The organism is Streptomyces sp. CB02923 (assembly GCF_001905005.1).
Lineage (GTDB): Bacteria > Actinomycetota > Actinomycetes > Streptomycetales > Streptomycetaceae > Streptomyces.
Genome location: NZ_LWKZ01000023.1, coordinates 170,356 through 228,026, shown reverse-complemented (window position 1 = coordinate 228,026; position 57,671 = coordinate 170,356). Strand labels below are relative to the sequence as shown.

Genomic DNA, 57,671 nt, shown 5'->3' with positions numbered 1-57,671 from the left:
GGTGGGGCGCCGATGCCCGTGCGATCCCCCTCGGCACCCGAACCGGTGGTTTCCGCTTCCCGTACGAGTGAGACGACCTGACGTCCCGGATGAACGAGGTGACGCTCTCCACATGCCGAGGCGACTCCCGCCCGGCACCGGAAGGTCGACACCTCCACCACTCGACAAGGAGTCACGCATATGAGCCTTCGGCGTTCTCTGCTGGCAACCCTCGGCGCAGCGGCCCTCACCCTCGGCATGACCATCGCGGCCGCCCCCGACGCGTCCGCCGACCCCTGCGGCTTCTACGAGACATCGAGGGACGCGTATTACCACCACTGCACGAGCGACGGCTCGCGCGTGATCATCGAGGTGGAGGTGTTCGGCCCCAACTACGAGCGCTGTGTGGGCCCCGGAGTCACCTGGCTCGGCTCCTCCGGCAAGATCGACGGTGCTCACTACGTCGGCCGCACCTGCTGACCTCGCCGCACCCGGCGGGCCCGCTGCACACCAGCGGGCCCGCGCGGCCACGCCGGGCCCGCACCCGTGTCATGGGCCGGCGGGCGCCGCCGTGGGACACCGCCCTGGGACACCGCCATGGGGCCAGGGACGGCCCCTCCGGGCAGCGCCATCGCGACGACGCAGCGACGCGACGACGGTGGGCGCTGCCCGGAGGAACGATTCATTGCTGGAGGAAGGTGAAGAGGTTCTCCCAGCGTTCGACGATGGTGCCGGCGGCGTAGCGCTGGATGTTGGTGCGGGCCTGATCGCCCATGCGGTTGCGCAGGCCGGGGTCGGTGATGAGGGTTTCGAGGTGGCGGGCGAGTTCGCTGGTGTTGCCGGGTGGGGCGAGGAGGCCGTCGTGGCCGTGCCGGATGATTTCGCGGACGCCGGGGGCGACGTCGAAGGCGACGCAGGGCACGGCGGTGGCCATGGCTTCCATGGGGGCCAGCGGGAAGCCCTCGCCGCGGGAGCTGAGCACGAACACCGAGGCTTGGCGCAGCGCGCCGGGCACGTCGGTGGTGCGGCCCATCCACTGCACGCTGTCGGCGATGCCCAGCTGGGCGCTCTGCTTCTTCAGCGCCGTCTCCTCCTCACCGGCGCCGTAGATGCGCAGGCTCCACTCGGGGTGGCGCCCGGCGAGCTGCGCCCAGGCCTCCAGCAGCAGATCGACGCCCTTCTCCTCGTGCAGCCGCCCGATACTGACGACGGCCTTCTCATCGCGGGGCGAGGGGATGCCGGGGGCGAAGGGCAGCGGGTTGGGCATGAAGCCGACGTTGTCCAGGCGCTGGCCGATCCAGGCGTCGGCGTCCTCGCGGGTCAGCACCAGCATCCGGTCCACCTCCCGGTAGAAGCGCTTGACCCGGGCGAAGCGCGAGGACTTGCGGCACGTCTCGAACGACTCGTGGCTCATCCCGATCACGGTGAGCCCGGCGGTCTCGGCCAGCGCCACCCACTCCATCGCCCACACCTGGGTGACGATGACCACCCCACCCGGGCGGGCCGCGGCGAACAGCGCGCTCAGCTTGGCGGCCTGGGCGTGCATGCCCGCCCGGCGGGCCGCCCGCCGCCGGTGCTCGGCCACATTGGCCCGGTCCTTGAGCGTGCGCACCGGCCGCACCTGCGGCGGATGCTCGTCGTACAGCGTCGTGGTGGCATACTCCAGGCCCGCCTCCAGCGGCCGGGCCCGGCCCGCCGGCGGCGGCGTGATCCCGACCAGGTGCACCCGGTGGCCCCGCGCCGCGAACAGCCGCGCCATCTGATGCGACCAGGAAGTGATCCCGCCCAGCTCGTTGACACTGTTGGAGACGAAGAAAACATCCCGCGCCACCGCCGCCCGCCCCCCAGCAGCGGCGTCGGCGGAAGCGGGGGCGTCGTCGGGAAGGGGGTGGTTGCTCATCAACGGCTCCAGTGGGAGAAGAACTGCTCGACGAGGGTGCGGGCGGCGTCCCCGCGCTCGTACTCGCCGAATCGGGCCACAAACCGCGCTCGGGCCGGCGCATACACACCCTCCAGATCCTCCAGCCCCTCCAGCGCCTCGAAAAACGCCTCCGGGCTGTGCACCAGCGGCCCCGGCGCATGCTCACGCAGATCGAAATACGTGCCGCGCTGCTCGTGCACATACGCCTCGAAGTCATACGTGAACAGCACCATCGGCCGGTTCAGCAGCGAATAGTCGAACATCACCGACGAATAATCACTGACCAGCACATCCGCCAGCTCCAGCAGCGGCGTCACATCATGCAGCGCCGAGACATCCACCACCGCCCCCTTCACCGTCGGTGGCAGCGTCACATGATTGAGATAGTGCGAGCGCACCAGCAGCACAAACCGCTCCCCGAACCGCGCCGCGAACTCCTCCACGTCGAAGGGCAGCTCGAAACGGTGCGAACGCGCCCCGCTGCTGCGAAACGTCGGCGCATACAACACCACCTGCTTGTCCTCGGGAATACCCAGCTCGGCCGCCAGCGGCCCGCGCACCCGCCCCTGTCCGGCCTCTTCCCGCCGCCGAGCCCGCACCAACGCGTCATTACGCGGATACCCCACCCGCAGCAACGCGCGCTCCGGCAGCCGAAACGCCCGCGCCAGAGTGCGCACATCATGCTCCGAACGGATCAAGAACCGGTCGAAACGATCCAGCGCCGTCTGCTGCTCGGCCTGCTGCGCCCGCGTCAGCGTCTTCTGCGCCGGGGTGTCAAACCCCATCTTCTTCAAAGCCGAACCGTGCCAGGTCTGCACATACGTCGTCTGCGCCCGCTTGGCCAGCTTCAGCGGAAACGACTGGTTGTCCACCCAGAACTCCGCCTGCGCCAGCGCCTTCAGATACGGCAGCGACCACCGCCGCACCAGTGTCGCCTCCGCCGGAAACTCCCCCGGATCCTCCGCATAGGACCAGAACGCCTCGAACTCCAGCCCCTGACGCCGCATCTCTTCATAGACCGCCCGCGGACTGTCACTGAACTGCCGCCCCAGATGGCTTTCGAAAACCACCGTCCGCTTTCTGACCGGCAATCGCAAGAACACCTCGTGATACGCCCGCAGCTTCGCCTCCCCCGACACCAGCGACCGCCGCACCGCCCGCACCTGCCGGTACCCCGACTTCGCCACCGCCCCCGGCCGCCCCCGCACCCCCCGCCCGATCCACTCCCGCGCCCGCGCCCGCTGCGGGTCCCGCCCCACCAGCTCGAACGCCAGATGCCCTCGCGCCGACACATGCGGCCGCACATGATCAGCCACCATCCGCGTCAACCGCGGCCGCACCGCCACCTCCCGCCCCGCCACCTCCACATCCGCCACACTCAGCCGCGTCGTCGTACACCGCCCGTCCACCTCCAGCACCAACCGCACATCCCACACCAGATCCACCAGCCCCAGCGGCCGCAACCGACCCCCCACATCCGCCACCGCCTCCCACACGACGGCCTCCCCCTCATGGCGCACCACCGCCACCTCGAAACTCACCGGCCCCAGCCCCTGCACCGCCCGCCGCCGCGCACTGAACACCAGCCGCGCCCCCAGCCGCGCCTCCGTCCCGATCATCCCCAGCGGATTGACCACCCGCCCCGCCAGCCGCACCCCACCACCCGCCAGCACCGCGAACTCCGTCAGCTCATTACGCAAGAACATCTGCTCCAGCGGCCGCGCGTGATACCCCAGCCCCGTCACATCCAGCACCTGCCGCCCCAGCGCGTCATCCAGATGCTCCCCGCACCAATAAACCCGCCCGTCCTCCTCCACCAACGGCACCGCCACCTTCCCCGCGTTCATCAGCGCATCCACCGCCGGCACCAGCTGCGCCCAGTCCCCCCGCCCCAGCAGATACCCGCAAATCGCCTGCAACGGCTGCGCCCGCTCGAACGCCACCGGATCCAGCGTCGCCAGATACCCCGCCGACAACCGCCCGAACTCCCGCCTGAACTCCTCGTCGCGGAACGGCAGATCCCGCAGATGCAGCACCAGATCATGCTTGAGGAACTTCACATCCTTCGCCCGCCGCAGCTCCCCCAGCCCCCGCTCCTCCAGCATCGCGTCGATCCGCCGGTGCACCTCCAGCCGGTGCGCATAATTACCCAGCTCATGACGCCGGTTGGTCACCGACTTCACCGCCGCCCCCCGGAACACCTGCCAGAAATACACCTGATTCGGAATCAGCGCGATCCGCTCCGCCGCCAGATACGCCTCCGCAATGAACTGCAGGTCCTCATAGAACACCCCCTTGGGAAACCAGAGCCCCCGCTCCAGCAGAAAATCCCGCCGATAACACTTGTTCGTCGACAACGTGTCCCACACGAACAGATCCGGCAGCTCCTCCACCGACTCAAGCACCCGCGTCTGCCTGTACAGCCACCCATACCACTCATCACGCTTTTGCCCCGGCGCATCCACATGCACCCGCACACACAGCCCCGACACCAGATCCGCCCCCGTACGGTGCGCCGCCTCCACCAGATTCCGGCACGCGTCCCGCTCCAGCACATCATCACTGTCCAGGAACATCACATAACGCCCCACCGCCTCCCGAATACCCCGATTACGCGGCTCACCCCCCGCCCCGCTGTTCTCCTCCAGCTGAAACGCCCGCACCCGCCCCGGAAAACGCTCTGCCAACCCCCGCGCCACACCGAACGAACCATCCGTACTGCAATCATCAACAATCACCACCTCCACATCACCGAACGACTGCCCTAACACCGACTCCACCGCAACAGGCAACCGCTCAGCATCGTTATAGACGATGACGACTACGGATATCTCAGTCACAGAACACCATCTCCGAAGTAAAGGCCCGTCCATATACGCGCCGAACGCACCGCGCTGCTCACGGGCAAGGCAACAGGGCACATCTCAAGGCGAGTAGGAGCCCGGCACGGCACATCGGCGCGGCCCACACTCCCGGGTGACGCGAACGCCCTCGCCGGGCGCGCCAAGCGTTCGCACCACGAACTCCCCCCGTACGGAAGCCACTCCGCCCCTCATGTCCGGAAGACGGACGGCATCAACCGTTTTCTGGGACGATACCGCCAGTTGACCAACGACCCGCCACAGCATGAACGTTCGGGACGGAACGATCGGATAACGGGACCGTCCGTCACCGGATGACCACGGAGCGCTCGGGTGCGGCCGACGACCCCTCGGCCGATCGCGTGGCCATCGGACCCGCCCGCCGGAAAGATCGGCTTCCGGTCGGCATCCGGCTCCCGCGGGTGGTTACGGAATACCCGCGCCTGCACCTACACTATTTTCCCTTGCACCTCACCTGACCTGCGAAAACAACACCGTTGAGCTGGTTTTCGGAGAGTGAGGGGGAAACCCTGTGTTCTACCAGGTCCTCAAGTACGTGATTCTGGGGCCGTTGCTGAGACTGTTTTTCCGGCCGCACGTGGAAGGGCTGGAGAACGTGCCGCCGGAGGGGGCGGCCATCATCGCGGGGAATCATCTGTCGTTCTCGGATCATTTCGTGATGCCGGTGATCGTGCCGAGACGGGTCACGTTTCTGGCGAAGGCCGAGTACTTCACCGGGCACGGCGTGCGCGGACGGCTGACCGCCGCTTTCTTCCGGGGCATCGGGCAGATTCCGGTGGACCGTTCGGGCGGCAAGGCGGCACAGGCCGCGCTGCGTTCCGGGCTCGCGGTGTTGCGCAAGGGCCGGGTGCTGGGGATCTACCCGGAGGGGACGCGGTCGCACGACGGCCGGCTGTACAAGGGCCGTACGGGCGTGGCGGCGATGGCGATCAAGGCGCAGGTGCCGGTCGTGCCGTGCGCGATGATCGGCACGTTCGAGGCGCAGCCCACCGGCCGGCGGCTGCCGCGTGCCATACGGATCACGATCCGCTTCGGCAAGCCGCTGGAGTTCGGGCGGTTCGCGGGCCTGGACGGCGAACACGCCGCACTGCGCGCCGTCACCGACGAAATCATGTACGAGATCCTGCGCCTCTCCGGGCAGGAGTACGTGGACCTGTACGCAAACGAGGCAAAGGCACGGCAACAAGCGCCACGCGGCCTGTCCCGGCGCTTTCGCTGACACCGCGGTGCTCGTAAATCAACGGCGAAGCCGGGCAGTTCCCGGCACACTGAAGCATTCCTTCGGCTGACTCGCCGCATGATCGGGAGGTCCAGAATGGCCGGCAAATTCACCGAGCTCGCGATCGACTGTGCCGATCCCGCCGGTCTCGCCCGGTTCTGGTGCTCGGTCCTCGACTACGAAGTGCAGGACGAGGAAGACGGGTACATCACCATCGGCTCCCCGCTGGTACCCGAAGGCAGGAAGCGCCCCGGCCCGGTGCCACCGACGCTGACCTTCGCGCCGGTCCCCGAGGGCAAGACCGTCAAGAACAGGCTCCACCTCGACATCACCCCCACCGACAGGGAGCGGGACGAAGAGGTCCGCCGCCTGCTCGACCTGGGCGCTCGCCACGCCGATGTCGGTCAAACGGGCCAGGAAGGCTGGGTCACGCTGGCCGACCCCAACACCTCTAACTACCGGTTCTACGGTACCGCCCCATCAGGCCCCGGAACAGCAGAAAGCCCCGTCCGGCACGTGGCCGAACGGGGCTGTTGCTTGTTTGCGGGCTCTACGCGGGCCGTATGCGCTCTCCCGGAGTCGGGCCGGGAGCGAGTTCCCTCGCATGGTCGGGGCACGCGTAGATGGTTACTGGCGGGCCACTCGCACGCTCAACACTCGACACGGGGACGGGCGCGCTCGTCTTCTCGCGGCAGACGCAGCATGTTTCTTGGCTCATGCCGACACCGCCCCGGCGAGCGTGGGGGCACCCGGATAGCTGTACGGATAGTCATAGCCTGCACTGGCGAACGCTGCCGCACGGCGACGCTCCATCTGCCACTCGGCCTCAGTTTGCGGGGGCTGGAATCCGGCGACGTACGGGCGGACGAGTCGCACGTCCTCGCCGCGTAGCGGGGTGTGACGTTCGATGACGTGTGGGGGTGTCGGCGCGGGGCACGGGGTTTCCCATGCTCCGGGGGCGGCCTGGTTGGCGAGGTACGCCGCGGAGTGGCGTCCTGGCTTCAGCCGGCGGGCGGACGGGACGAGTAAGGCGAGCACCCATGCGAGGGCGCGGGCGATAGAGTCGCGCATGTCGTTTCAGCTCCCTAAAGCTGATCGGCTAGCCCCGGCGGACCGGTCCTACGCGGTTCGTCGGGGTGTTTCATTGTTGACCTTAGTCTTTGACGTCAAGACACGTAAAGGCACGTAAAGATACGTCATCTCACATGGCCGAAAGTGCGGCCTTGTAAGGGTGCCGCTAGCTTCGGGGCATGGACTACGGCCCCGATGACGAGATCGAGCGCGACGCGCCCGAGCCCCCGTTTCAGCAGCTCGCAGGAATCCTCCGAGCGCGCATTGAACGTGGGGACTGGAAGCCGCGCCGCCCGATCGCGTCGGAGGCACGACTGTGTGAAGAGTTCGGTCTGTCCCGGCCGACCGTTCGCCGGGCGATCGCCGCCCTGGTGGAGGAGAACGTTCTGTTCGTTGTGCCTCAGCGGGGCACCTATGTACAGGTGGACGACACCCCTCGCGCTGATAGCAGCGAGGACTAGAAAGCCCCGCCCGAGCGCCATCGGGGGCAGCGCGCGAGCGGGGCGGTCGGTGGTGTCGCTCTCCCCGTTGATGCAGGCAGGTCCGGGACCTGGCGAGCCGACCCTCGTCTATCCGGCGCGAGTCACACGAGCGTGATCGGAAAATGTGCGACGGAACAGATCGTGCCCAGTGCGCCCGGTGTGCCGCAGCGCCCAGTCCTGAGCCTCGTCGGGGTCGTCCCGCAGGCCGGATTCCTGGCTGCACCCACTCGCCAGACAGAACGCGCGAGCCTCCACCCGGAGATCCGGCACGGGACGGATGGTGTGCGCTACGTAGCGCATGACGGTACGGCTCATCCGAACGCCCCACCCGACAGTGGCAGCATCCCAGCCCCGTTGACCTCGTGCATCCAGATCACGTCAGCCTCGCCCTGTCGAGTGCGGGTGCTGCCGGATCTCGACATTCACGTCTGAGACCTTCGACAGATTGCCCTTACGTCGTGCTTCCTCGCGCTCACCGGCCAGAGCGCCACACACACCGCACCCGGGCTCCGGGTCCGGGTCGTGCCCCAGCCTGAGAGGGAGTTCAACAGGCGGGCCGGGATACGTCGTTGGATTGGTCATGGGTGGACCCCTTGCGTCGTCCTGAGAGAACAACGCTAGGAACGTCGGCCACCCACCACACAGCCGATTGCGCGTGATTGCACGCGGATCACACGAGCGAGTCGCGAGCCTTGGTGATCAATGCGCGGGCCCTGGCTCCGTAGACCGCGATGTCCGCCAGTGTGGTGAAGGTGTCCGCGTACATGGTCACTTCGCTGGGCTGCGTGATCGTGAGGTAGCCGGAGACGAGTTCTACGTTGACTTGGGCCGTGTCGAAGATCCAGAAGCCCTCCACCGGCGCTCGCTCCCGCCCCAGACGGGTGGGGACCACGCCGACACTGACATTGGGCAGCGCGGCGACAGCCAGCAGGTGGTCAAGCTGTTCCGCCTGCGTGTCAGCGTCACCGAGACCATTGCTCAGCACCGACTCCTCGACCAGGAACGCAAAACGTCGTCGCCCCTCGTACACGACACGCTGCCGCTCCATCCGCGCGGCAACCGCATCCGCCACATCGTCGAACTGCACGCGCCTTCGCTGGACGGCACGCAACACGTCTTCCGTGTACCCGTACGTCTGGATCAGCCCCGGCACCAGGCTCGGCGAGTAGGCACGGAACCAGCGGGTGCGCTCGTACAGCGGCAAGCGGGCTTCCTGGGCACGCCGCAGCCCCGTTCGTTCCATCCGACGCCACGAGACCCACATGCCCTCGACAGCCCGCAGCGAGGCAACCAGGTCTTCCGCCTCACCCTGCGCGCTACAGGCCCGGCACCACTCCCGGATGTCGTCCGCCGAGGGCGTGGTCTTCGCGGTGGAGATACGGGACACCTTGGACGGATGCCAACCGCACGCCGCAGCGAGGCTCTTGCCATCCAACCCGGCGTCCGTGCACAGCTCCCGCAGGCGATTGGCAAGGGCTTGCCGGGCTTGCTGAACACTTGACGATCCTGAGACGGACATGGTGGGTCAGGCCGGCTTGTACTCCTCGTGGGGGGTCGCTCGTTCCCACACCGCCTCAAAGGCCGTACTGACCAGGTCCACGACAGCGGGCTCCGTGCGCCATTCCCGATCAACTACCTCGCCGACCCCGGAAAAGTACGTGAACAGCACCGACGACCCATCGAACATCCACAAGTCAGTCCCAGGAAGCGGGATGCCAGCCGCACTGCGCCGGGGAAGCCAGCGGACCAGTTCGCCCGCTGCCACGTTGGGGAACGTCACGTCGTACTCGTACTTGATGTAGTCCGTCACGGGCTCCGACACGATGCGCGCCCGACGCATCGCGACCCCGCGCCCGGTCGTCTCGACCACCACGTCGAGGAATGGGCGCCACCAGGACGACCGGTCCGCGGGATCAAGGCGCTTGCCGTTCTGCCAAGCGATGAACTCGGGGTCGCCGGGCTGGTAGGCGTCGCGCATCTCCAGGTGCACGGCGGAGTGCCGGGCCGTCGCCAGTCCCTCAAGTACGGGGTTCGTCATCGTCCTACTCGCTGTCGTGAGGGGGCAGGTACTGCCGCATGACCTTCGGGAAGCGGATGATCACCTCATGCTCCGGCACGTCGGTGGAGTGACCGGGAATCGAACCGATCTCCTGGCACGCCTTCACCTCTGCCTCCGTGGCCCTGTACGACTGGATCAGCAGATCGCCCGACTCTTCATCGAGCCAGATGGTCGGCGAGTCGGTGTCCGGGGTGTTCGGGATGATCCCCAGGAAACGCAAGCGCATGGTCTCTCCCTGAGTCGATCCAATTGCACTTGATTGCACGACGATCGCCCTCTCTGCGGAACCCGTCAAGAGGGCCAGCCAGGGAACGGCACAAGCCCCCGCACCCGCCGCCCCGGTGAGGGGAGGCGAGCACGGGGGCTCTGTTTTGTGATCAGCCGTTCAGTACGCCTGTGAGGCGCGCGGCAGCCTTGCCGCCGAACACGGCAAGCCCGCAGTAGAAATCGATGCGAGTGCGGTAGACGGGCTTGTCGTGCGACTCACCGAGATCGGTTACCTGCACGCCGCCGTTGGTCAGGCCGGAGACTCCGGCATCCGCTTCGGTGGTCCCGAAGCGGACAGCGTAGATGTCGCCGGTCTGCTTCCCGCCCGTGCCGGTGGTCAGCGGCAGTACGTCCGTGCCGTCCAGCCTGTGCCCGGCGTCCAGGAGCGGGATGCCCTTCCACATGGGGGTGCGTTTGCCGGCGATCACCTCGGTAAAGAGTTCGCCACCACCAAGCCGGCGGAACCCCGACTCAATCTTGGCCCGGATCGCTGCGTTCATGTACAGCGCACCATTGGCGCTGGTGATACCGCGCACCTGTCCGATCGCTGCATCCAAAGTGTCGAAGAAGTCATGTCCGTTGACGATTGGCCCGGCACTCTTGGAATCAAGGACCTGACTGCCGGTAAGCCGCTTCCGCAGGCCGTCGAAGCCCTTCGGGTTCACCTCGACATCTCCGTTGAAGAACTGGTCCGCGAAATGGATGGAGGCGGATTTCACCTTCATCGTGGTCTGAATTGCTCGCTGGTCGTTGAGGTTTCCCCGGGTCTGAACGATGAACTTGTCCACGTCAGCGTCCCCGCCGAGGATGGCCAGTGTCTCGATCCGCTGGTTGAGCGCTCCCGTGCTCTCAGGGTACGCCTCGTTGACCGCACGGAAAGACACGCCGGGCAGAGTGGATTCCTCATTGTATCGGTAGGCGTTTCCCACGACCTGTATGAGCGGAAGCCGATCCAAGATCGGCGATTCCTGCACGAATGTTTCGACAACGCCGCGCTGCAAATCGTCCTGAGAGAGCTTGGCGGACTCGGTGAGTGTGAGAGACATGAACTTACCTCCATGAGAATTGGTCGGGATTGATTGTCAGATGCGTACGGAATGAATTTGACAGTGCACATGACCCGCAAGAATGCCTCAATCAGCCATGCGAGTTTTTTGCCTCCCTGCCGATCTTCCGAGGGAGGGGGCGGGGGTACCCGCCTGGTAGAATCACTGCGAATTTGAGCGCTTTTCGGCTGCCCAACCGCCCGGTTGCCTCTGTGCCGTCTCGCGGTTGTGACACTGCGTGCACAGCGGACGCAGATGCGACCACGCGTCCGGATCGGCAACCCCTTCAGCAACCAATTCCCGCCTGTTCAAAGGGAAATGGTCAGCGACTGTCGCCGTACGGCTGCACAGCACGCACCACGGATGGCGGTACAGGTAGCGGGCTCGGATGCGCTGCCACCGTGTCCCGTAGCCCCGCTCCGCAGACGAGCCACGCAACCGGTTCGCCTCACGCTCATGGGCATCACAGCGCCCACCACTGGTCAGCTCGGGGCACCCCGGTGTCGGGCAGGGGGTACGGGGCTTACGGGGCAGGGGGCGTCTCCAGGTGGCGGGGTAGCTGAAAGGGCGGGTAAGGGGCGGGCATGAACGAAAGGGCGTGCCGAGGGCGGGTGAAGGGCGCCTAGAAGTCGGGGCAAAAGACCTGTTCACTCCGGTGCGGGCCGTGATGGGCTGCACACATGGCAGACACACCCGCTTCCCGCCCAGCTATCGAACTCCGCTGCGGGGGACTCCACTTGACCATCCAGCGCGTGCCCGGGTGGCTGGTGGCAGTCCTCGCTACAACCACAGGTAGCGGGCTCGCCGCATGGCTCACGACGTGCTAACACCGAACTCTGTAGAAGTCTTGAGTCGGTGGCAGCCCCGGCATAGCGCTTGCACATTCCCATCCGTGTCGGTCCCTCCCATCGAGAGGGGCCGCACGTGATCGATCTCCACCACATCCGCGGGGAAGTCCCCCAGACACCAGTCACACCAGCCCGAACTGCGCTCATCCACTCGCCGGCGGAGCCGCGCAGCAGCGTCGTAACGGGCCGTTCGGCGCCTACCGCGTGATCGGCGACCACGGACACCCGCCCGCCCCTCGTACGCCGTGTAGTGGCTCTTGCAGCACCCCCGATGCGTCGCCATCTCCGGGCAGTCGATACAGCGCATGTGCGCCCCCTGTCAGTGTCATGGCATACGTTGATCGGATGACTTCAACCGACAACCCGTCCGAGCCCGCACCGGGCTACCGCCGTTTCGCTGGTCGTTGCTCCGCGTGTGGGCTCGGCCTCCAGTGGGAGGCGTACAGCCGCACTGCCCTGGTGGACAGCGAGGGATCAAGGCTGTGCGTCCCGGAACAGGGTCCGCACGTTCTGGTGTAGTGCCCGCCCCCGGACTCGAACCGGGAACACCGCGGGTCTTTAAGCCGCGTGCCTCTTGCCAGTTGGGCTAGGCGGGCTGATGTCGCCGGCTCGGACCGGTCCGGGCGTGGTGGGGGCCGTACGGGCTCACAACCCTGTTCAGCTCACTCCCGAAAGGGAGTGGGTTACTGATGGGCGGTACGGCCCCCGCAGCGTCGCCACACGACCCCAGCGGCCACCCCCGAGTAACGCGAGGGTGCGTGGTGCACGGGCAACGCTCGTGAGGGCCGGGCACTCAGACCGCCGTTACCGGATCGGTGGGGTGCGCGGTAACCCGCCCTCAGTGTGTAGTAAGGAGCAACGAATTCCCGCAGCCGTGGTCGTCGCCTCACCAGGCGGTCCCGACCCCATGACGGGATGGCGGTTTGGATGGCGTTCGGGGTTTCTCTACTATTTTTTATATGTAATGCGAAACACTCTCTAAAACGTCATACCGTCATGCTCCGGCCGCTGGCAGTCCCGCTGCGGACATGAGACAGCCTCGGCAGACGACAGGCGCCGGCCGGGGCGGTTCGTGGGGCTACGCGGCAACCAGCTCTGGGGCGGACTCGGCAAGCCGTACGGCGCTGTCCGGTGCCGGAGGACCATCTCCGCGGGTCTCGGCTGCATGGTCCGCAGCGGCTATGGCCACGGCGTCTGCGGCCGGGTCCAGTTCCCCGGACATGGTGAACGTGACGCGGGACGTGTCCAGCTTCCGCCATCCGCCGGGAGTGCCCCGCCGTACGCTCAGACGGACCCCCGCTTCCTCCAACATGGCTCGTCGGCCCGCGGTGTCTTTCTCCGCCCACTCGTCCGCGAACGTGCGGCCCGTGGGGGTCACAATGTGCTGTGCTTCGCGCTTCTCGCGACTCTCCAGATCAGCAATGCGGCTGTCCAATGCGTCCGCCCGTTCCTGCCACTCCCGTGCAGCGTGCTTGGATCTCTGGCGCCCCTTCTGTTCCTGGTGCTCGCGGAACTCAGCGATTGTGGCGAGTAGTTCGGGTTCGGGGTCGTAGCCGGGTATCTCGACAACGTGTGTTGTCTGGATGGTGCCGACCAGGCGCAGGAACTCGGCGGTTACGTACTCGTCCGTCCAGTCACCGCGTACGTTGACGGGCGCTTCGCACTTTTCGCCCCGCGCATGGGAGTTGCACTTGTACGGGGAGTGCTGTTTGTTGTCTTGCTTGTTGAGGTACATGCGGCCTCCGCACGAGTCGCAGTGGATCACACGCAACAGTAGTGCGTCCGTGTCGGACCGCTCGCGGTTGTCGATACTGCGAGAGTCGAGCACCGCGCCGATGCGGTCGAACTCCTCGCGGGTCATGATCGGCTGTTCCGTTGCCATGATGGGGTTGCCCTCGGCGTCCCGGACGGGCTTGCCCTTGTGCATCTTCCAGCCGAGCAGCGATTCGTTGCGGAGCATTCGCGTTATCACTGCCGGGGTCCATTTGAATGAGTCCTTGACGATGCCCTTGGCTCCGCCGGTCTTGCCGCCGGTCTTGCGGCCCTTCTTGAATGCCCAGTGATCGCGCGGGGTGCGAATCTTGTCCGCGTTCAGCCCCGCGGCGATAGCTGAGACCGTTGTGCCTTCCAAAAGTTCTCGGACGATGCGCGCAATGACCTTGACGGCATCCGGGTCCGGGACGAGCGTCCAGCCCGATCCGCCGTGCTCTTTCGGCATGGGGGCGGGCATGTAGCCGTAGGGCGGTTTGGAGCCGCGCCACCGGAGCACCATTTTGCGGATTGCGGCCATGGCGCCGGTAACGCGGTCGGAAATCGACTGCGCTTCCACCTGGGCAGCAAAGGCGAACATCATCATTTGGAATTCCGCCATGGGATCCATGGCGTTGCGGAAGTCGAACACGAGCCGGCCCCCGCCGATGCCCTCGGCAAAGACGAGCATCTTGCGGTGTTCGCGGGCCCACTTGGCAAGCTCGTGCATGTCTGCCATGGACCGGATCGCGCGGTCAAAACGCCACCAGACAAGCGCGTCGAACTCGCCGGGGCGGGCGAGCCACTCGCCGAGCTGCGGGCGGTCGAACGGGCCGATCTTGGACGCGCTGACGTCTAGGTCCACGGCTTCGCGGAGCGCGTCACCCTCGCCGAAAATGATGTTGAGTGCAGCTGCCGCCTGGTCGTCTGCTTCGCGCTGCCGCTCGGGGCTGGTGGTCTCGTCGGTCAGTACGGACAGCCGGACGCACCGCACGCCCCGAAGGGTCTCGGTGTAGACCGTACCCGCCACAGGGTTGGGTGCCATGTCCCCTGTAAGGGGCACCGGATTCCCGCTACCAGGCTTGACCTGCGTCGATGCCACCATGCCCGCACTCCAGAACCGCTAGAACGGAGTGTTGGGGGATCCGGAGGGAAACGAATTCTGTGTCCTCGCCGCCCGTCACCCCTGACCGGAGCCGTGTGCCGCGCCGGGTCCGCTCGTGGAGGGTGCCAGGTGTGGTGCCGGGGCGGCGCCGGGCTGGTGGCGGTGGGTGGTCAGTCCTGTGCGGTGGGGCGTACGACGATGTCGCCCACGTCGACGCCGTCCGGCTGTTCGACGGCGAATGCGACGGCGCGGGCAATCGCGTCCGGTGAGATCGCGATCTTCTCCATCCGGTCGAGGATGCGGGCCTTCGCTTCGGGGTCCGTCACCGTCTCCGCGAAACGTGTCCGGACGAAGCCCGGTGACACGACCGTCACGCGCAGTTTGTCGCCGGCCTCCTGCCGCAGGCCCTCGGAGAGGGTGCGTACGGCGTTCTTCGTCGCGGCGTACACCGACTGCTGGGGGACGATGCGCAGTCCGGCGGTGGAGACGATGTTGACGAAGTGCCCGTGCCCCTGTTCCCGGAAGACGGGCAGTGCCGCGGCGATCCCGTACAGCACGCCCTTCAGGTTGACGTCGATCATCTCTTCCCAGTCCTCGACGCGCAGTTCGTCGAGGGAGGAGACCAGGCCCACGCCCGCGTTGCTGACGAGTACGTCGATGCGCCCGTACCGTTCGCGGGCCAGTGCCACGAGGCCGTCGAGGTCCTCGCGCCGCTTCACATCCGTACGGACGAAGGCGGCTTCGCCTCCTGCTTCCTCGATGCGCGCGACCAGGGCTGCCAGCAGTTCCGGCCGTCGTGCGCCGAGGACGACCTTCGCTCCGCGCCCGGCCAGCAGGAGCGCGGCCGCCTCGCCGATGCCGCTGCTCGCTCCGGTGATCGCGATGACCTTTCCCGCGACTCCTTCGATGCTTCCCATACCTTCGGCTCCTTGACTGGCGATTCCGATTCCGATTCCAGCCCTGGTCTCCGGTCCCCGGTCCCCGGGCTCCGGTCTCCGGGCACGGCATCGGGCCCCGTGAACCTGTGGGCCGCGGCTTCTCGCAGCGGCAGGTTCACGGGGCCCGGTGTGCCGTGGCCGACTACGCCTTGTTCGGCTCCGGGGTGGCGTGCGGTGCGCACGTCACGTCCTTGGAGTCGGTCTTCCCGGTCAGGAAGTAGGTGTCGACGCGGTTGTTGATGCAGGGGTTGACCAGGCTGGTCACGCCGTGCGAACCGGCGCCCTGCTCGATGATCATGCGCGAGCCCTTGAGGCGCTTGTGCAGCTCGACGGCGCCGCCGTAGGGGGTCGCCGCGTCACGGGTGCTCTGCACGATCAGGACGCTGGGCAGGCCCTTGCCGGTCTTGACGTCCACCGGGGTCTGCTGCTTCTCCGGCCAGGTGGCGCAGGGCAGGTTCATCCAGGCGTTGGCCCACGTCATGAACGGTGCCTTCTGGTGGACGCGGGTGTTGTCCCGGTCCCACTTGCGCCAGCTGGTGGGCCACTTGGCGTCGTTGCACTCGACGGCCGTGTAGACCGCGTTGCTGTTCTCGGAGGCGGCGTTGCCCGCGGTGTCGCTCATGTCCGGGCCGGCGTTCTGGATCAGCGGCTTGGCGTCACCCGACAGGTACGCGCTCCACACCTGGGCGGTCGAGGCCCACGCGGAGTCGTAGTACGGCGCGTTCTGGAAGAAGCTGGTCAGCTCGGCCGGGCCGACGACGCCACCGATCGGGTTCTTCTTGGCGGTGGCGCGCAGCTGCTGCCACTTCGCCTGGACCTTGGCCTCGGTGTTGCCGATGTGGTAGACGGCGTCGTGCTGGGCGACCCACTTCTTCCAGTCGCTCCAGCGCGTCTCGAACGCGAGGTCCTGGTCGAGGTTGGCCTGGTACCAGACCTTCTCGCGCGACGGGTCGACGACGGAGTCGACGAGCATCCGGCGGACGTGGTCCGGGAAGAGCGTCGCGTACACGGCGCCGAGGTAGGTGCCGTAGGAGACGCCCAGGTAGTTGAGCTTCTTCTCGCCGAGGCCGGCGCGGATCACGTCCAGGTCACGGGCCGTGTTCGGCGTCGTCATGTGCGGCAGCAGGGCGCCGCTGCGCTCCTTGCAGCCCTGCGCGTACTCCTTGGCCAGCTTGCGCTGGGCGCGCTTGTCGGCCTCGCTGTCCGGCACCGGGTCGGCCTTGGGTGCCTTGACGAACTCCTGCGGGTCGGCGCAGGAGATCGGGGCGGAGTGGCCGACGCCGCGCGGGTCGAAGCCGACGAAGTCGTACGCCTTCGCGGTCTTCGCCCACACCGCGTTCTTGCCGGTGACGCGGGTCGGGAACTTCATGCCCGAGCCGCCGGGGCCGCCGGGGTTGTAGATGAGGGAGCCCTGTCGCTCCTTCTTGCCGCCGGTGTTGCCGATACGGTCCACGGCGATCTTGATGGTGCGGCCGTTGGGCTTGGCGTAGTCGACCGGAACGGTCACATAGCCGCACTGGATGGGGGCCTTCAGGCCCCAGTCGGCAGGGCAGGCCTGCCAGTCGATGCCCTTCTTGGCCGCGCGGGCGGCGGCGACCTGCACGCCGCGGTCCTCGGCCGAGCCGCGGTGGTGCTGCTGGCCCGCGCTGGCGGGCGTGGCGGCTATCGCTCCGGCTATGAGCGTGCCGGTCACCAGGGTGCCGGCTGCGCCGAGCGCTGCTGTTCGTCTCACGTGGGGGTCCCCCTGCATAAAGCGCCGCGCGTGGCGGCGGTGATCACAGAGCTGCACGGGGGATCCTGTCTCCTGTCACCCCCCTCTGAACAGGGCTCACTGCCATTTCTTTACCAAACCGCAGGATTCGTTCGGCGATCTGCGGTATCGGCGGGCCCACCATGGCGTACAGCTGGCCTTTTGTGACGATGTGCGGCTTGCCGCACGGAAGGTCCGGGGCATGCGTTGTACGCGGTTGGCGCGGATCAGGAAGGTTGCGCGGCTTGTCCAGGTCCGCAGGTGATCCGCAGGTGAAAGGACGATTCGGTGCACGTCTGGTACGTGTCGTACGGCTCCAACATGCACGGCGCGCGGCTGCGCCACTACTTGACGGGCGGGCGGCCGCCGGGCGGTTTGCGTACGTGCCCGGGGTGCCGCGATCCCCGGCCGCCGGTCCGTTCCGTACCGGTCGTCCTGCCGGGGGTCATGTATTTCGCGCTGGAGTCGCTGAACTGGACGGGCGGTGTGGCCTTCTACGATCCGGACGGGCCCGGCGAGGTGTGGGCCCGCGCCCATCTGGTGACCCGGAGCCAGTTCTCCGACATCGCGGCACAGGAGATGCACCGGGCGCCGTCGGCGGACCTGGACCTGGCCGAGGTGCTGGACCGCGGCCGGGCACAGCTCGGGCCCGGCCGTTACGAGACGCTGGTGCACCCCGGCACGCTGGACGGACTGCCGCTGCTCACCTTCACGGCGCCGTGGAACGCGGGCGAGGTTCCGCGCACCCAGCCGACCGACGCCTACCTGGCGCATCTGTCGTCGGGGCTGCGGGAGGCGGGCGGGTGGGACGACGAGGAGATCACGGAGTACCTGGACCGGTGCCGACTGGGCCTGGCCGTCCGCCCCGGCACGGTGCGGCGGCGCCGGAGTTCCAGGGGTACGGAGCCGGCGCCCCGGCCGGAGGAGCCGGACCCGCGACCACGCTGGGTTCACGGCTCGTAACACACTCCGCTCCATGCGTCAGCGTCCCTTACGGGTCCCGAACACAGCGAGCCGCGCTAACCGGTCATTCGCCCGACGGCCGAAAATGTGGTCGCACGGTGAACGTTTGGTGAGGATGTAGCAGGTCACCTCAGGGCAGGGTGGATCGGAGAGAACGGACTGTTTACGACAAAACCTTCAAATGGCGTCCGGAATGCGGAACAAGCTGTCCGGAAACCCCCCGGTCGTTTTGACCCGCCCCCTCTTCATCACCAAATGTCAGCCATGTGACCACCTCACGAGCCTCCGGCAGCCGCGCCGGTGACGGGCTCCTCCGCCATCGCGACTTCCGGCTCCTGCTCGCCGGGGCCGCGGCCAGCCAGGCCGGTACCCAAGTGGCCCTGGTGGCCCTGCCCCTGGTGGCCGTCGTCGGGCTGCACGCCTCGGCCTTCGAGGTGGGGCTGCTCACCGCGGCCGAGACCGCCGCGTTCCTGCTCATCGGCCTGCCCGCGGGCGCCTGGGTGGACCGGGTCCGGCGGCTGCCGCTGCTGATCCGTACGGACGTGGTGCGCGCGGTGGCGATGGGCAGCGTGCCGCTCGCCGCCGTGTGCCACGCCCTGACGATGACGCAGCTGTACGTGGTGGCCTTCGTCACCGGCGTCGCCACCGTATTCTTCGACGTCGCCCACCAGAGCTACCTGCCGAGGGTACTGCCCGGCCCCCGACTGGTGGCGGGCAACGGGGCGCTGGAGACCGCGCGTTCGGCGGCGCAGGTCGCCGGGCCCGGACTCGGCGGCGGCATCGTCCAGCTGCTCGGTCCGCCGGTGGCCGTGCTGGCCAACGCGGCCGGATACCTCGCGTCCGCCCTGTTCCTGCGCGGTATCCGCGTCCAGGAGCCGGAGCCGGAGAGCACGCCGGGTGTGTCGCTGCGGGCGCAGGTCAAGGAGGGCCTGGCCTTCGTGCTGCGGCACCCCGTACTGCGCATGATCGCCGTGGCGACCGGGGTGGCGAACTTCTTCTCGGCGATGCTCGTCGCCGTACAGACCGTGTTCCTGACGCGGGAGCTGGGGCTGCCGCCCGGAGTGCTCGGCCTGATGCTGTCCGCCTCCGCCGTCGGCGGCCTGGCCGGAGCGCTGTGCGCCGGGCCGGTCGCGCGGCGGCTGGGGCAGGCCCGGATCATCTGGCTCGCTCCGGTGGTCACCGGCCCGCTCGCCCTGCTGTGGCCGCTGTCGGGCCGCGGAGCCGCCGCCGGGTGGTTCGCGCTCGGCTCCGGCGCCGTCTTCTTCGGCGCCGTCGTCTACAACGTGGCCCAGGTGAGCTTCCGGCAGCTGCTGTGCCCCGACGCCCTGTTGGGCCGGATGAACGCCACCCTGCGGTTCATGGTCTGGGGGACCATGCCGCTCGGCGCGCTGGCCGGCGGTTCCATCGCCGGAGCGGCCGGGCCGCGGGCCGCCGTGTGGGTGTGCGCGGTCGGATTCCTGCTCGTACCGCTGCCCCTGCTGCTGTCACCGCTGCGGAAACTGCGGGATCTGCCGGTCGCGGGAACGGCGGACGGGGCCGGTCCGGTCCCCGAGGCAGCTGATGCGCCCGGAGCCGCCGGCTGACCCGGCCTCCGGCCCCGGTCCCGGCCCGCAAGCGCTGAGCCGAGGCCCGTGGTCCGCGGTCCGGGCCGTGCTTCACCGTACGCGGCGCCGTCCGCGCGTCCCGCACAGCTCACACGCCTCACATATCTCACACACCTCATACGTCCAGTCGCGCAACGCGCACGTCCTGCACGTCTCGCATGCCGTACGCGCCACGCACGTCCAGCACGTCCTGCACCTCACGCACGTCCTGCACATCTCATACGTCTCGTATGTCCGACACATCCGGTAGGCGACGCCCCGTCCGCGGCGGCGCAAGGGAGATCATCGTGGACCCCAGCACGACTGTTGGTATCAGCACCGGCAAACCGGCCGGCACCGGCATCCGTACCCACTTCGCGGCCGGCGGCGGCGTCCGGCCGGCCGGCGCCAGCATCACGGAGCAGTACCTCGCCCGTTACGAGAAGGCCGCCACCGGCGTGAGCGACCCTGGCGGGCTGCTGCCCGTCACCGGTGCGCAGCGGCGGTTCCTGCTCGCCCGGAGGCTCGCGCCCGGCGGCCGGCCCGATGTCGTACCGCTGTTCTTCGCCTTCCCCCGCGGCACGGTCGACCTGGAGCGGCTGCGTGCCGCCGCCGGTCATCTGGCCGCCGCGCACCCCGCGCTCCGTATGCGGCCCGATGTCCTGCGCGGCGCGCCCGTGCAGCGGCTCGGTGCCCCCGAGGCTCAGGTGAACCGGGTGACGCCGCGCCCCGGGGAGAGCGCGGCGGCGGCCCTGCGCCGGACGCTGCCGGCCTGGGCGCCCGAAGGCCCGCCGCTGCGGCTGTTCCTGGCCGCCGCCCACGGAGACGCCGCCCACGAGAACGCTGCCCACGGGAACGCCGCCGCCCACGCCGGGGGCCCCGGCGCCATGGGTGCCGTGGAGATCCTCGCCCTGGTCCTGGACCACGCCGTGTGCGACGAGCAGTCGCTCGGCCGGATCTCCGCCGACCTCGGCGCGGCGTACGAGCAGGGTCTCGGCCCCGGCGACGTGCCGCCGGACCGCGCCGCGGCGGAGGTGGCCGGGTACCGGGATGCCGTACGCCTGCAACTCGACGCGGAGAAGCGCGCGTCGGGTCCGGCGGCGGTCGCGTACTGGGCGCGGAGGATCGCCCCGGCGATGGCTGAGGGCGGGGCGGGCTCGGCCGCCGGGCGGCGCGCGGCGCAGCAGGCGTCCGCGTCGGGGACGCAGCACCCGCGTCCCACCGGCGCGCTCCAGGCGCGTCTGCCGATCCGTGCCGACGACGGGCGGGCCACGGCCTTCCCCGTCCTGCTCGGGGCGTGCGGCAGTGCCGCGCGCGCCTTGGGCGGGTCGGAGGCGCCCGGACGCACGCCCCTGCTCGGCTACCCCTGGGGCGGCCGTCCCGCGGCGGCGCCGCCGGTCCTGGGCTGCTTCCTCAACACCGTCGTCCATCCGGCCGCCGCCTGCGGCCCGGACGACCTGACCACCACTTGGTGGGACGACCTCGACCACGCCGACACCCCGTTCGACGAGGTGGTCCGCGCGGCCCGGACGGCCACGGTCCCCTGGACGGGGCGGCTGGACGGCCTGCTGACCTTCGAGGACCTGCACCGTCGGCCGCCCCTGCGGCTGGGCGGCGTAGCGGGCCGGGAGGTCCATATCGACGGACGGCCGCTCCAGGCGCCGTTCGCGGTCTCCGTCTCGTACGGGGCCGATCTGCTCGTACGGATGGCCTGGGACCGGGACGCCTTCCCGGACGGGCTCGTCCACGACGCCTTCACCGCGCTGACCGCCGAACTGTCCGGCGGACCGGCCGCGAACGCGGCGGGCCACCCGGCCGTCGGCGCCGGTGAAGGACGCACGGAGGCCGCCGCTCCGGCGGTCTGACCTGTGCTCCGGTGACCCGGCCCGCACCCCTGGGCCGGCACCGGCTCCGCTCCACCCACCACCCCTGGTCCCCGCGCGTCCGACCGACAGCGGGTACCGGACCGAGCTCTCCCCTCATCCACCACCGAAGGATGGATCATGTTCGGACTCTCACCGTCCCAGGACGTCGTCTGGCTGCACGAGCAGATGCTGCCGGGCAGCCGTGCCTACAACTTCACGGCCTCGATCGACCTGTGGGGCCGGCTCGACGAGGCGGCCCTGCGCATCGCGCTGGGTGCCGCGCTCGACCGGCACGCCGGTCTCCGGCTCGAACTCGTCGAGCAGCCGGGCGACGTGCCCAAGCAGCGGGTGCGCGAGCGATGTAGCCCACGGATACGCACCGTGGACCTCTCCCGGGAAGCCGATCCGGAGGCCGCGTTCCAGGAGTTGCTGCGGACCGAGGCCGTGACGCCGCTCGACACGGCCGAGGCGCCGCTGCTGCGCTGGTGCGTGGCGCGGCTGGGCGAGCGGCACCACCGCGTCGTGCACGTCGAGCACCACCTGATCCACGACGGGCACTCGTTCGCGATCCTGCTGCGCGACGTGTTCACCGTGTACCGCGGGCAGGTGCTCGGTGAGCCGGTGGAGCTGTCGGCGGCACGCTCGTACGAGGACCACGCGCGCGCCGCGGCGGGCGCCGACCGGCAGGCGAGCCTGGCGCACTGGACGGCGGAGCTGTCGGACGCCACCTTCGACCTGCCGCTGCCCGGTCTCGCCCGGCCCGGTGCGCAGCGGCGGCACGCGGGCGGGCAGCTGCGCCAGGCCATCGGTGCCGACCTCGCCGAGCGGCTGCGCGAGAGCAGCCGCGCCCAGGGGCACACGCCGTTCTCCACGCTGCTGAGCCTGTTCGCGGAACTGCTGCGGCGGCACAGCGGACGTACCGACATCGTTGTGGGCACGGCGGTGGGCAACCGTCCGGTGGGCTTCGAGGACACCGTGGGCATGTTCGTCAACACCATCCCGCTGCGCCTGCGCCTGGACCCGGCGGCCGGGGCGCTGGAGTCGGTGGACGAGGTCACCGACACGCTGATCCGGGCGCTGCCGCACCAGGAGGTGCCGGTGCAGGAGCTGACGCGGGCGCTCGGCCGGCACACCACCGGCGCGGACAATCCGCTGTTCAGCGTGATGTTCAGCGCGCACGACGCGGCGCTCCCGGAGATCGGGGTGCCGGAGCTGGAGGTGGCGCTGTACGAGGGGTTCAACACCGGTACGACGCGCTTCGACCTGGACCTGGTGCTGATGCCGGACGACCGGCGGACGGTCGGTCCGCGGCACGGTGCCGCGGGGATGACGCTGGTGTGGGACTACGACCGCGACCTGTTCGGCGAGGACGTGGTCCGGCTCCTGTCGGAACGTTTCCTCAACGTGCTGCGCGCGTACCTGAAGACGCCGGACGCCCCGCTGGCCTCCCTGGGAGCCGCCTCACCGGCCGCATCGGCGGACAGCGGCGCACACGCCTCGGACACCTTCACGGCCGTCCCCACAGACGAGGTGCTCGACTTCACGGCCGTCCCCACGGACGAGGTGCTCGACCCGGCCGCCCGTCAGGACCCCTCCCGCCCGGCCCTCGTGGGCGGCGCGCAGAGCCTGTCGTACGGTCAGCTCGGCGCCCGCGTCGACGACCTGGCGCGTCGGCTCCGCGCGGCCGGCGTGGCGGAGGGCCGTCCGGTGGCCGCCGTCCTGCCGCGCGGCACCGAATCCGTCGTCACGCTGCTCGCCTGTCTGCGGACCGGCGCCGTCTACTGCCCCCTCTCCCCCAACGACCCGGCCGCGCGCCTCAAGACCCTGCTGGAGCGGCTGGAGCCCGCGCTGGTGCTGGCCACCCGGGAGAGCGCGCTGTCCCTCCCGGCCGAAGGGCTGCCGGTGGCGCTGCTGGACGGCCCCGCGTTCCCCGCGGCCGCTCCGGCGCGGGACGCGGGCCCGGACGCCCTCAAGGACGCGGCGTACGTGATCCACACCTCCGGCTCCACCGGCCTGCCCAAGCCGGTCGTGGTGAGCCGTGCGGCGCTGGCGCAGCACGCCCGTGCCACGGCGGGCCGGTACGGCCTGACGGAGCAGGACCGGGTGCTGCTCTTCGCCCAGCCGTCCTTCGACGTGGCGCTGGAGGAGACGCTGCCGTCGCTGCTGGCCGGTGCCTGCCTGGTGCTGCCACAGCGCGAGGTGCCCACCCCGGACGAGCTGACCGCAGTCCTGGCGGCCCGCCGTGTCACCGTCGCCAACCTGCCGACCAGCTACTTCCTCGCCGTACGGCAGGAGTTGGGCGAGGCGCTGCGGGACGGCCGCTGGGCGCCGCGGCTGGTCGTCCTGGGCGGTGAGCGGCTGCCGGTCGGTGCGCTGCGCGACCTGTTCGACGCCGTGGACGCCGCCGGGCCCTCCCCCGTCACCGTGTTCAACGCGTACGGGGTGACCGAGGCGGCGATCACCAGCACCGTCCACGAGGTGACCCGCGAGGACCTGTTGGACGGCGCCGAGGTGCCGCTCGGCGCGGAGCTGCCGGGCACCCGGATGCACGTACTGGACGCCGGGCTGCGCCCGCTGCCCGCGGGCGCGGTCGGTGAACTGGCCGTCGCGGGCGCCGGGCTGGCCGACGGCTACCTCGGCAACGCGCAGGCCACCGCCGAGCGTTTCGTGACGCCGGACGCCCTGGGCGGCGAGCGGGTCTACCGCACCGGCGACCTCGGCTACCGGGACCTGACCGGGCGGCTCTGCTTCCTGGGCCGCCGCGACAACCAGGTCAAGCTGCGCGGCTACCGCATCGAGCTGGAGGAGGTGGAGGCCGCCGCCTCCGCCGAGCTGGGCGGCCGGTCGTCCGCCGTCGTGCTCGACCCGGGCGGGCCCGCCGGGCCGCGGCTGATCGGCTTCCTGGAGTCCCGTGCCGGGGACGGTGCCGGTCCGGACGAGCAGGAGCTGCACGCCGCGCTGTCCCGTCGGCTGCCCACCGCTCTCGTACCGGCCCGCTGGATCCGGCTGGACGCCATGCCGACGCTGCCGGGCGGCAAGCCCGACCGCGCCGCCCTGGCCCGCCGGGTGTCCGAGCTGCCGTCCGAGGAGGCGGACGGGCGCGCCGCGTCCGAGGGGCCGGGCGTGCCCGCTGACCCGCAGGTGGCGTTGCTCTCCGAGGGCTGGCGTGAGGTGCTGGGCCACGACGACTTCACCGCGGCGTCGCACTTCTTCCAGATCGGCGGGCACTCCCTGATGGCCGCGCAGCTCGCCGCCTGGCTGGAGCCCCGGCTCGGCAGCCGGCCGCCGCTGCGGCTGTTCTTCCAGAACCCGGTGCTGGCCGACCAGGCCCGTGCGGTGCGGGAGGTCGCGGCGTGAGCACCCACCCCTCGTCGGTCCTGGAGGCCGACCACCGGGAACTGACCGCCTCCTTCGAGACGTTCATCCGCAAGGAGCTGGTGCCGCTGGCGGCGGACCTGCCGGAGGACGCCGACCTGCCCCCGGCCGAGCTGCGCGACTACGTACGCCGTCGCTCGGCGGCCCTCGGCTTCTACGCGGGCGACTATCCCGAGGAGCTGGGCGGCTCCGGCATGCCGTTCACCGCCGTGGTGCTGCTGCACCACGCGGCGGGCCGCAGCGGCTGCCCCCTCGCGCCGTACGCGCTCGCGGGCTCCGACGGCCCGAGCCCGCTGCTGCGGCACGGCACGAAGGAGCAGATCGAGCGCTATCTCAAGCCGCTGGTGCGCGGCGAGGCGGTGCGCTGTCTGGCGCTGACCGAGCCGAACGCGGGCTCGGACGCGTTCCATCTGACCACCACGGCCGTGCGGGACGAAGCGACCGGTGAGTGGATCCTCAAGGGCCGCAAGACCTTTGTGAGCAACGCCGACCGGGCGGACTTCACCCTGGTCGTCGCGTCGGCCGGGGGTGAGCCGACCGCCTTCGTGGTGGAGGCGGGCAACCCGGGGCTGCGGATCGGGCAGCGCTACGACGGCATGTCGGGCGAGCCACTGTACGAACTGCTGCTGGAGGACGCGCGGGTGCCGGCCGACGCGGTGATCGGCGGTCCGGAGGGCGTCGGTTCGGCGCTCGGCAACGGTATGGACAGCCTGTCCCGGGGCCGGCTGGTGGTCGCCGCGATGTGCGACGGCATCGCCGAGTACGCGTTGGAGCAGGGCATCGCGTACGCCCGTGATCGGCGGGCCTTCGGCGAGCGCATCGGCGCGTACCAGCATGTGCAGGAGCACCTGGTGACCAGCCGGGCGGAGATCGAGGCGGCCAAGCTGCTGACGCTGGCCTGCGCACGGCTGGTGGACGGCGGCACGGAGGCGCCGGAGAACGCGGCGCTGGCCAAGCTGACCTCGTCGGAGACCGCGGTACGGGTGGTGGACCGGGCCCTTCGGGTGCACGGCGCCACGGGGTGGGTGCGCGGGCATCCGCTGGAGTTCCTGTACCGGTATGTCCGGATGATGACGATCATCGAGGGGACCTCGGAGATCCAGAAGGTGATCGTCGCACGGTCCATGGGTCTCGGCTGAGCCGTCCGCCCTCCGGGGCCCGGGGGCCGCAGGACCGCCCCCGGCCCCGCCCCCTTTCGAATGCGTGAACTCGCGAACCGCAGAGGAATGATGAGTACTTCAGCGCACGAGCGTCCCGGCAGCAGTCCGCAGGACGACCGGCTCAGCATCGCGTACGGCACCGCGCCGGGTGCCGCGGCGGAGGGTACCGACCGGTCGGACATCCTCGCCCGGTACGAGCACTGGGTGCACCGCACCCCTGGCGCGCCCGCCGTCGAGGACGGCGAACTGTCCTGGAACTACGCCGAGATCGACGCCCTGGCGCGCGTCGTGACCGAGTCGCTGCGTGGCCGCGTGTCCCCCGGCGACCTGGTCGGTGTGTGTCTCGACCGCTCGGCCGCACTGGTCGCGGTGGCGGTCGGGCTGGCCCGGCTCGGGGCCGTCTACCTGCCCCTGGGGCCGCGCCCCGGCGCGAACCGGCTGGCCGCGGTGACCGAGCGGCTGGACGTGCCCTGCCTCGTCGGCGACCCCGCGCTGCTGCCCGCCTCCTACCGTACGGGCGACGCCGTTTCCCTGCCGCTGCCCGCCGAGGGCGCCAACGCGGCCGGGAGTGTCGTGGCCGCGTTCCGTGCCGCCCCCGCCACCGTCGGCGCGCGGACCGCGCCGCCGGATACCTTCTACGCCGTGCTGACCTCGGGCTCGACGGGCACGCCCAAGGCCGTCGCGGTGGGCGGCGCGTCGCTCGGCGCGCTGCTGGACTGGTACCACGCGTACACCGGAGCCCGGCCCGGGGACCGGCACAGTCTGCTGGTCGGTGTCTCCTTCGACCCGCATGTCAAGGAGCTGTGGGCGGCGCTCACCTCCGGTGGCGCGCTGAGCGTGCCGCCCGAAGAGGTGCGCTGGGACCCGGACGTCCTCACCGGCTGGTGGCGGCGCGCCGGGGTGACCGTCGCCGTGCTGCCCACGCCGCTCGCCGAGGCCGTCCTCGAACGGCCCTGGCCCCGGCTTCCGGACCTGCGCCACCTGGTGGTGGGCGGCGACCGGCTGCGCCGCAGGCCCGCCCCGCAGGTCACCGCGCACGTACACAACGCGTACGGTCCGGCCGAGGCCACCGTGGTCACCACGGTGCACCACGTCGAGGCGGACGAGTCCGACACCGCTCCCCCGCCGATCGGCACGCCCGTCGACGGCGCCGTCGTCTGCGTCACCGACGAAGCGGGTCACGTGGTCCCGCGCGGCGCGGCCGGAGAGCTGCGCGTCGGCGGCAGCGTGCTGTCCCTGGGATACCTGGACACGGATCTGACGGCGGAACGCTTCGTGGCGCCGCCCGTCGGCGTCACCGGGACCGACCGCGTCTACCGCACCGGCGACCGGGTACGGATGCGTCCCGACGGGGTGCTGGACTTCCTCGGGCGGCTGGACGACCAGGTCAAGGTCAGCGGCGTGCGCATCGAACTCGCCGAGGTGGAGGCGGCGTTCGAGCACCACCCGGCCGTACGGCGGGCCGCGGTCGCCGTCCAGTCCGCCGCGGGCGGTGTCACCCGACTCGCCGCGTTCGTCCTGCCCGTGCCCGGCGAGCCGGTGCCCTCTGCCGACGAGCTGATACGCGAGGCGCGCGGCTGGCTGCCGGAACAGGCCGTACCGGCCGTCGTGCGGTTCCTCGACAGCTTCCCGCTCGACGCCAACGGGAAGGTCGACCGGGCCGCGCTCCCGGCGGCCTGGGAGTCGCCCGCCGAGGCCACGTCCCCGGACGGCGCGGGCGTACCGCAGTCGCCGACCGAGGAACTGGTCCTGCGCCTGTGCCGCGACCTGCTCGGCAGCCAGGCCCTCGGCACGGGCGACAACTTCGCCGCGTCCGGCGGCAACTCCCTGTCCACCGCCCGGCTGCTCACCGGCATCGAGGAGCACTGCGGCATCCGCCTGCGGGCACCCGAGGTGCTGCGGCAGCCCGACCTGCGGGCGCTGGCGGCCCTGGTGGACACCCGGCGTGACGCCGCCGGCCTGGCGGGGGTGTGAGATGACCACGGCTACCACCACGACCGCGTCCGGCCTGCCCGGACTCGTCTCGCACTTCGCCCGCACCACCCCCGACGCCCTCGCCGTGACCGACGGCGAGACCTTCCTGACCTACGCGGAACTGGCGGCCGCGGCCCGTGACTTCGCGCGGGTGCTGCGGGACCGGGGCGTGCGCCCCGGCGACGCCGTCGGCGTACTGCTGCCGCACTCGGTGCCCACCGTGGTCACCCAGCTCGCCGTCTGGTGGGCGGGCGGGCACTACGTACCGCTCGACGCCGACTACCCCCCGCCGCGCGTCGCGGCCATGCTGGACACGGCCGGTGCCGTGCTGACGGTCGGCGGCAAGGACCTGGTGGAGGCAGCGGGCATCCCCGGGGACCGGGCACTGCCGCCGCCCGCCCTCGGGACGGAACGCGCCGGGGACGACGCGCCCGCTCCGGCCGAGGACGCCTACGACCCGGACGCCGTCGCCTACGTGATGTTCACCTCCGGCTCGACCGGGCAGCCCAAGGGCGTGGCCGTCACCCATCAGGGCATCGCGCGCCTGGCGCACCGGCCGGAGTACGTGACCATCACGCCGCGCGACCGCGTACTGTTCCATTCCCCCGTCACGTTCGACGCCTCCGCCTTCGAGGTGTGGGGCGCGCTGGCGAACGGCGCGGCGGTCGCGGTCTCCACCGCCGACCGGCTCTCGCCGACGGGCCTGGCGCGGGACGCGGAACGCCTCGGCGCGACCGTCACCGTGCTGACCACCGCGCTCTTCCACCACCTGGCCGTCCGGCGCTCCCCGCTCTTCGGAGTGCTGCGCAGCGTGCTGGCGGGCGGCGAGGCGCTGTCCGCGCAGCACGCGCGCGCCGTGCTGCGCGCCCACCCGTGGCTGGAGCTGGTCAACGGGTACGGGCCCACCGAGGCGACCACCTTCGCCACCGCGCACCGCGTGACGGACGCCGACTGCGACGGCCCGCCGCCCATCGGCCGCCCGGTCGCCGGGACGACCGCGTACGTCATGGACGAGCACGGTGAGCCGGTGGCACCGGGCGTCCGCGGCGAGCTGTGGCTCGGCGGCCCGCGGCTGGCGCTCGGCTACGTCGGGCAGCCGGACCGGACGGCGGAACGCTTCGTCGGCCGTCCGGCGGCCGGCCGGCTCTACCGCACCGGCGACCTGGTCTCCGCCCGTCCCGACGGCACGCTGGACTTCCACGGCCGGACCGACGACCAGATCAAGGTCCGCGGCTTCCGGATCGAGCCGGGCGAGATCGAGCACGCGCTGCGCGGGCACGCCGGGGTCGCCGACGCGGCCGTGGTCGTCCAGCGTCCGGCGCCCGACGACGCGCGGCTGGTGGCCTTCGTCGTACGGGAGGGCGGTACGGCTCCGGGGGGCGCGGCGCTGCGCGCGCATCTGGAGAGCCGCCTGCCGGCCTATCTCGTGCCCAACGCGTGGGCATTCGTGGACGCGCTGCCGATGACCGGTGCCGGCAAGGTGGACCGGCGGGAGCTGGCCGCGCGGCCGGTGGACGGAATCGGCACCGGGCCGGTGGAAGACCCCGCGACCGCTCCGGCCGACGGCCCGGAAGCTGACGGCCCCTCGGCCCCCGCCGCGCTTCTCTCGCCCCTCCAGCAGGTCGTCGCCGACCTGTGGAGCCAGGCCCTCGGCCACTCCGTGGACGACCCCGCGGCGGACTTCATCGCGCTGGGCGGGCACTCGCTGCTGGCGCTGTGCGTCGTGGAGGATCTCCGCGAGGACCTCGGGGTGGAGATCTCGCTCGCCGACTTCTTCGCCGCTCCCACGGTCGCCGCGCAGGCGGCACACGTCGAGCGGGCCCTGCTGCGCAACCATGACGAGCCGGGCGCGCCCGGTGACGAGCCGGCCGCCCCGGCCGGCGGGGAGGACCGACGATGACCACCGCTCCGGACACCGCCCGGGAGGCGGCGCTGCTGCGGATCGCCCGGCAGCGGCAGGCCGCCAAACGGGGAAGCACGGCCCCTGCGGCCGCCACCGGCCCATCCGGCCCCGCACCGCTCTCCGCGGCGCAGCGCCGCATGTGGCTGATGGACCGCCTCGGCGGCAGCGGCGCGGCGTACCACGTGCCGTTCGCGACCCGGGTGCGCGGGCCGTTCGACCCGCAGGCCCTCGGCCGGGCGCTGACCGGTCTCGTACGGCGGCACGGGGTGCTGCGTACGCGGTACGGGCAGCGCGACGGCGAGCCGTACCAGGAGGTGACGGACGCGGCGCCGGTGCCGGTCGAGGTCGTGACGGCGGACGGCGACGTGGCGGAGCTGCTGCGGCAGGCCGCGGCACGGCCCTTCGACCTGGCGGGCGGTCCGGTACTGCGCGCGCTGGCCGTACGGCACGCCGCCGAGGACCACACCCTTTTGCTGACGCTGCATCACATCGCGATCGACGGCGGCTCGCTGGCGGTCGTCGCGCGCGAGCTGGGTGCGCTGTACGGGGCCGCTCTCGACGGTGACGACGCGCTGACCGGGACGTTCCCGGACCCGGCGCCGCAGTACGCGGACTTCGCCCGCCGCGAGCACGCCGCCGCGGACGCCCTGGAGAACGGGCTGGAGTACTGGCTCGGACGCCTCGCGGGCGCCCGGCCGGTGCCCCTGCCCGCCCCGGCCGCGGACTCCGGCGGCGCGGCCCGGCGCGGACAGGCCGCACTGCTCGCCGAGCCGCTGCCGCGCGCCGTCCTCGAAGGGCTGCGCGCGGTGGGCCGGGAGCACCGGAGCACCCTGTTCACCGTCGTACTGGCCGCCGCGTACGCCGCGTTGCTGGAGGCGACGGGCCGCACGGACCTGGTGCTCGGCTGCGCCAGCAGCCACCGCGACCGGGCGGAGGTACGCGACCTGGTCGGCCTGTGCGTGAACACCCTGCCCGTCCGGGTGGACGCGCGCAGTACCGGCGTCTTCGGTGACCTGCTGGACCGGGTCCGGGACGCGCTCATGGAGGCACAGCAACACCGGGACGTGCCGTTCGATCTGATCGTCGAGCGGCTCGGAGCGGCGGCCCGCGGCGCGGACGGCCACCCGCTGGTCGACGTCACGGCCGACGTCCTGCGGGCGCCGGTCGCCCTGGAGCTGCCCGGCCTGGTGGGCGAACCGGTCGAGGTCGGCCTGGAGACGGCCAAGTTCGGTCTCGGCTTCTACGTGGAGGAGGACCGGGGCGACGGCGGGCCGCCGCGCTGCCTGGTGCAGTACGACCGGGCGCGGCTCGACGGGCGGACGGCCCGACGGCTGCTGCGCGGCTTCGCGGACCTGCTGGCGGCGGTGGCCGCCGACCCCGGGCACCGGCTGGCCCGGCCGCTGCCCGGAACCGGCGCGGCGGACGGCGGGGAAACGGTCCGTCCGGCAGAGCTGTTCCTCCGGGAACGGCCGGAGGTGGCGGAGGCCGTCCTGCTGGAGACCGACGGCCGGCCGCCGCTCGCCTACGTCGTGCCCAGCGGCACGGGCTCCCTCGACCCCATGGGCCTGCGGGCCGCGATGCGTTCGAAGCTGGCGCCCGAACTGGTCCCGGCCGCGGTGACGGTCCTGGACGAGCTGCCGCGTACGGCCGACGGTGCCGTGGACCGCAACCGCCTGCCGGGCGCACCGGCGGCGGCCGTGCCGTCCGGCGCCACCGGGGCGCGCGAGCAGGCCGTACTGGAGGCGTTCACCGAACTGCTGGGCCGACGGCCCGCTCCGGACGGTGACTTCTTCCTGCTCGGCGGGCATTCACTGCTGGCCGTGCAACTGGCCGACCGGCTGCGCGAACGGCTGGGGCTGCCGCTGACCGGCCTCGACGTGATGGAGCACCGCAGCCCGCGCGCCATCGCGGCCCTGCTGGACGGCCGGGGCGAGGAGCGCGCGGCGGCGCTGTCCGCCGCGCGCTCCTCGCCCCGGTCCTCGGCCCCCCGCACCTCGCGGTCCCCCGCGGGCGCCGGAACGGTCCTGGTCACCGGTGCCACCGGCGGCGTGGGCGCCTTCGTGCTGCGCGAGCTGGCGGCGCGCGGCCGTCCCGTACGGGCGCTGGTACGGCCCGCGTCGGCGCACCTCCTCGCGGCCGACGGGATCGAGGTGGCCGAAGGGGACCTCGGCGACCCGGACAGCCTGCGGGCGGCGGCCGCCGACGCCGACGCGGTGATCCACGCCGCCTGTACCTTCACCTCCCCGGAGGTGGACCTCGCCGCCATGCGCGCCGCGCTGGACGGCTGGCGGCGGGGCCCCTTCGTCTTCGTCAGCAGCGTGGACGCCTACGGGCAGCCGCCGGTCACCGACGTGACCGGGGAGACCGCGCCGGCCGGGCCGTTCACCGCGTACGGCCGGGCCAAGCTGGACTGCGAGCGGATGCTGCTGGCGGCCGCCGGGAGCGGCGGGCGGGGCGGGGCGAGCGCGGTCCGGGTGCCCATCGTGTGGGGACCGCACGCCAGGCTGCGCGACCAGCTGCGCTGGGGTGCGACCGGCCAGTTCTTCCAGGCCGCTCGGAGCGGCGAGCCGATCGAGCTGCCCGCACGGGACCGTGGCTGGTACGGCGCGCCCTGGGTGCACGGTGCCGCGTTGGCCCGCGCGCTGGTCAGCTGTGTGGAGCGGCCGGCCGGCGGCGTGGTGAACGCGATCGGCGGACATGTCGACTGGCGTGACTTCGCCGCCGAACTGATCCGGCTGCTCGGCAGTTCCAGCGAGATCCACGCCACGCACGCGGGGGCGGGTGCGGACCCCGGGGCAGACCACGGAGCCGGGGAGACGGCCGGGCCGGACTTCCTCCTGCACCACCGGCGCCGCTACCGCTCCGGCCGCGCGCTCGCCGACGAACTGGCGGAGCGTCCGGGCGAGGACTGGCGGTCGGTGCTCGCGGCGATGCTGGAGGTCTGACGGGGCCCCACCACGGTCCCGGAGGTCTGACGGGCTTTTCCTGCTTTTTACAGATTCCCGGCAGATTCCCGTCCTCAGGACGGCACCGATTCCGTGAATCGGCCGTCTTGTCGGGTGCGGCGCCGCTCTTTCCCCCAGGAGCGGCGCCGCGCCGCAACCGGGCCCGGCGCGCGCGACGGCGCGGCGGACCCGGTTACCGCAAAGCCGCACCCGCCGCGTCCAAGAGGCGCCGTACCCGCAGCGCATCGGGGGCGACGGCGGTCGTCAGCGCGGCGGGCCCGGCGAGCGGACTGCGGACGCCCTGTCCCTCCTCCGGGCCCGCGCCGAGCAGCAGGGCCTCGGCCGGCCGGTCGTCGAATGCCGGGTCCACCACGAGGAGCTGGCCGGTGGCGCGGTTGCCGCCGAGGACCGCGGCGGTGTCCCAGCCGGGGGCGCCCGGCCCGTACGCCGTCTCCTGGTCGAGGAGCGTGCGCCCGGCGCGGCGGACCGTGAGGCGGCTGCTCAGCCGTCCGGTCCGTTCGCCGCTGCGCCCCAGCACCTGTTCCTCGCGCAGCACCAGGCGCGCGGTCGGTGCGAGGTGCACGGTCGTCGTCATCCGCAGGTCGCTGCCCTCGGCGGAGATGAGCGGTTCGGGCAGCCACTCCAGCAGGGCGCCTTCGCCGACGGTCAGCTCCACGTCGTACGTGGCGTGTCCGCCGGTACGCCCCGGCAGCGCGACGGTCGCCGCGGCCGCCGTGACGCACAGGCCGGCGCCGTCCTCGGCGGTCGCTTCGATACGCAGCCGGTCGCCGCCGAGCGGGGCGCTCATGGCCCCGACGACGCAGACCCGGGCCTGCGTCCCGTACGCGCGGACGCGGCGCAGCGCGAGCGGGCCCTCGCCGTCCAGGACGGGCAGGGCCGTCGTGCCGCCCGCGCCGGCCCGCGCGGTGATGCGGGCCGTGGCCCGCAGGCCGTGTGCCGCCGGAGCGGGGCCCTGCACCCGTACCGGCTCGGGGGCCCGGGGCCGGGTCCGCTCGGGAGGCGCGAGGGTCATGCGGGGCCCGCGGTCCAGTCGGCGAGGCGCTCGCGCACCCAGTCCGAGACCGGCTTGACGCCGTTCTCGCCCTTGATGCAGGTGAAGGCGACGGGCAGGTCGCCGCGCTGGGCCTTGGCGTCGCGGGCCATGCCTTCCAGATCGACGCCGACGTAGGGGGCGAGGTCGGTCTTGTTGACGACGAGGAGGTCGGCGGTGGTGACGCCGGGGCCGCCCTTGCGGGGAATGTCGTCGCCGCCCGCCACGTCGATGACGAAGATCTGGGCGTCGACCAGGCCCTTGGAGAAGGTGGCGGTGAGGTTGTCGCCGCCGGACTCGACCAGGATCAGGTCGAGCGGGCCGACCGCGTCCTCCAGGTCCTCGACGGCCTCCAGGTTGGCGGAGATGTCGTCGCGGATGGCGGTGTGCGGGCAGGCGCCGGTCTCCACGGCCGTGATGCGCTCGGCGGGCAGTACCGCCTCGCGCAGCAGGAATTCGGCGTCCTCGCGGGTGTAGATGTCGTTGGTCACGACCGCGAGGGACAGCTCGTCGCGCAGCGTGCGGCACAGCGCGGCGACGGTGGCGGTCTTGCCGGTGCCGACCGGTCCGCCGAGCCCGATGCGCAGTGCGCGGCGGGTGCCGTCCGCGCGTTGCGGGGCGGCGGCGCTGTAGGTGTGCCGGTGGGGGAACCTCTCGTCGAGGTCGTGGTCGAGATGCATGGCTGCTGCTCCGTATCGGGTCGGGTGCGGGTGGGTGGGGCGCGCGGGGCCGGAGGGGGCCGTGCGAGGTTCCCGGTCGCGGTCGGCGTCCGGGAGCCGGGGCGGGTACGGCTCTTCACGAGGCGAAGAGCCGTACCGGCCAGGCCGCGTGCTGCTCGGCGGTGATGTCGAGCAGCGGCGCGGACGCCGTCGGCAGCGCGCCGGTGCCTTCGAGGGGGACCCGGCGTGCCGCTTCGGCGGCCTGCTCGGCGACCTGGTCGAGCGGTGCCGTCAGGCGGGCCAGCACCGCGGTCGCGTCGAAGGGGTCCAGGCTGAGCAGGCGTACGGCGGCGGTGGCCGGGCCGCTGACGTTCTCGTACGCGGCGGCGTACGCGGCGTCCAGCGGTTCGAGCCCCGCCGATCTGGCCGCCAGGCCCAGCACGACGGGCTGGTGGGCGCCGCGCGGCCGGGCCGCCGCCAGTTGGTCCAGTGCGGCGCAGGGCCAGGCGGCGCGGGCGGCACGCATCATCTGCCGCCCCAGCCGTCGGGCCGTGTGCCGCAGCGCGGGCACCGGGGTACGGGCGTCGGCGGCCTCGTCCAGTTCCAGCGGATCGCAGCCGGCCGCCGCCGCGGCGGCCAGCCCGGCGGCGACCAGGCCCGCGGTGTGCAGCCGCCCGCGGCAGAATTCCTCCAGGCTCGCCGCGTCCCTGATCCGTCCCGCCTTGACGGCCGCTTCCGCGCCGCCGGAGTGCGCGTGCCCGCCGGCGGGGAACCGGCCGTCCGCCAGGACGAGGAGCGCCGCCCTGCTCATCTCCGTACCTCCTTCTTCGGCCTCTGCCGCATGTCCGGGCCGCTCAGAAGAGGAAGTAGCGCTGGGCCATCGGCAGTTCGGCGGCCGGGGCGGGCTCGACCACGTCGCCGTCGATGGTGACCGTGAAGGTGTCGGGGTCGACGTGGACGTGCGGCAGCGCGTCGTTGTTGCGCATGTCCGCCTTGGTCACGCCGCGGGTGCTGCGGATCGCCTGGAAGGACTTGGCCAGCCCCAGCCGTTCCGGCAGCCCGTCCGCGACGGCCTGCTCGGACACGAAGTTGACGGAGTTGCTGCCCGGCGCCCTGCCGATGGCGCCGAACATCGGGCGGGGCAGCACCGGCTGCGGGGTGGGGATGGAGGCGTTGGCGTCGCCCATTTGCGCGTACGCGATCTGGCCGCCCTTGAGGACGAGCTGCGGTTTGACGCCGAAGAACGCCGGGTCCCACAGCACCAGGTCGGCCAGCTTGCCTTCCTCGACCGAGCCGACCTCGTGGTCGATGCCCTGCGCGACGGCCGGGTTGATCGTGTACTTGGCGACGTAGCGGCGGGCGCGGGTGTTGTCCGCGAGCAGGTCGCCGGGGAGCGTGCCGCGCCGCTTCTTCATCACGTGCGCGGTCTGCCACGTCCGCAGCACGACCTCGCCGATGCGGCCCATGGCCTGGGCGTCGGAAGACATGATCGAGATGGCGCCCAGATCGTGCAGGATGTCCTCGGCCGCGATGGTGGAGGGCCGGATGCGGGACTCGGCGAACGCGAGGTCCTCCGGCACGGCCGGGTTGAGGTGGTGGCAGACCATCAGCATGTCGAGGTGTTCCTCGACGGTGTTGACGGTGTGCGGCCGGGTCGGGTTGGTGGAGGCGGGCAGCACGTTCGGCTCGGAGACCATGGCGATCATGTCGGGCGCGTGGCCGCCGCCCGCGCCCTCCACGTGGTACGCGTGGATGCCGCGGCCCCCGATGGCGGCCAGGGTGTCCTGGAGGAAGCCCGCCTCGTTCAGGGTGTCGGTGTGGATGGCGAGCTGTGCGCCGCTCTCCTCGCAGACGCGCAGACAGGCGTCGAGGACGGCGGGGGTGGCGCCCCAGTCCTCATGGATCTTGAAGCCGAGGACGCCCGCGCGCAGCTGGTCGTGCATCGAGGCGGCGGACATGGTGTTGCCCTTGCCCAGCAGGCCGACGTTGACGGGCAGCCCGTCCATCGACTCGAACATCCGGGCCACGTGCCAGGCGCCGGGGGTGATGGTGGTGGCCTTGCTCCCCTCGGCCGGGCCCGTTCCGCCGCCGACCAGGGTGGTCACGCCGGAGGCGAGGGCCTCGTCCACCTGCTGGGGGCAGATGAAGTGCACATGGGTGTCGATGGCGCCGGCCGTGAGGATCTTGCCGTTGCCCGCGATGACCTCGGTCTCCGGGCCGATCACCAGGTCGGGGTGGACGCCGTCCATGGTGTCGGGATTGCCGGCCTTGCCCAGCGCGGTGATCCGGCCGTCCCGTATGCCGACGTCCGCCTTGATCACACCCCAGTGGTCCAGCACGACCGCGCCGGTGACGACGGTGTCGGGCGCGCCCTCGGCGCGGGTGACGCGGGACTGGCCCATCGACTCGCGGATGACCTTGCCGCCGCCGAAGACCGCCTCGTCACCGGCCCGGCCGGGTCCGCCCGCCCGGTCCTCGGTGATCTCGACGAGGAGGTCGGTGTCGGCCAGCCGCACACGGTCGCCCACGGTCGGGCCGTACAGGTCGGTGTAGGCGGCGCGGGTCAGATCAGCCATCGAGGGAGCCTCCGGTCTCGCCGCGCAGGCCCGCGACGATCCGCTTGCCCCCGACGGGGACGAGTTCGACCTCGGTGGGGATGCCGGGCTCGAAGCGCACGGCGGAGCCGGCGGGGACGTTCAGGCGCTTGCCGTGCGCGGCCGCACGGTCGAAGTCGAGGCCGGGGTTGGCCTCGGCGAAGTGGTAGTGGGAGCCGACCTGCACGGGGCGGTCGGCGGCGTTCAGGACGGTCAGCCGGGTGACGGGGAGGCCGGGGTTCAGGCGTACCGGTGCGTCGGCGTGGAGGATCTGGCCGGGAATCATGGTCGCTGCTCCCGCGCTCAGTTGATGGGCTCGTGGACGGTGACCAGCTTGGTGCCGTCGGGGAAGGTCGCCTCGACCTGCACGTCGTGGATCATCTCGGGGACGCCCTCCATGACCTCGTCACGGGAGAGCACCTTGCGTCCGGTCGACATCAGCTCGGCGACCGTACGGCCGTCCCGCGCGCCTTCGAGGATGTGGACGGTCAGCAGCGCGACGGCCTCCGGGTGGTTCAGCCGTACCCCGCGGGAGCGCCGCTTCTCGGCCACGTCGGCCGCCACATGAATCATCAGGCGTTCCTGCTCATGCGGGGTCAGTTGCATACCTTCACCTCACCGTCTTCGAGCTGGGCGCATTCGCCCAGGTCACGGGTGGCGATACACCCGCAAAAGCAGATGTATCACACACTAATTAAAGGCGGAGCAAACTGCTCTCCAGCTCCGCTCCATCAATGACCCGCCGCCCGCAGATTAGTTCGGCGGAATTTCACCGGCGTTAACGCGGCGGGTCGGCCGCGGAACTTCACCGGACGGGCCCGCCGCCACCCTCGCGGACCCGTCGCCGCCATCCGGGAGGCCCGCTGTACCGCTTCCGCCCGGTCCGTCCCCTGAGCGGACGCCGCGGTCCGGTATCCGCTCTTGACGGCGGTACGGATCACTCGCGATTCTCATGCGCACGTCAAGCACGTGAAGCACGGGACGCCGCCCCCACAGCGGCGCCCCGCGGCACCACCCCCCACATCAGCATCGGAGCCCCACCGTGACCCGCACGACCCGTACACCTCGCACTCCGGACACCGCCCGCCGCACCCGCTCCGCCCGAATACGCCGTGCCGCCCCGGCCCTCGGCGCGGCCGCCCTCGCCGCCGCCCTGCTCGGCCCCATCGCCGGAGCCCAGGCCACCGCCCCCGCGGCACCCGCCGCCCCGGACATCCCGGTCGCCGCCGTCAAGGCCCACCTCTCCCAGCTGCAGTCCATCGCGGACGCCAACGGCGGCAACCGCGCCCACGGCACGGCCGGATACCGGGCCTCCGTCGACTACCTCAAGGGCAAGCTGGACGCGGCCGGGTTCACCACCACCGTCCAGGAGTTCACCCGCAACGGCGCCACGGGCTACAACCTCCTCGCCGACTGGCCCGGCGGCGGCACGGAACAGACCGTGATGACCGGGGCCCACCTCGACTCGGTCACCGAAGGCCCCGGCATCAACGACAACGGCTCCGCCTCCGCGGCCATCCTGGAAGTCGCCCTCGCCGTCTCCAAGGCCCACCTCGAACCCTCCAAGCACCTGCGCTTCGCCTGGTGGGGTTCCGAGGAGTCCGGGCTCGCCGGATCCCGGCACTACGTGAAGGGGCTGTCCGCCGGCGACCGCGGCAAGATCGACGCGTATCTGAACTTCGACATGATCGGCTCGCCCAACCCGGGCTACTTCGTATACGACGACGACGCGCGCCTGGAGAAGGTCTTCAAGGACCACTTCGCCGCGAAGAACATCGCCACCGAGATCGAGACGGAGGGCGACGGGCGCTCCGACCACGCGCCGTTCAAGGACGCCGGCGTCCCGGTGGGCGGCCTGTTCTCCGGAGCCGACTACATCAAGACCGCCGAGCAGGCGAAGAAGTGGGGCGGCACGGCGGGCAAGGCGTTCGACGCCTGCTACCACGCCTCCTGCGACACCGCCAAGAACATCGACGACACGGCGCTGGGCAACAACACCGCGGCCATCGCCGACGCGGTCTGGCAGCTCGGCTCCTGACACCGGGCCGCTCCGGCACGGCGCCCGGACACCGGGCAGCGGCGGTGCGCCTCCGCTGCCCGGTCAGCGCTCTCCGGTCAGCGCTCTCCGGTCAGCGCTCTCCGGTCAGCGCTCTCCGGCGCCGGGGCCGCCGGGGCCGCCCGCGGCGCCGTGCCCTCCGGAGGCACCACGGTCGCCCGCCGTGCCGCGGTGTTCCGCCGCGATACCGAAGCGGCGCCACTCGCCGGGCGGGGCCGGGAACGGCCGCACCGAGGAGACCGTGGAGATCACCTGCTCCTCCGCCGCCGCCTCCTCCGCCTCCCGGCACGCGTCGAGACGCTCCAGGTCGGCGGCGGACACCAGCCCCACCAGCGGCTTGCCGTGGCGCGTGACGACCACCCGCTCGCCGCCGTAGACGACGCGGTTGATCAGATCCGCCAACTCCGCCCGGGCCTGCGTCACCGGAATCTCATAAGCCATGGTCCTAGCTTAGGTCGCGCCCACGGCGTCCCGGCCAGGGCCGCGACCGGCCGGATCGCACGGACGGTCCCGGCGAGTGCGGGCGGCCCCGGCGGGTGCGGTGACGGGCGCGCACCGGATGACGCGCAGCGGGCCGCTCTCCGCATTGCCCACCCTCCCGCTCCCTCCGCTCCCCGCTCCCCGCTCCCACCACACCGGTACATGACCGCGGAGACAGCCGCGCACCCCTCGGACGTCACGGCCAGTCAGCTCCGGACGGACACCCCACCCCTGACGCCCCATGAGGCTTTCGCTCTCAGCGAGCGACCGGCACTTCACCCCCCGAAGGCATTGCTTCGGACCCTCGGAACGTGCTCCCATCTAGCCCTACGTACGTCCTGTACATTTTTTACAGACGGTCAGGAAAGAGGAGCTCCCATGAACGGCCCCCAGGCCCGTCACGTCCTTCCGGAGTTCACCGAACGCACCTCCCACGGCGCCCGGACCATGGACCCGTACTCCAAGCTGCTCAGCGAGCGGATCATCTTCCTCGGCACCCCGGTCGACGACACGTCCGCCAACGACGTGATCGCCCAGCTCATGCACCTGGACTACGACGCTCCGGACCGGGACATCTCGCTCTACATCAACTCCCCCGGCGGCTCCTTCACCGCGATGTCCGCGATCTACGACACGATGCAGTTCGTGGGCTGCGACATCGAGACGGTCTGCCTGGGCCAGGCCGCCTCCGCCGCCGCGGTACTGCTGGCGGCCGGCACCCCCGGCAAGCGCCTCGCGCTGCCGGGCGCCCGCATCCTCATCCACCAGCCCTCGTTCAGCGAACCGGTGCAGGGGCAGGCCGACGACCTCCGGATCCAGGCGGACGAACTGCTGCGCACCCGCGCCCTGCTGGAGGAACTGCTCGTCCGGCACACCGGCCAGTCCGCCGAGCGGATCACCGAAGACCTCGAACGCGACAAGGTCTTCGACGCCGCGGCCGCCGTGGAGTACGGACTGGTCGACGGACTCACCCGCAGCCGAAAGCAGCGGCCCACCGCGCTCGGCGCGAGGTGAGCCCGGGATGCTGCCGCCCGAACTGCCGCCGCTGCCCGCGCTGACGCGCGCCGAGGGCGAGGTCATCGACAGCTACCTGGCGGTCCTGGACCTGCTGGGCCGCATCAACCCGGCCCGCGGCACGGACACCTACGGCGGCCTGCGTGCCGCCCAGGCCCTGGTCGGCAAGTCCGCCGCCCTGCGGGACGCGTTGACAGTGATGCACGAACGGGGCGAGAGCGAACTGCACGCGGCGACGCTGGCGCAGGCCCTGCGCGTACTGGACGGCGAGCGTCGCGCGCGGCTGATTTCCGTACCTCCGCAGCGCAGTTGACGCGGGCGGGCGGCATCACGCTCCCGGCCGGCGGGAGGTGAGCGCGTTACGGGCGCGCGGCCATGCGGCGCGCCGCACCAGCGGGGAGGGCGCCCGGACGGGGGTCGGACGCCCTCCCGCGCCCCCTTGACACGCGTACCCCTGACACCGTAAAGACCCGCCGCCCCACAAGGCACACACCGAGCGGAGCGACAGGGGCGATCAGGCGGTGCCACGGCACCACGCAGTCACCCTCACCTGCCGACACGGAGCCCGATCGGGCTCGCCCGAACGGCGTATTCACCGAGCCGCGCGCTGCGCCACACCGCTTGCGCGACGTGCGTACGTGTCGCCCGGAACATCTGGTTCCGGCGCTGGTGCGCGGGTCCTCACCCGTAGCGGGCCTCCCGCGAAACGACAGTCGTCCACCCGAACGGCGCAGACGTGACCAACCTCACATACAGCCGTTTCTGCTCGGAATCCGGGCGCGAGGTGCGCAACGATCGCTTCGACGACAAGCCCCCGCCACAGCGGTGGGGCGGTCCGGGCGGACGCCCAATCCTGCCGCCGTACCGGATGTCTGGTCGAGCGCCTGGACCGGCAGGAGCGGAGGACCCGAGCACGACGGGACCGCCGGCCGCCACGGCCGGACGGCCCCTTGGGGTGAAGTCGTTACCGCGACCGGGCATCTTCGCCTGCCCGAACCCGACAGGTACTCCTTCGCAGGCGGCTGACGAAGGGTTGCGCATGACTGCGCGTACCGCCACCTCCTCCCTGCTGGCGCGGGCCGGAGTGATCTCCGCCATCGCCCTCGCCACCGTAGGCGGGACACTGGTCGTACCAGGAGCCGCCGGGGACGCGGAAGCCGCGTCGACGTCGGCCTCGGCACTGCGGGTCGCCGCTTCCAAAAAGGGAGCGCCCTACAAGTACGGAGCCAGCGGGCCATACCGATTCGACTGCTCAGGGTTGACGCTGTACTCGTTCAAGCGGGCCGGGAAGCGGCTGCCGCGCACCGCGGCAGCACAGTACAACCGCACCCGGCACCTGTCCGCCTCCTCGCGCCGCCTCGGTGACCTGGTCTTCTTCCACTCCCGCCGCGGCATCTACCACGTGGGCATCTACGCGGGGAAGGGCAAGATCTGGCACGCGCCCAAGCCCGGCGCCGTGGTGCGGCTGGAGCGCATCTGGTCGCACAGCGTCTCGTACGGCCGGGTGCGCTGATCACGCGAGCCGACGAGGCGCCGAACCGCCGGCGTTCCGCACGCGTACGGGTGTGTGCGCCCGCACACCCGTACGCGTTCAGGAGTGATCAACGCGTCGGCGGATACCCGCCCGCAATGGCCCCCCTCACCGAAACCGACCGGAACGAACGGCCCGCCCCCTCCGCACTGCCCGGAACCCCCCAAGCACCGGAGCCGCACCAGCCGTCCGGTTCCGCCCGGTACGCCGTATGCGCGGAACGCAACGAGACGCCCCTGGAACGCTACGACCGCAACTTCGGCGAACTGCTCCAGGAACTCCGCGTCCTGCAGACCGGCGTGCAGATCCTCTTCGCCTTCCTGCTGACCCTGGCCTTCACCCCGCGCTTCGTATCCCTGGACACCACGCAACGCACGTTCTACGTGGGTACGTTACTGCTGGCCGTACTGGCGACGCTGCTGCTCACCGCGCCTGCCGCGGTACACCGGGTGCTGTTCCGGCGGCGCGCGAAGGGCCTGATCGTGGAAGTCTCCGCACGCCTGACGGCGGCCGGCATGGCGGTACTCGCACTGGCACTGGCCGGCGCCGTACTGCTGGTCGTCGATGTCGTACTGGGGCGCGGGGCGGGAGTGGTGGCGGGCTCGGTGACGCTGGTGACGTGCGGCGGCCTGTGGGCGCTGCTGCCCCGTGTGCTGGGACACCTGAACGGGCATCTCAAACCGACGGGGCGGGACCAGGTGTGACGTCCGGGGAGGCCGGCGACGCGGGGCCGCGCCGTCGAAATCTTTTGTGACCTGGTCGTCCTTGCTTTGGCGACGGTGAACCGATGGAGTCTCCTTAGCACGTGAGGAGACCCATGCACACGCACCTGCCCCAGCTCACGCACACCAGGACCGACTCGTGAACCTGCGCGGACTTCTGCGCCGCCGCTCCCCCGCCACCCCTTGCCCGGCCTGCGGCAGCACGGACGTGCTGTGGGAGGACGAGGGTGTCTACGGCGCCGGTGAACTGCTGTGGTGGTGCGCCTCCTGCCTGCATCAGTGGCACCCGGGCGACCTCGGCCCGGAGGCGCAGACGGGGCCCGGCCCCTCGTCCCCGCCCGCGCCCGTGAACGTCCCCGCACCCGTACCCACGCCCCCTCCCGCCGCACCGCCCTCCCCGGCTCCCCCCGTTCCCCCCTCTCCCCCTGCCGCCCCCGGCCCGGCCACCGTCGCCGAACGTGTCATGTATGCGGCGGGGCTGACACCTCTGGTCCCCTGTCCCGGTGCCTACGAGCCGTGGCTGTGCCGCTGTGCGGCCTGCGGCCGGGAGACCAGCCCCACGTACCGGCAGGTGCGGGACGAGGGCGTGGGCTGCGCGTGCAGCACGGGCCGCCGCCGCAAGCCGCGCTTCCTCACCAGGCCCTGAGGAGGAACGTCCCTCCGGCCGGGCGCGCCACTACGGCAGGAACTGCTTCCAGGGCAAAGTGATCCAGACGGTCTTGCCCCCGGCCGCGGTCGGCTCGATCGTCAGCTGCCCGCCGCACTCGGCGGCGAGGAAGCGGACGATCGCCATACCCCGCCCGTTGTCCTGCTGCACGGCGGCCGGCAGCCGCTTCGGCCAGCGCGGATGGCCGTCGGTGACACCGATCCGCAGCCGTTCGTCACGGTCCAGCCGCACGTCAACCGTGAACGTCGGCGACCGCCCGAACGTGTGCTGCACGGCATTGGTCGCCAGCTCGGAGACGATCAGACGCACGGTGTCGGCCGTCTCCGCCCCTTCCGGCAGGCCCCATTCGGCCAGTACGCCCGTGACGTACCTGCGGGCCTCCGCGACCGATGCCGGTGCGCTGGGCAGAGTGAGTGAGGATTCCTGATGGTCTGCCATCGAGACGCCGTCCCTTTCCCACCGAGGCTCGACTCCGGCCCGCCGCCGAAGGAAGCCGCCATCGCATTCCGGCCTCCCGGGCCCTTTCCGGCCCCTTCGGCTCCGGCCTCGGACCGGTGCTGTGCGTCAGACTGCCACTCATGCCGCAGCTGTGACGGGTCATCCACCAAGAAGTGCATATATCTGTCGCCCGAAGCGGTGAACTCTGCTACGCGAGACCGTATTTGCGCGGCACACTGTCGGATCGGAATCAGCCATCAGGGGATGACCGCATCCGCGGCGCACCCCCACGGGAAAGGACGGAGGGTGCGGTATGCGGTACGGTCCCGCGGTGCGCCGCCGCAAGCTGGGCGCGGAATTACGGCGCCAGCGGACGCTGGCCGGACTCACCAGTGGCGAGGCGGCCCGCCGGGTCGGGTGGCACCAGTCCAAGGTCAGCCGTATCGAGACCGGGCGCAGCGGCGCCAGGCCGGCCGACGTCGAACTGCTGCTGGACGCGTACGGCGTCCGGGACGCGGAGCTGCACGCCCTGCTTGCGGCGCTGTGCGGGAGCGGTGCGCAGAACGGCGGGGCCGGCCGGCACGGCTGGTGGCACACGTACCGCGACCTGCTGCCGCCGGAGTACCGGGACTTCATCAGCCTGGAGTACGGGGCGTCCCGGGCGCGCACGCTGGAGACGACGGTGGTGCCGGGGCTGCTGCAGACGCCGGACTACGCGCGGGCGGTGACCCGCGCCACGCTCTCGGACCTGCCGGTGAAGCAGGTCGAGGAGCTGGTGGAGGTGCGCATCGCGCGCCAGGACGTGCTGCGGGGCGAGGATCCGCTGGAGTTGTGGGCGGTGCTGGACGAGGCGGTGCTGCGCCGGGAGGTCGGCCCGCCCGGGGTGATGGCGGCGCAGCTGCGGCACATTCTGGACGTGGGGCAGTTGCCGCATGTGCGACTACAGGTACTGCCCTTCGCGTCCGGTGTGCACATCGGCATCACCGGCCCTTTCGTTGTCTTCTCATTTCCGCTCACTTCTGACTTGGATGTGGTTGTTCTCGACCATTTGACGAGTAGCCTCTACTTGGAGCAAAAGGAAGACCTCAGGGCGTACAGCGATGCGTTCGACACGCTGCGGGGGCACGCCCTCTCATGCGAGAAGTCAGCGCAATTCATCGCCCGGATCGCCGCTACCTCGTGGGCCGGCACCGGCGTCTGAGGAGGCAGCATGTCACTCCCGCCTGGGCTCGATCCCACCCACACCGTGCCGCGCGGCGCCCGATGGCGGCGCAGCAGCCACAGCACCGCGATGAACAACTGCGTCGAGACGGCCCGCGTCGGCTCCGGCCTCCTCGCGGTGCGCGACTCCAAGAGGACCGCGGGTCCGGCGCTGCTCTTCACCACGGCGGCCTGGACGTCCTTCGTCGACGAGCTGGCCGACAGCCGCTTCGCGAAGGTGGGATGAACCGGACCGCCGCGCGGCCGGTGACGACGGCGCTCCGGTGCCTCAGGTGACCGGTGCCGTCCGTACGACCGTCCGGACCGCTTCGCGCGCCTGGCGGGGAGTCAGGTCCGCGCGGGCGGTCAGGCGCAGTCGCGAGATGCCGTCGGGTACGGACGGCGGCCGGAAGCAGCCGACCACGAGGCCCGCGGTCCGGCAGTCCGCGGCCCACCGGACGGCCTGCTCCGGCGAAGGCGCCCGTACCGACACCACCGCGGCGTCCGGGCGGACGACCGACAGGCCTGCGGCGCTGAGCCGCTGGTGCAGTTCGGCGGCCACCGCGCGGGCCTGCCCGGCGCGCTCCGGCTCGCGGCGCAGCAGGCGCAGCGCCGTACGGGCGCCGCCGGCCGCCGCGGGCGCGAGGCCGGTGTCGAAGATGAACGTCCGCGCGGTGTTGACGAGGTGTTCGATGACCCGGGCGGGGCCGAGGACCGCGCCTCCCTGGCTGCCGAGCGACTTCGACAGGGTGATGGTGGCGACCACGTCCGCGTCCCCGGCCAGCCCGGCCGCGTGCACCGCACCGCGTCCCCCTTCGCCGAGCACGCCCAGGCCGTGTGCGTCGTCGACGAGCAGTGCCGCGCCGTGCGCCCGGCAGGCGTCGGCGAGGGACCGCAGGGGCGCGGCGTCGCCGTCCACGGAGAAGACCGAGTCGGTGACGGCGAGCGCGGGGCCGCCGTGGCCGTCCAGCGACTTGCGCACCGCGTCCGGGTCGGCGTGCGGGACCACGACGGTCCTGGCCCTGGCGAGCCGGCAGCCGTCGATGAGCGAGGCGTGGTTGCCCGCGTCCGAGACGATCAGACCGCCGGGTCCGCCGAGCGCGGTGACAGCGGCGAGGTTGGCCGCGTAGCCGGAGGACAGCACGAGGGCCGCCTCGAAGCCGCAGAACTCGGCGAGTTCGGCCTCCAGGCGGGCGTGCAGCTCGGTGCTGCCGGAGACCAGCCGGGACCCGGTGGCGCCCGCGCCCCAGCGGTGCGCGGCCTGCGCGGCGCCGCGGGTGACCTCGGGGTGCCGGGACAGGCCGAGGTAGTCGTTGCTCGCCAGGTCCAGCAGCGGCGACTCGAACGGCCGCGGCCGCAGCGTACGGACGAGACCCGCGCGGCGGCGCTGTTCGCGGGCCGCATCGATCCAGCCGAAGGCGGCGGCCTGCGCGCCGGTGCCCGGCGCGGTGCCGCGGCCGGGCGAGAGCGGCCCGGCCGGCCCGTCGTGCGGCGGCTCCGGCGCGTCGCGGAGCAGTGGCGGTGCAGGGTCGTCCTGATGCATCGGCGTCCTTCGCGTTTGTGGGCTGTCGATAGACGTTAGCGGTCGTTACATCGTCCTACGGTGTGGCCATGCACACACCCCGGATCAGCGCCCTTGTTGGGTTCCTCCATGGTCGCGGGCCGTCGGCGTACGCCAGGATCGTCGCCATGGATCTGCTGACAACGCTGGTGGACAAGGGGCTGCGGCGCGAATCGCCGACCCGCGAAGAGGCGCTCGCCGTGCTGACGACGACCGACGACGACCTGCTCGACGTGGTGGCCGCGGCCGGAAAGGTGCGCCGCCGGTGGTTCGGGCGGCGGGTGAAGCTGAACTACCTCGTCAACCTGAAGTCCGGGCTGTGCCCCGAGGACTGCTCGTACTGTTCCCAGCGGCTCGGCTCCAAGGCCGAGATCCTCAAGTACACCTGGCTCAAGCCGGAGGAGGCCTCCGAGGCGGCCGCGGCCGGGGTGGCCGGCGGCGCCAAGCGGGTCTGCATCGTGGCCAGCGGCCGCGGGCCGACGGACCGGGACGTGGACCGGGTGTCGCGGACCATCGCCGCCATCAAGGAGCAGAACGAGGGCGTCGAGGTGTGCGCGTGCCTCGGCCTGCTCTCGGACGGCCAGGCGTCCCGGCTGCGGGCAGCGGGCGCGGACGCCTACAACCACAACCTCAACACCTCCGAGGCCACCTACGGGGACATCACCACCACCCACACCTACGCCGACCGGGTCGAAACGGTCCAACAGGCGCAGGCGGCGGGCCTGTCCGCCTGCTCCGGTCTGATCGCGGGCATGGGCGAGAGCGACGCCGACCTGGTGGACGTGGTCTTCGCCCTGCGCGAGCTGGACCCCGACTCGGTACCGGTCAACTTCCTCATCCCCTTCGAAGGCACCCCGCTGGCCAAGGAGTGGAACCTCACGCCCCAGCGTGCGCTGCGCATCCTGGCGATGGTGCGCTTCGTCTGCCCGGACGTGGAGGTACGGCTGGCCGGCGGGCGTGAGGTGCATCTGCGCTCGCTGCAGCCGCTGGCCCTGCATCTGGCCAACTCCATCTTCCTCGGTGACTACCTCACCAGTGAGGGCCAGGCGGGCAAGGACGACCTCGCGATGATCGAGGACGCGGGCTTCGAGGTGGAGGGTACGGACACCACCACCCTGCCGGAACACCGCGCGGACGCGCTCGCGGGCGGCGGCTGCGGTGGTCACGGGGGCGGCGACTGCGGGCCGTGCGGGGAGGGCGACGGTGACGCGGAGCCGGGCGTAGGGGCCGAGGCGGAGCCGGTCGCCGTACGGGCCGGGGCGGAACCGGCTGTTCCGGCCGAGGCTTCCGGCGCCTCGACCGCCTCCTCGACCCCCTCGACCGCCTCCGCCGGTGAGGTCCGTTCGGACCTGGTCTCCGTACGCCGTCGCGGAGCGGGTACGGAGCTGCCGCCGAATGCCTGAGCCCGTACAGCTCCCCGTCCCCGCACAACTTCCCGCCCCCGCACAGCTCCCCGTCCCCGAACTGCTGGCGCTCGACCGACGGCACGTCTGGCATCCGTACGGCCCGATGCCCGGCCGGGCCGACCCGCTGGTCGTCGCCTCGGCGTCCGGCGTACGACTGCGCCTGACCGAACCTGTTGAGAACCGGACCGAATTGGTGGACGGCATGTCCTCCTGGTGGTCGGCGGTGCACGGTTACAACCACCCCGTGCTCAACGAGGCGGCCCGCGGTCAGCTGGACCGGATGAGCCATGTGATGTTCGGCGGGCTCACCCACGAGCCCGCCGTACGCCTGGCCGCCCGGCTGGCGGAGATCACCCCGGACGGCCTGGAGCACGTCTTCCTCGCCGACTCCGGTTCGGTGTCGGTCGAGGTCGCCGTGAAGATGTGCCTCCAGTACTGGCGCTCGGTCGGACAGCCGCGCAAGCAGCGGCTGATGACCTGGCGCGGCGGCTACCACGGCGACACCTGGCAGCCGATGTCGGTGTGCGACCCGGACGGCGGCATGCACGAGCTGTGGCAAGGGGCCCTGCCGCAGCAGCTCTTCGCGGATGCTCCGCCACCGGGGTTCGACGCCCCGCCGGACCCCGCGTACGAGGCGCATCTGCGCGACCTGGTCGCGCGGCACGCCGACGAACTGGCGGCGGTCGTCGTGGAACCGGTGGTCCAGGGAGCGGGCGGCATGTCCTTCCACTCCCCCGGCTATCTGCGGGTGCTCCGCGAGGCGTGCGACGAGCACGGTGTCCTGCTCGTCTTCGACGAGATCGCCACCGGCTTCGGCCGTACGGGATCGCTGTTCGCCGCCGGGCACGCGGGCGTCACCCCGGATGTGATGTGCGTCGGCAAGGCTCTGACCGGCGGGTATCTCACCATGGCGGCGACGTTGTGCACGGCGGCCGTGGCGGACGGGATCTCCCGGGGCGACGTGCCGGTGCTCGCCCACGGCCCGACTTTCATGGGCAACCCGCTGGCCGCCGCGGTCGCCAACGCCTCGGTGGACCTGCTGCTGTCCCAGGACTGGGCGCGCGAGGTCAAGCGGATCGGGGCGGGGCTGTGGGACGGCCTCGCCGGCGCCGCCGCCATGGAGGGCGTGCGGGACGTACGGGTCCTGGGCGCGATCGGCGTCCTCCAGCTCGACCACGAGGTGGACATGGCGGCCGCCACGCGGGCGGCCGTACGGGAGGGCGTGTGGCTGCGCCCGTTCCGTGACCTCGTGTACGCGATGCCGCCGTACATCACCGGGGACGAGGACGTGGCCCGGATCTGCGCGGCGATGCGCGCGGTGGCGCGCGAGGCCTGAGAAGGCCGGGGCGCGGAGCCCTCAGGACGACAACCACGCTCGACGACAGGAGAACCCACCGTGTCGGTGCTGTTCGTGACCGGAACGTGCACGGAGATCGGCAAGACCGTGACCACGGCGGCCCTCGCCGCGACGGCGCTCGCCCAGGGCCGTTCCGTCGCGGTACTCAAACCCGCGCAGACCGGAGTCACCGCGGACGAACCGGGTGACGCGGCAGAAGTCACGCGGCTCGCGGGCCCGCGGGTCACCACCGCCGAACTGGCGCGCTACCCCGATCCCCTGGCACCCGAGACCGCCGCGCGCCGCGCCGGCCTGCCGCCCGTACGCCCCGCGGAGATCGCCGAGACGGCCGCGAAGCTGGCGGCCTCGCACGACCTCGTGCTGGTCGAGGGCGCGGGCGGCCTGCTCGTACGGTTCGACGAGCAGGGCGCGACCCTCGCCGACGCGGCACGCCTGGCCGGGGCCCCCGTGCTGGTGGTGGCCCAGGCCGGCCTGGGGACGCTCAACGCGGTGGCGCTCACCGCGCTGGCCCTGCGCTCGTACGGGATCGACTGCCCGGGAGTGGTGGTGGGCAGCTGGCCCGCGGCCCCCGGCCTCGCCGCCCGCTGCAACCTCGACGACCTTCCCGCGGCGGCCGGCGCTCCGCTGCTGGGGCGCGTCCCGGAGGGAGCGGGGAGCCTGCCGCCCGCGGAGTTCCGCGCGCAGGCGCCGGGCTGGCTGGCGCCCGCCCTCGGCGGCACCGCGTAATCCGCCGCCACGCTCCGGCAGTGGTGTCCCGGCGCGGCACGGCGGACACTCGAACCGGCGAACGTCCGTCCGGCGAAGGGACCACCCATGCCACACCGCAGGCGAGTCGAGCGAGGAGTCGTCCACCATCCGGTCTTCGCCCAGTGGTACGCATGTTTCGCGGCCCACCGTACGGGGCTCACGGCTCTGCGGCGCGAGATGCTGGCCGGACTGTCGGGCCGGGTCATCGAGATCGGCGCCGGTACGGGAGTGAACTTCGCCCACTACCCCCGCACCGTCGCGGAGGTGGTCGCCGTCGAGCCCGAACGCACCTTGCGGCAGCGCGCCCTGACCGAGGCGGCGCGCGCCGGCATCCCGGTGGACGTCGTACCGGCCACGGCGGAGGCCCTGCCGGTCAAGAGCGAGGCGTTCGACGCGGCGGTGGTGTCGCTGGTGCTCTGTTCGGTACGTGACGTGCAGCGCTCCCTGTCGGAACTGCGACGGGTGCTGCGGCCGGGCGGCGAACTGCGCTTCTTCGAACACGGGTGTTCCCTGCGCCACGGGCCCGCGACGGTGCAGCGGGCCCTGGACCGTTCGGTGTGGCCCCTGTTGATGGGCAACTGCCACCTGTCGCGCGACCCGCTGGCCGAACTACGGGCAGCGGGCTTCACCATCGGCACGTACCACCGTGGCCGCGTCCTGGGGCCCGGCCCCGCCCTGCCGTGGACGGTGGTGGGCTCGGCACGACGGGGGTGACACCGCGGGTGCCACCGCGGGATACCGGGACGGCTGATGGTGCCCTACTGTCGGTGGCCAAGCGGGAGTTGCCGCCCCGTGAGGCACGGGGCCGACGTCGGGAGGCTGACGTGTCCACACCCGTTCCGGGCAGGGCGACCGGTGTCACGGACGGCGGCGAGGCGGCCGCGCGGGCGGAGTCGCTGGTCAAGACGTACGGGATGGGCGAGGCGCAGGTCGTGGCGCTGGACGGCGTCGACGTGTCGATCGGGCGGGGGCGGTTCACGGCGGTGATGGGCCCATCCGGTTCGGGGAAGTCCACGCTGATGCACTGCCTGGCGGGCCTGGACACGGCGTCCGCCGGCCGGGTGTGGCTGGGCGACCGGGAGATCACGGGTCTGGACGACCGGCAGCTGACCCGGCTGCGCAGGGACCGCGTCGGCTTCGTGTTCCAGTCGTTCAACCTGCTGCCCACGCTGACGGCCGCGGAGAACATCACGCTGCCCATGGACATCGCGGGCCGCAAGCCGGACCGGGAGTGGCTGCGCGAGGTGATCAGCACGCTGCGGCTCGGCGACCGCCTGCGGCACCGGCCCGCGCAGCTCTCCGGTGGGCAGCAGCAGCGGGTGGCGTGTGCCCGTGCCCTGGCCGCCCGCCCCGCTCTGATCTTCGCGGACGAACCGACCGGCAACCTGGACTCCCGCTCGGGTCTGGAGGTGCTCCAGTTCCTGCGGGAGGCGGTGGACGGCCTCGGGCAGACGGTCGTGATGGTGACCCACGACCCGAACGCGGCGGCCCACGCCGATCTCGCGCTCTATCTGGCGGACGGCCGGATCGTGGACGAGATGGCGCGGCCCACCGCGGAATCCGTGCTGGAACGGATGCAGATCTTCGCGCCGGGACCCGGGGCTGGTTCCGGCCCCGGTGCTGGTCCCGGCCCCGGTCCCGGTCCCGGTCCCGGCTCCAGCCCCGGTTCCGGCCCCTCGCGGAACGGCTGACGCACCGTGTTAAGGGCCACGCTCCGGAGCTTCTTCGCACACAAGGGCCGGCTGCTGCTCTCCGCCCTCGCCGTGGTGCTCTCGGTGGCGTTCGTGGTGGGCAGCCTGATCTTCTCGGACACCACCGGCGCCACCTTCGACCGGCTCTTCGCCTCGACCGCTTCCGACGTCGAGGTCGCGCCGCGACAGGACTTCGACGCGCCGGGCGGCGTCGGTTCGGCCGAGACCCCGACCGTGCCGGCCGGTCTGCGGGGCCGGATCGCGGACGTCGACGGCGTGGCGGCCGCGCGTCTCGACGTACAGGTGGAGCGGATCACCGTCACCGACGCCCGCGACCGTCCGGTGGGGCCGACGCGGAACGCGCCGTCCATCGTCACCAACTGGTCCCCGGGCGAGCGCAGCCCGGTACGGGTGACCGACGGCCGGCCGCCGCGCGGTCCGGGCGAGGCGATGGTCGACCGGGACACCGCCGACCGGAGCGGCGTACGGATCGGTGACACGCTGCGCGTCATCGCCCCGCCGGGCACCTTCCCCGTACGCGTCGTCGGCATCGCCGCCTTCACCACCACCAACCCGGGTTCCTCCCTGGTCCTCCTGGAGACCAGGGCCGCCCAGCGCGGCCTGCTGGGCAGTACGGACAAGGCGACCGGGGTGTCCGTGGACGCCGCGCCCGGCGTACCGGACGGCGTGCTCAAGAGCCGTATCGGCGCCGCGCTGGGCGGTGACGCCGCCGCGTACGACATCCGGACGCGGGCCGAGCAGAAGAAGTCGCAGGCCGAAGAGTTGGGGGGCTTCCTCAGCATCCTCAGGTACATGATGGTGGGCTTCGCGGGCGTCGCCGTCCTCGTCGGCATCTTCCTGATCGTCAACACGTTCTCGATGCTGATCGCGCAGCGCACCCGGGAACTGGGCCTGCTGCGGGCGCTCGGCGCGGACCGCCGCCAGGTGCGCCGCTCGGTGCTGCTGGAGGCGCTGCTGCTGGGCGTCTTCGGCGCCACGGCGGGGCTCGCGGCGGGCGTGGGGCTCGCGGTGCTGCTGGTCGTCGCGATGGGCTGGTTCGGGCTGCGGCTGAACTCCGCCGACCTGGTGCTGCACTGGCCGACCGTGGCCGCGGCGTACGCCGTCGGTGTGGGCGTGACCTTCGTCGCCGCGCTGCTCCCCGCACTGCGGGCGGGCCGCGTGTCCCCGATGGCCGCGCTCGCCGACGTGGAACTGACGGGGGCCGGGCGCCCGCTGCGCTTCCGCGCCGCCGCCGGGTCCCTGGTGGGGGCGGCGGGCGCGGCCGCGCTGGCAGGCTGCGCGCTGAGCGGCCGGACGGCGGCCGCCGGGTCGCTGCTGGCGCTCGGTGTGCTGCTGACGCTGGTGGCCGGAGTGATCGCGGGGCCGCTGCTGGTGCGCCCGGTGATCCGGCTCCTCGGGCGGGGGCTGGAGCCGGCGTTCGGCGCGGTGGGCCGGATGAGCCGCCGCAACGCGCTGCGCAATCCCCGCCGTACGGGAGCGACCGCGGCGGCCCTGATGATCGGGCTGGCGCTGGTGACCGGGCTGTCGGTCGCCGGGGCGTCGGCCGCCGCGTCGGTCGGCCGGCAGATCGACCGGACGCTGGGTGCCGACTTCGTCGTACAGAACGCGTCGTTCGCACCGTTCTCCGAAGAGGTCACCGACCGGGTGCGCGCGGCCCCGGGAGCCGGCACGGTCGTACGCCAGCGGATCGTTCCCCTGAGGCTGGAACTGCCGGGCGGCCGGGCGGTCACGACGGTGGCCGGGGCTTTCGACCGGGACCTCGACGCCGTGGCGAAGGTGACGTACGCGGCGGGGAACACCGCGGCGGCACTGGCGCCCGGACGGGTCGGCGTCCAGCGGGAGTTCGCGCAGGCGCACGGTCTGCGGGTGGGCTCCCGGCTGGACGCGGTGCTGCCGTCGGGACGGCCCGCCCGCTTCACGGTCGGCGCGCTGACGGAGGACTCCGGTTCCGGGCCCGGCACCGAGGGCGGCGTCTTCATGGGGATGGCCACCCTGGAGAAGTACGTGCCGAGCGGGCAGGATTCCGTGGTGTACGTGAACGCCGCGGACGGCACCGACCCGCGGCGGCTGCGGGTCGCCCTGGAGCGGACGCTCCGGCCGTTCCCGCAGGTACAGGTGCACGATCAGGCCGACTACAAGGAGCTGGTCAGCGGCCAGATCCAGGGACTGCTCAACCTGCTGTACGCGCTGCTGGGGCTCGCCATCGTCATCGCGGTGCTGGGCGTGGTCAACACGCTGGCCCTGGCCGTCGTGGAACGCACCCGCGAGATCGGGCTGCTGCGCGCCGTCGGCCTGTCCAGGAAGCAGCTGCGCCGGATGATCCGGCTGGAGTCCGTGGTGATCGCCCTGTTCGGCGCGGTCCTCGGGCTCGGACTCGGGCTGCTCTGGGGAGCCGCCACGCAGCGGGTTCTGGCACTGGAGGGCCTGACGGCGTTCGCCGTCCCGTGGTCCACCGTGGGCGCGGTGGTGGTCGGGTCCGTGGTGGTCGGGCTGCTCGCGGCGCTGCTGCCCGCACTGCGCGCGTCCCGGCTGAACGTCCTGTCCGCCATCGCCCATGAGTGACCGGGCACGCCCGTACGCCTCACCGCACTTCCCCGCCCGGCTCGTCCCGCCTCGTCCACGTCAAGCAAGGGGGCCTCGTGTCACGTCCGTTCCGCTTCGGCGTCAACATGCTCACCATCGCATCGGGCTCCGCGTGGCGGCGGAAGTGCCGCCGGGCCGAGGACCTGGGGTACGACGTGGTGCTCGTCCCGGACCATCTCGGCCGGCCCGCCCCGTTCCCCGCGCTGGTCGCCGCCGCCGAGGCGACCGAGCGCCCTCGCCTGGGCACCTTCGTCCTCAACGCGGGTTTCTGGAACCCCGCCCTGCTCGCCCGCGAGGTGGCCACCACGGACCTGCTCACCGGCGGCAGGCTCGAACTGGGCCTGGGCACCGGATACGTACGCGCCGAGCACGACACGGCGGGCCTGCCCTGGGGCGCCCCCGGTGAGCGGGTGGCCCATCTCACGCACACGGTCGAGGAGTTGGAACGCCTCCTGGGCGACGCCGAGCATGAGCCGAAGGCGGCTCAGCGGCCCCGGCCGCCGTTGCTGATCGGCGGCAACGGCCCGCGTATGCTGCGCCTGGCCGCACGGTACGCCGACATCGTGGCGTTCACCGGCGGCCGGGCCGCCCCCGGCAAACCGGAGGGCACGCTCGAACTCCTGACCCCGGACGCGCTCGACGCCACACTCACCGCCTACCACAAGGCCGCCACGGACCGCGCGACCCCGGCGGAACTGAACATCCTGGTCCAGCAGGTCCTGGTCACCGACGACCGGCGTGCCACCGCCCGCGAGATCGCCGACCACGGCATCGGCGTCGACGAGGAACAGGCACTCCGGGTACCGACGTTCCTGATCGGCACCGCCTCGCAGATGGCCGAGCAGCTCCGGGAACACCGCGAGCGCTACGGCTTCTCGTACATCACCGTACTGGACCCCTTCATGGAGGCGTTCGCGCCGGTCGTCGAGGAACTGAAGGGAGACTGAGGGGGATCACGGTGCAGTGATCACAAGCGTTGTCGGCAGCCCGCACGGTCCGGCCCGTCCGCGTGCGGCACCTGGCCGTATGCGTGTGGTTCCCGGCCGTCCGCGTGCGGCACCTGGCCGTCCGCGTGCGGCTCCCGGCCGTCGACGAAGGTGACCGTCTCGGCGAGTGGCGCCCGGTCGATGGGGTCGTGGCGCGCGGCCGGGTCCTCGAATCCGATGGACAGGCCGCAGAAGAGGATCAGCCCGGGTGGGGGCGACACGGCTTCCGCAACGGTCCGGCGGTACACCGACCAGGCGACCTGCGGGCAGCTGTGCAGCCCCTCGGCGCGTATCAGCAGCATGACGGTCTGCAGGTACATGCCGAGGTCGGCCCATTGGGCCGCTCCCATGTCGCGGTCGATGTAGCAGAACAGGGCCGCGGGCGCGCCGAAGCAGTCCCAGTTCGCGGCGACGGACGCGGCGCGCGCCCGCCGGTCCTCGCGTGAGATCCCGAGGGCCGCGTAGCGCTGCTCCGCGGCGGCGGACCGGCGTTCCCGGTACGGGGACTTGAGTTCGTGCGGATACATCCGGTATTCCCGCTCATCGCCGGAGTCGCCCGCCTCCACCCGCTCTGCGGTGCGTTTCTTCAGCTCCGCCAGCGGCGCGCCGGTCAGTACGTAGAGGTGCCACGGCTGGAGGTTCGCCCCGGACGGCGACCGGGCGGCGGCGGACAATATCCGTTCCAGCGTTTCCCGGGGGACCGGCTCCCCGCGGAACCGTCGCACCGCACGCCGGCTCGCCACCGCTTCGTAGACGTCCAAGACAGGCTCCCTCGCGCATCGTTTCTCCGGCCCCTGCCGTGCACCTGGCACCGGGCTTCCATGATGGTGACGGTCAGCGACGGGGAAAGGTGACCGGTGAGCGGGTGACCGGTGAGCGCGCGCGACGGCCTCGCGGCGGGTTTCGAGTAAAGTAAAGAGAGGGTCAAGAGTGCAGGAGTGACGAGTGCTTTCTCGATGGTGGTACGCGCTGATCAGCGTCTCCTGCCTGCTGGGCTTCGTTGTGTCCGCGATCGTCGGGGACGTGGCCGACGAGCACGGGATCGGCTGGCTGTCCTCCGGCTGCGTCGCCGTCGGGGGCTGCCTGCTGGGCGTCGGCCTCGTCTTCGCCGGACGGGCCCTGCTGCCCGGCCGGCTCCGGCGGGCGATGTTCCGCGTCCCGCCCCCGGAGGGACGGCACCGTCGGCCGGACCGCGGCGCCGAACCCGCCGAAGGCGTCGTGCCGCGTCTCGAAGACCGGAAATGATGGCGGCGCACAGCCGTTCCGTGCTTGGCTCGCGGCCATGATCGATGTGCAGATACGGACGGCCGTACCGGGTGACGCCGAGCACGCGCTCGCCTTCTGGCGGGAAGCGGCGGAGGGCACCTCCATCACGGACGACGTGGCCGGGGTGACCCGCCTGATCGGCCGCGACCCGCAGGCCCTGATCCTCGCGGAGCACGGCGGGACCCTGGTGGGCTCCGTCATCGCCGGATACGACGGCTGGCGGTGTTCGCTGTACCGGCTCGCGGTACTCCCCCCGTACCGTCGGCAGGGCGTCGCGACGGCGCTGCTCGAAGCGGCCGAGCGGCGCTTCCTGGCCGTGGAGGGCAGGCGCGGCGACGCCATGGTCCTGGAATCGAACGAGCGGGCCCAGCGAGCGTGGTCGGCGGCCGGCTACCGGCGCGAGGACCACTGGCGGCGATGGGTGAAACCGCTGGCACAGGCTTGATCCGGCCCGCCCTTCCCCGCCCTTCCTCCTCCGTGCGACAGCCCGCCACCCGCTTTGCTCATCCTTTACCATGGATGTTTTCCCCGTCTCCCAGCGAAAGGAGTGAGCGTCC

The 57,671-nt window shown here is 71.7% G+C and carries 49 protein-coding genes, 1 tRNA gene, 2 pseudogenes and 1 riboswitch; of the genes and pseudogenes, 29 read left to right on the top strand and 23 right to left on the bottom strand.

Annotated features, from left to right (window positions below; genetic code table 11):
• Positions 1–180 precede the first annotated feature (180 nt).
• Positions 181–459, top strand: a complete 279-nt coding sequence (locus A6A06_RS19610; protein WP_073762590.1) for a DUF6355 family natural product biosynthesis protein — start codon at positions 181–183, stop codon at positions 457–459.
• A 202-nt stretch (positions 460–661) separates the two neighbouring features.
• Here the strand turns inward: A6A06_RS19610 and A6A06_RS19605 are convergent, their stop codons facing one another.
• Both A6A06_RS19605 and A6A06_RS19600 read right to left on the bottom strand, forming a co-directional pair.
• Positions 662–1,879 (bottom strand): glycosyltransferase, encoded by a 1,218-nt coding sequence (locus A6A06_RS19605; protein ID WP_079194148.1) that lies wholly within the window; start codon positions 1,877–1,879, stop codon positions 662–664.
• A complete protein-coding gene (locus A6A06_RS19600) occupies positions 1,879–4,773 on the bottom strand; it encodes a CDP-glycerol glycerophosphotransferase family protein (RefSeq protein ID WP_073762589.1) in 2,895 nt (964 codons plus the stop codon). Before A6A06_RS19600 ends, A6A06_RS19605 begins: the two co-directional genes overlap by 1 nt.
• Before the next feature lie 520 nt (positions 4,774–5,293).
• Here A6A06_RS19600 and A6A06_RS19595 point away from each other — a divergent pair.
• Positions 5,294–6,001: a lysophospholipid acyltransferase family protein gene (locus tag A6A06_RS19595; protein WP_073762588.1), complete on the top strand. Its 708-nt coding sequence runs from the start codon at positions 5,294–5,296 to the stop codon at positions 5,999–6,001.
• A gap of 96 nt (positions 6,002–6,097) precedes the next feature.
• Positions 6,098–6,460: pseudogene (locus tag A6A06_RS19590) on the top strand (VOC family protein); the annotation flags it as partial.
• A gap of 255 nt (positions 6,461–6,715) precedes the next feature.
• On the opposite strand, the gene A6A06_RS41820 reads toward A6A06_RS19590, so the two are convergent.
• A complete protein-coding gene (locus tag A6A06_RS41820) occupies positions 6,716–7,072 on the bottom strand; it encodes a hypothetical protein (RefSeq protein ID WP_073762587.1) in 357 nt (118 codons plus the stop codon).
• 179 nt (positions 7,073–7,251) lie between these two features.
• Here A6A06_RS41820 and A6A06_RS19580 point away from each other — a divergent pair, with 179 nt between their 5' ends.
• Positions 7,252–7,533 (top strand): GntR family transcriptional regulator, encoded by a 282-nt coding sequence (locus A6A06_RS19580; RefSeq protein WP_073762586.1) that lies wholly within the window; start codon positions 7,252–7,254, stop codon positions 7,531–7,533.
• Positions 7,534–7,641: 108 nt separating this feature from the next.
• Here A6A06_RS19580 and A6A06_RS43955 read toward each other — a convergent pair whose 3' ends face one another.
• From A6A06_RS43955 to A6A06_RS19520, 10 genes are all read right to left on the bottom strand, one after another.
• Positions 7,642–7,869, bottom strand: coding sequence for a DUF7848 domain-containing protein (locus A6A06_RS43955; RefSeq protein ID WP_073762585.1), 228 nt, complete (start codon positions 7,867–7,869; stop codon positions 7,642–7,644).
• A 355-nt stretch (positions 7,870–8,224) separates the two neighbouring features.
• Positions 8,225–9,073, bottom strand: a complete 849-nt coding sequence (locus A6A06_RS19565) for a helix-turn-helix domain-containing protein (RefSeq protein ID WP_073762583.1) — start codon at positions 9,071–9,073, stop codon at positions 8,225–8,227.
• A gap of 6 nt (positions 9,074–9,079) precedes the next feature.
• Complete coding sequence (locus tag A6A06_RS19560; RefSeq protein WP_073762582.1) at positions 9,080–9,592, bottom strand: DUF6879 family protein; 513 nt, start codon at positions 9,590–9,592, stop codon at positions 9,080–9,082.
• 4 nt (positions 9,593–9,596) lie between these two features.
• The gene (locus tag A6A06_RS19555; protein WP_073762581.1) at positions 9,597–9,839 is read right to left on the bottom strand and encodes a hypothetical protein; all 243 of its coding nucleotides are present in this window, start codon (positions 9,837–9,839) and stop codon (positions 9,597–9,599) included.
• 151 nt (positions 9,840–9,990) lie between these two features.
• Entirely contained in the window at positions 9,991–10,926 is a 936-nt protein-coding gene (locus A6A06_RS19550; protein WP_073762580.1) for a major capsid protein, read from the bottom strand.
• An 813-nt stretch (positions 10,927–11,739) separates the two neighbouring features.
• A complete protein-coding gene (locus A6A06_RS19540; protein WP_242440887.1) occupies positions 11,740–12,057 on the bottom strand; it encodes an HNH endonuclease in 318 nt (105 codons plus the stop codon).
• A gap of 236 nt (positions 12,058–12,293) precedes the next feature.
• Positions 12,294–12,370: transfer RNA gene (locus tag A6A06_RS19535), tRNA-Leu, on the bottom strand.
• A gap of 482 nt (positions 12,371–12,852) precedes the next feature.
• A complete protein-coding gene (locus tag A6A06_RS19530) occupies positions 12,853–14,568 on the bottom strand; it encodes a recombinase family protein (RefSeq protein ID WP_073762578.1) in 1,716 nt (571 codons plus the stop codon).
• 230 nt (positions 14,569–14,798) lie between these two features.
• Positions 14,799–15,536 carry an SDR family oxidoreductase gene (locus A6A06_RS19525; RefSeq protein ID WP_073763234.1) on the bottom strand — a complete coding sequence of 246 codons (738 nt, stop codon included), beginning with the start codon at positions 15,534–15,536 and terminating at the stop codon, positions 14,799–14,801.
• A gap of 172 nt (positions 15,537–15,708) precedes the next feature.
• Positions 15,709–17,298 (bottom strand): alpha/beta hydrolase, encoded by a 1,590-nt coding sequence (locus A6A06_RS19520; RefSeq protein WP_073762577.1) that lies wholly within the window; start codon positions 17,296–17,298, stop codon positions 15,709–15,711.
• A 306-nt stretch (positions 17,299–17,604) separates the two neighbouring features.
• Here A6A06_RS19520 and A6A06_RS19515 point away from each other — a divergent pair, with 306 nt between their 5' ends.
• The 8 genes from A6A06_RS19515 to A6A06_RS19480 all read left to right on the top strand — a co-directional run bounded on the left by A6A06_RS19515 (position 17,605) and on the right by A6A06_RS19480 (position 33,084).
• Positions 17,605–18,279: a histone deacetylase gene (locus A6A06_RS19515; RefSeq protein WP_073762576.1), complete on the top strand. Its 675-nt coding sequence runs from the start codon at positions 17,605–17,607 to the stop codon at positions 18,277–18,279.
• Positions 18,280–18,545: 266 nt separating this feature from the next.
• Positions 18,546–19,862 carry an MFS transporter gene (locus A6A06_RS19510; RefSeq protein WP_073762575.1) on the top strand — a complete coding sequence of 439 codons (1,317 nt, stop codon included), beginning with the start codon at positions 18,546–18,548 and terminating at the stop codon, positions 19,860–19,862.
• A 308-nt stretch (positions 19,863–20,170) separates the two neighbouring features.
• Positions 20,171–21,727, top strand: a complete 1,557-nt coding sequence (locus A6A06_RS19505) for a non-ribosomal peptide synthetase (protein ID WP_242440830.1) — start codon at positions 20,171–20,173, stop codon at positions 21,725–21,727.
• A gap of 138 nt (positions 21,728–21,865) precedes the next feature.
• Complete coding sequence (locus tag A6A06_RS19500) at positions 21,866–25,084, top strand: non-ribosomal peptide synthetase (RefSeq protein WP_073762574.1); 3,219 nt, start codon at positions 21,866–21,868, stop codon at positions 25,082–25,084.
• Positions 25,081–26,241, top strand: a complete 1,161-nt coding sequence (locus tag A6A06_RS19495; protein WP_073762573.1) for an acyl-CoA dehydrogenase family protein — start codon at positions 25,081–25,083, stop codon at positions 26,239–26,241. The genes A6A06_RS19500 and A6A06_RS19495 overlap by 4 nt, the downstream gene beginning before the upstream one ends.
• 90 nt (positions 26,242–26,331) lie before the next feature.
• Positions 26,332–28,236: a non-ribosomal peptide synthetase gene (locus A6A06_RS19490; RefSeq protein WP_073762572.1), complete on the top strand. Its 1,905-nt coding sequence runs from the start codon at positions 26,332–26,334 to the stop codon at positions 28,234–28,236.
• 1 nt (position 28,237) lies between these two features.
• On the top strand, positions 28,238–30,136 hold the full coding sequence (locus A6A06_RS19485; RefSeq protein WP_073763232.1) for a non-ribosomal peptide synthetase: 1,899 nt from the start codon (positions 28,238–28,240) through the stop codon (positions 30,134–30,136).
• Entirely contained in the window at positions 30,133–33,084 is a 2,952-nt protein-coding gene (locus tag A6A06_RS19480) for a condensation domain-containing protein (RefSeq protein WP_073762571.1), read from the top strand. Before A6A06_RS19485 ends, A6A06_RS19480 begins: the two co-directional genes overlap by 4 nt.
• A gap of 193 nt (positions 33,085–33,277) precedes the next feature.
• On the opposite strand, the gene A6A06_RS19475 is transcribed toward A6A06_RS19480, so the two are convergent.
• The 6 genes from A6A06_RS19475 to A6A06_RS19450 form a co-directional block, all read right to left on the bottom strand.
• Positions 33,278–34,117, bottom strand: coding sequence for an urease accessory protein UreD (locus A6A06_RS19475; protein WP_073762570.1), 840 nt, complete (start codon positions 34,115–34,117; stop codon positions 33,278–33,280).
• Complete coding sequence (ureG, locus tag A6A06_RS19470; protein WP_073762569.1) at positions 34,114–34,815, bottom strand: urease accessory protein UreG; 702 nt, start codon at positions 34,813–34,815, stop codon at positions 34,114–34,116. The genes A6A06_RS19475 and ureG overlap by 4 nt, the downstream gene beginning before the upstream one ends.
• A 115-nt stretch (positions 34,816–34,930) precedes the next feature.
• The gene (locus A6A06_RS19465) at positions 34,931–35,605 is read right to left on the bottom strand and encodes an urease accessory protein UreF (RefSeq protein ID WP_073762568.1); all 675 of its coding nucleotides are present in this window, start codon (positions 35,603–35,605) and stop codon (positions 34,931–34,933) included.
• Positions 35,606–35,648: 43 nt separating this feature from the next.
• Positions 35,649–37,370, bottom strand: coding sequence for an urease subunit alpha (locus A6A06_RS19460; protein WP_073762567.1), 1,722 nt, complete (start codon positions 37,368–37,370; stop codon positions 35,649–35,651).
• On the bottom strand, positions 37,363–37,674 hold the full coding sequence (locus tag A6A06_RS19455) for an urease subunit beta (RefSeq protein WP_073762566.1): 312 nt from the start codon (positions 37,672–37,674) through the stop codon (positions 37,363–37,365). The genes A6A06_RS19460 and A6A06_RS19455 overlap by 8 nt, the downstream gene beginning before the upstream one ends.
• A 17-nt stretch (positions 37,675–37,691) precedes the next feature.
• The gene (locus A6A06_RS19450; RefSeq protein ID WP_073762565.1) at positions 37,692–37,994 is read right to left on the bottom strand and encodes an urease subunit gamma; all 303 of its coding nucleotides are present in this window, start codon (positions 37,992–37,994) and stop codon (positions 37,692–37,694) included.
• A 436-nt stretch (positions 37,995–38,430) separates the two neighbouring features.
• Here A6A06_RS19450 and A6A06_RS19445 point away from each other — a divergent pair, with 436 nt between their 5' ends.
• On the top strand, positions 38,431–39,426 hold the full coding sequence (locus A6A06_RS19445; protein WP_242440829.1) for a M28 family metallopeptidase: 996 nt from the start codon (positions 38,431–38,433) through the stop codon (positions 39,424–39,426).
• Between the two features lie 105 nt (positions 39,427–39,531).
• Here A6A06_RS19445 and A6A06_RS19440 read toward each other — a convergent pair whose 3' ends face one another.
• Positions 39,532–39,885: a type II toxin-antitoxin system Phd/YefM family antitoxin gene (locus A6A06_RS19440; RefSeq protein ID WP_073762564.1), complete on the bottom strand. Its 354-nt coding sequence runs from the start codon at positions 39,883–39,885 to the stop codon at positions 39,532–39,534.
• A gap of 417 nt (positions 39,886–40,302) precedes the next feature.
• On the opposite strand from A6A06_RS19440, the gene A6A06_RS19435 reads away from it, so the two are divergent.
• The 5 genes from A6A06_RS19435 to A6A06_RS19415 all read left to right on the top strand — a co-directional run bounded on the left by A6A06_RS19435 (position 40,303) and on the right by A6A06_RS19415 (position 43,837).
• Entirely contained in the window at positions 40,303–40,938 is a 636-nt protein-coding gene (locus A6A06_RS19435; protein WP_073762563.1) for an ATP-dependent Clp protease proteolytic subunit, read from the top strand.
• A 7-nt stretch (positions 40,939–40,945) separates the two neighbouring features.
• Entirely contained in the window at positions 40,946–41,251 is a 306-nt protein-coding gene (locus tag A6A06_RS19430; protein ID WP_073762562.1) for a hypothetical protein, read from the top strand.
• A 558-nt stretch (positions 41,252–41,809) separates the two neighbouring features.
• Positions 41,810–41,974: riboswitch (cyclic di-AMP (ydaO/yuaA leader) on the top strand.
• Positions 41,975–41,977: 3 nt separating this feature from the next.
• The gene (locus A6A06_RS19425) at positions 41,978–42,451 is read left to right on the top strand and encodes a C40 family peptidase (protein WP_073762561.1); all 474 of its coding nucleotides are present in this window, start codon (positions 41,978–41,980) and stop codon (positions 42,449–42,451) included.
• Positions 42,452–42,567: 116 nt separating this feature from the next.
• Positions 42,568–43,173 (top strand): DUF6328 family protein, encoded by a 606-nt coding sequence (locus A6A06_RS19420; RefSeq protein WP_242440828.1) that lies wholly within the window; start codon positions 42,568–42,570, stop codon positions 43,171–43,173.
• Between the two features lie 157 nt (positions 43,174–43,330).
• On the top strand, positions 43,331–43,837 hold the full coding sequence (locus tag A6A06_RS19415; protein WP_073762560.1) for a hypothetical protein: 507 nt from the start codon (positions 43,331–43,333) through the stop codon (positions 43,835–43,837).
• Between the two features lie 30 nt (positions 43,838–43,867).
• Here A6A06_RS19415 and A6A06_RS19410 read toward each other — a convergent pair whose 3' ends face one another.
• A complete protein-coding gene (locus tag A6A06_RS19410) occupies positions 43,868–44,296 on the bottom strand; it encodes an ATP-binding protein (RefSeq protein WP_073762559.1) in 429 nt (142 codons plus the stop codon).
• Positions 44,297–44,609: 313 nt separating this feature from the next.
• On the opposite strand from A6A06_RS19410, the gene A6A06_RS19405 reads away from it, so the two are divergent.
• Positions 44,610–45,497, top strand: coding sequence for a helix-turn-helix domain-containing protein (locus A6A06_RS19405; RefSeq protein ID WP_073762558.1), 888 nt, complete (start codon positions 44,610–44,612; stop codon positions 45,495–45,497).
• Positions 45,498–45,506: 9 nt separating this feature from the next.
• Positions 45,507–45,743: a DUF397 domain-containing protein gene (locus tag A6A06_RS19400; RefSeq protein ID WP_073762557.1), complete on the top strand. Its 237-nt coding sequence runs from the start codon at positions 45,507–45,509 to the stop codon at positions 45,741–45,743.
• Positions 45,744–45,785: 42 nt separating this feature from the next.
• Here the strand turns inward: A6A06_RS19400 and A6A06_RS19395 are convergent, their stop codons facing one another.
• A complete protein-coding gene (locus A6A06_RS19395; RefSeq protein ID WP_079194146.1) occupies positions 45,786–47,039 on the bottom strand; it encodes an 8-amino-7-oxononanoate synthase in 1,254 nt (417 codons plus the stop codon).
• 146 nt (positions 47,040–47,185) lie between these two features.
• Here A6A06_RS19395 and bioB point away from each other — a divergent pair, with 146 nt between their 5' ends.
• The 7 genes from bioB to A6A06_RS19360 all read left to right on the top strand — a co-directional run bounded on the left by bioB (position 47,186) and on the right by A6A06_RS19360 (position 55,809).
• Positions 47,186–48,460, top strand: a complete 1,275-nt coding sequence (gene bioB, locus A6A06_RS19390) for a biotin synthase BioB (protein ID WP_073762556.1) — start codon at positions 47,186–47,188, stop codon at positions 48,458–48,460.
• Complete coding sequence (locus A6A06_RS19385) at positions 48,453–49,799, top strand: adenosylmethionine--8-amino-7-oxononanoate transaminase (RefSeq protein WP_242440827.1); 1,347 nt, start codon at positions 48,453–48,455, stop codon at positions 49,797–49,799. The genes bioB and A6A06_RS19385 overlap by 8 nt, the downstream gene beginning before the upstream one ends.
• A 60-nt stretch (positions 49,800–49,859) precedes the next feature.
• On the top strand, positions 49,860–50,546 hold the full coding sequence (gene bioD / locus A6A06_RS19380; protein ID WP_073762555.1) for a dethiobiotin synthase: 687 nt from the start codon (positions 49,860–49,862) through the stop codon (positions 50,544–50,546).
• 87 nt (positions 50,547–50,633) lie between these two features.
• A complete protein-coding gene (locus A6A06_RS19375) occupies positions 50,634–51,281 on the top strand; it encodes a class I SAM-dependent methyltransferase (RefSeq protein ID WP_073762554.1) in 648 nt (215 codons plus the stop codon).
• A 110-nt stretch (positions 51,282–51,391) separates the two neighbouring features.
• Positions 51,392–52,258 carry an ABC transporter ATP-binding protein gene (locus A6A06_RS19370; protein WP_073762553.1) on the top strand — a complete coding sequence of 289 codons (867 nt, stop codon included), beginning with the start codon at positions 51,392–51,394 and terminating at the stop codon, positions 52,256–52,258.
• A 6-nt stretch (positions 52,259–52,264) separates the two neighbouring features.
• Entirely contained in the window at positions 52,265–54,841 is a 2,577-nt protein-coding gene (locus A6A06_RS19365) for an ABC transporter permease (protein ID WP_073762552.1), read from the top strand.
• A 77-nt stretch (positions 54,842–54,918) separates the two neighbouring features.
• Positions 54,919–55,809, top strand: coding sequence for an LLM class F420-dependent oxidoreductase (locus A6A06_RS19360; protein ID WP_073762551.1), 891 nt, complete (start codon positions 54,919–54,921; stop codon positions 55,807–55,809).
• A 137-nt stretch (positions 55,810–55,946) separates the two neighbouring features.
• Here A6A06_RS19360 and A6A06_RS19355 read toward each other — a convergent pair.
• Positions 55,947–56,609: pseudogene (locus tag A6A06_RS19355) on the bottom strand (nitroreductase); the annotation flags it as partial.
• Between the two features lie 184 nt (positions 56,610–56,793).
• Between A6A06_RS19355 and A6A06_RS19350 the strand changes: the two are divergent.
• Together A6A06_RS19350 and A6A06_RS19345 are read left to right on the top strand one after the other, a co-directional pair.
• Positions 56,794–57,093: a hypothetical protein gene (locus tag A6A06_RS19350; RefSeq protein WP_073762550.1), complete on the top strand. Its 300-nt coding sequence runs from the start codon at positions 56,794–56,796 to the stop codon at positions 57,091–57,093.
• 37 nt (positions 57,094–57,130) lie between these two features.
• Positions 57,131–57,559 carry a GNAT family N-acetyltransferase gene (locus A6A06_RS19345; protein WP_073762549.1) on the top strand — a complete coding sequence of 143 codons (429 nt, stop codon included), beginning with the start codon at positions 57,131–57,133 and terminating at the stop codon, positions 57,557–57,559.
• The last annotated feature ends 112 nt before the right edge of the window (positions 57,560–57,671 follow it).

Bases quoted from the DNA above. Each gene is read 5' to 3' on its own strand.
- A6A06_RS19555 (WP_073762581.1), bottom strand. From the start codon at position 9,839: ATGCGCTTGCGTTTCCTGGGGATCATCCCGAACACCCCGGACACCGAC.
- A6A06_RS19465 (WP_073762568.1), bottom strand. From the start codon at position 35,605: ATGAGCAGGGCGGCGCTCCTCGTCCTGGCGGACGGCCGGTTCCCCGCC.
- A6A06_RS19560 (WP_073762582.1), bottom strand. From the start codon at position 9,592: ATGACGAACCCCGTACTTGAGGGACTGGCGACGGCCCGGCACTCCGCC.
- A6A06_RS43955 (WP_073762585.1), bottom strand. From the start codon at position 7,869: ATGAGCCGTACCGTCATGCGCTACGTAGCGCACACCATCCGTCCCGTG.
- A6A06_RS19485 (WP_073763232.1), top strand. From the start codon at position 28,238: ATGACCACGGCTACCACCACGACCGCGTCCGGCCTGCCCGGACTCGTC.
- A6A06_RS19420 (WP_242440828.1), top strand. From the start codon at position 42,568: ATGGCCCCCCTCACCGAAACCGACCGGAACGAACGGCCCGCCCCCTCC.
- A6A06_RS19345 (WP_073762549.1), top strand. From the start codon at position 57,131: ATGATCGATGTGCAGATACGGACGGCCGTACCGGGTGACGCCGAGCAC.
- A6A06_RS19425 (WP_073762561.1), top strand. From the start codon at position 41,978: ATGACTGCGCGTACCGCCACCTCCTCCCTGCTGGCGCGGGCCGGAGTG.
- A6A06_RS19450 (WP_073762565.1), bottom strand. From the start codon at position 37,994: ATGCAACTGACCCCGCATGAGCAGGAACGCCTGATGATTCATGTGGCG.
- A6A06_RS19430 (WP_073762562.1), top strand. From the start codon at position 40,946: ATGCTGCCGCCCGAACTGCCGCCGCTGCCCGCGCTGACGCGCGCCGAG.
- A6A06_RS19410 (WP_073762559.1), bottom strand. From the start codon at position 44,296: ATGGCAGACCATCAGGAATCCTCACTCACTCTGCCCAGCGCACCGGCA.
- bioB (WP_073762556.1), top strand. From the start codon at position 47,186: ATGGATCTGCTGACAACGCTGGTGGACAAGGGGCTGCGGCGCGAATCG.
- A6A06_RS19435 (WP_073762563.1), top strand. From the start codon at position 40,303: ATGAACGGCCCCCAGGCCCGTCACGTCCTTCCGGAGTTCACCGAACGC.
- A6A06_RS19400 (WP_073762557.1), top strand. From the start codon at position 45,507: ATGTCACTCCCGCCTGGGCTCGATCCCACCCACACCGTGCCGCGCGGC.
- A6A06_RS19475 (WP_073762570.1), bottom strand. From the start codon at position 34,117: ATGACCCTCGCGCCTCCCGAGCGGACCCGGCCCCGGGCCCCCGAGCCG.
- A6A06_RS19375 (WP_073762554.1), top strand. From the start codon at position 50,634: ATGCCACACCGCAGGCGAGTCGAGCGAGGAGTCGTCCACCATCCGGTC.
- A6A06_RS19610 (WP_073762590.1), top strand. From the start codon at position 181: ATGAGCCTTCGGCGTTCTCTGCTGGCAACCCTCGGCGCAGCGGCCCTC.
- A6A06_RS19460 (WP_073762567.1), bottom strand. From the start codon at position 37,370: ATGGCTGATCTGACCCGCGCCGCCTACACCGACCTGTACGGCCCGACC.
- ureG (WP_073762569.1), bottom strand. From the start codon at position 34,815: ATGCATCTCGACCACGACCTCGACGAGAGGTTCCCCCACCGGCACACC.
- A6A06_RS19395 (WP_079194146.1), bottom strand. From the start codon at position 47,039: ATGCATCAGGACGACCCTGCACCGCCACTGCTCCGCGACGCGCCGGAG.
- A6A06_RS19530 (WP_073762578.1), bottom strand. From the start codon at position 14,568: ATGGCACCCAACCCTGTGGCGGGTACGGTCTACACCGAGACCCTTCGG.
- A6A06_RS19490 (WP_073762572.1), top strand. From the start codon at position 26,332: ATGAGTACTTCAGCGCACGAGCGTCCCGGCAGCAGTCCGCAGGACGAC.
- A6A06_RS19405 (WP_073762558.1), top strand. From the start codon at position 44,610: ATGCGGTACGGTCCCGCGGTGCGCCGCCGCAAGCTGGGCGCGGAATTA.
- A6A06_RS19600 (WP_073762589.1), bottom strand. From the start codon at position 4,773: ATGGACGGGCCTTTACTTCGGAGATGGTGTTCTGTGACTGAGATATCC.
- A6A06_RS19565 (WP_073762583.1), bottom strand. From the start codon at position 9,073: ATGTCCGTCTCAGGATCGTCAAGTGTTCAGCAAGCCCGGCAAGCCCTT.
- A6A06_RS19540 (WP_242440887.1), bottom strand. From the start codon at position 12,057: ATGGCGACGCATCGGGGGTGCTGCAAGAGCCACTACACGGCGTACGAG.
- A6A06_RS19580 (WP_073762586.1), top strand. From the start codon at position 7,252: ATGGACTACGGCCCCGATGACGAGATCGAGCGCGACGCGCCCGAGCCC.
- A6A06_RS19385 (WP_242440827.1), top strand. From the start codon at position 48,453: ATGCCTGAGCCCGTACAGCTCCCCGTCCCCGCACAACTTCCCGCCCCC.
- A6A06_RS19500 (WP_073762574.1), top strand. From the start codon at position 21,866: ATGTTCGGACTCTCACCGTCCCAGGACGTCGTCTGGCTGCACGAGCAG.
- A6A06_RS19440 (WP_073762564.1), bottom strand. From the start codon at position 39,885: ATGGCTTATGAGATTCCGGTGACGCAGGCCCGGGCGGAGTTGGCGGAT.
- A6A06_RS41820 (WP_073762587.1), bottom strand. From the start codon at position 7,072: ATGCGCGACTCTATCGCCCGCGCCCTCGCATGGGTGCTCGCCTTACTC.
- A6A06_RS19480 (WP_073762571.1), top strand. From the start codon at position 30,133: ATGACCACCGCTCCGGACACCGCCCGGGAGGCGGCGCTGCTGCGGATC.
- A6A06_RS19550 (WP_073762580.1), bottom strand. From the start codon at position 10,926: ATGTCTCTCACACTCACCGAGTCCGCCAAGCTCTCTCAGGACGATTTG.
- A6A06_RS19605 (WP_079194148.1), bottom strand. From the start codon at position 1,879: ATGAGCAACCACCCCCTTCCCGACGACGCCCCCGCTTCCGCCGACGCC.
- A6A06_RS19455 (WP_073762566.1), bottom strand. From the start codon at position 37,674: ATGATTCCCGGCCAGATCCTCCACGCCGACGCACCGGTACGCCTGAAC.